49 protein-coding genes (2 of these 49 cut by a window edge) are annotated in these 56372 nt (G+C 68.9%); 21 read left to right on the top strand and 28 right to left on the bottom strand.

Features of this window, described 5'->3' with window-relative positions; genetic code table 11:
- The 3 genes in view from ACFPFG_RS17155 to ACFPFG_RS17145 are tightly spaced (at most 36 nt apart) and all read left to right on the top strand, a layout consistent with a single transcriptional unit that may run on beyond the window.
- Positions 1-652, top strand: the 3' portion of a protein-coding gene (locus ACFPFG_RS17155; RefSeq protein ID WP_380107540.1) for a CaiB/BaiF CoA transferase family protein. The gene continues 515 nt to the left of window position 1, outside the view; 652 of the gene's 1167 nt are visible here — the last part of the coding sequence; the start codon falls outside the window, past its left edge; it ends in the stop codon at positions 650-652.
- Between the two features lie 36 nt (positions 653-688).
- Positions 689-1693, top strand: a complete 1005-nt coding sequence (locus tag ACFPFG_RS17150) for a Bug family tripartite tricarboxylate transporter substrate binding protein (protein ID WP_183020776.1) — start codon at positions 689-691, stop codon at positions 1691-1693.
- An 11-nt stretch (positions 1694-1704) separates the two neighbouring features.
- A complete protein-coding gene (locus ACFPFG_RS17145; RefSeq protein ID WP_183020777.1) occupies positions 1705-2475 on the top strand; it encodes an enoyl-CoA hydratase in 771 nt (256 codons plus the stop codon).
- Positions 2476-2488: 13 nt separating this feature from the next.
- Here ACFPFG_RS17145 and ACFPFG_RS17140 read toward each other — a convergent pair whose 3' ends face one another.
- Entirely contained in the window at positions 2489-3415 is a 927-nt protein-coding gene (locus ACFPFG_RS17140) for a LysR substrate-binding domain-containing protein (RefSeq protein WP_043825124.1), read from the bottom strand.
- A 102-nt stretch (positions 3416-3517) separates the two neighbouring features.
- Between ACFPFG_RS17140 and mnmA the strand changes: the two genes are divergently transcribed.
- Together mnmA and ACFPFG_RS17130 are read left to right on the top strand one after the other, a co-directional pair.
- On the top strand, positions 3518-4636 hold the full coding sequence (gene mnmA, locus ACFPFG_RS17135; protein ID WP_197954031.1) for a tRNA 2-thiouridine(34) synthase MnmA: 1119 nt from the start codon (positions 3518-3520) through the stop codon (positions 4634-4636).
- 132 nt (positions 4637-4768) lie between these two features.
- Positions 4769-6328: a serine hydrolase gene (locus ACFPFG_RS17130; RefSeq protein WP_183020780.1), complete on the top strand. Its 1560-nt coding sequence runs from the start codon at positions 4769-4771 to the stop codon at positions 6326-6328.
- On the opposite strand, the gene ACFPFG_RS17125 is transcribed toward ACFPFG_RS17130, so the two are convergent.
- Positions 6297-8267: a sensor histidine kinase gene (locus ACFPFG_RS17125; protein ID WP_380107536.1), complete on the bottom strand. Its 1971-nt coding sequence runs from the start codon at positions 8265-8267 to the stop codon at positions 6297-6299. The two genes, ACFPFG_RS17130 and ACFPFG_RS17125, sit on opposite strands and share 32 nt — an antisense overlap.
- Positions 8268-8272: 5 nt before the next feature.
- Positions 8273-8956, bottom strand: a complete 684-nt coding sequence (locus ACFPFG_RS17120) for a LuxR C-terminal-related transcriptional regulator (protein ID WP_197954025.1) — start codon at positions 8954-8956, stop codon at positions 8273-8275.
- A gap of 191 nt (positions 8957-9147) precedes the next feature.
- Between ACFPFG_RS17120 and ACFPFG_RS17115 the strand changes: the two genes are divergently transcribed.
- Entirely contained in the window at positions 9148-9783 is a 636-nt protein-coding gene (locus ACFPFG_RS17115) for a TetR/AcrR family transcriptional regulator (RefSeq protein WP_034389704.1), read from the top strand.
- Positions 9784-9798: 15 nt separating this feature from the next.
- On the opposite strand, the gene paaN is transcribed toward ACFPFG_RS17115, so the two are convergent.
- Complete coding sequence (gene paaN, locus ACFPFG_RS17110) at positions 9799-11457, bottom strand: phenylacetic acid degradation protein PaaN (RefSeq protein WP_380107533.1); 1659 nt, start codon at positions 11455-11457, stop codon at positions 9799-9801.
- A gap of 147 nt (positions 11458-11604) precedes the next feature.
- Between paaN and paaK the strand changes: the two genes are divergently transcribed.
- The 6 genes from paaK to paaE are packed head-to-tail and all read left to right on the top strand — an operon-like array spanning position 11605 to position 16753.
- Entirely contained in the window at positions 11605-12924 is a 1320-nt protein-coding gene (gene paaK, locus ACFPFG_RS17105) for a phenylacetate--CoA ligase PaaK (RefSeq protein ID WP_380107531.1), read from the top strand.
- A 45-nt stretch (positions 12925-12969) separates the two neighbouring features.
- The gene (paaA, locus tag ACFPFG_RS17100) at positions 12970-13992 is read left to right on the top strand and encodes a 1,2-phenylacetyl-CoA epoxidase subunit PaaA (protein WP_012202742.1); all 1023 of its coding nucleotides are present in this window, start codon (positions 12970-12972) and stop codon (positions 13990-13992) included.
- Positions 13989-14294 (top strand): 1,2-phenylacetyl-CoA epoxidase subunit PaaB, encoded by a 306-nt coding sequence (gene paaB, locus ACFPFG_RS17095; protein ID WP_012202743.1) that lies wholly within the window; start codon positions 13989-13991, stop codon positions 14292-14294. Before paaA ends, paaB begins: the two co-directional genes overlap by 4 nt.
- Before the next feature lie 13 nt (positions 14295-14307).
- On the top strand, positions 14308-15090 hold the full coding sequence (gene paaC, locus ACFPFG_RS17090; RefSeq protein ID WP_183017827.1) for a 1,2-phenylacetyl-CoA epoxidase subunit PaaC: 783 nt from the start codon (positions 14308-14310) through the stop codon (positions 15088-15090).
- Positions 15090-15659 carry a 1,2-phenylacetyl-CoA epoxidase subunit PaaD gene (gene paaD, locus ACFPFG_RS17085; protein WP_047218903.1) on the top strand — a complete coding sequence of 190 codons (570 nt, stop codon included), beginning with the start codon at positions 15090-15092 and terminating at the stop codon, positions 15657-15659. Before paaC ends, paaD begins: the two co-directional genes overlap by 1 nt.
- Complete coding sequence (gene paaE / locus ACFPFG_RS17080) at positions 15656-16753, top strand: 1,2-phenylacetyl-CoA epoxidase subunit PaaE (RefSeq protein ID WP_065347704.1); 1098 nt, start codon at positions 15656-15658, stop codon at positions 16751-16753. The genes paaD and paaE overlap by 4 nt, the downstream gene beginning before the upstream one ends.
- Before the next feature lie 30 nt (positions 16754-16783).
- On the opposite strand, the gene ACFPFG_RS17075 is transcribed toward paaE, so the two are convergent.
- The 4 genes from ACFPFG_RS17075 to ACFPFG_RS17060 form a co-directional block, all read right to left on the bottom strand.
- Positions 16784-18238: a SulP family inorganic anion transporter gene (locus tag ACFPFG_RS17075; RefSeq protein ID WP_380107527.1), complete on the bottom strand. Its 1455-nt coding sequence runs from the start codon at positions 18236-18238 to the stop codon at positions 16784-16786.
- Positions 18239-18561: 323 nt separating this feature from the next.
- On the bottom strand, positions 18562-19059 hold the full coding sequence (locus ACFPFG_RS17070) for a hypothetical protein (RefSeq protein WP_312378212.1): 498 nt from the start codon (positions 19057-19059) through the stop codon (positions 18562-18564).
- Positions 19060-19145: 86 nt separating this feature from the next.
- Positions 19146-19712: a single-stranded DNA-binding protein gene (gene ssb / locus ACFPFG_RS17065; RefSeq protein ID WP_012202749.1), complete on the bottom strand. Its 567-nt coding sequence runs from the start codon at positions 19710-19712 to the stop codon at positions 19146-19148.
- Between the two features lie 160 nt (positions 19713-19872).
- Positions 19873-21048 (bottom strand): MFS transporter, encoded by a 1176-nt coding sequence (locus ACFPFG_RS17060; RefSeq protein ID WP_183021375.1) that lies wholly within the window; start codon positions 21046-21048, stop codon positions 19873-19875.
- Positions 21049-21321: 273 nt separating this feature from the next.
- Here ACFPFG_RS17060 and uvrA point away from each other — a divergent pair, with 273 nt between their 5' ends.
- Both uvrA and ACFPFG_RS17050 read left to right on the top strand, forming a co-directional pair.
- On the top strand, positions 21322-24447 hold the full coding sequence (uvrA, locus tag ACFPFG_RS17055) for an excinuclease ABC subunit UvrA (protein ID WP_183021316.1): 3126 nt from the start codon (positions 21322-21324) through the stop codon (positions 24445-24447).
- Between the two features lie 8 nt (positions 24448-24455).
- A complete protein-coding gene (locus tag ACFPFG_RS17050; protein ID WP_380107524.1) occupies positions 24456-25610 on the top strand; it encodes an NAD(P)/FAD-dependent oxidoreductase in 1155 nt (384 codons plus the stop codon).
- Between the two features lie 21 nt (positions 25611-25631).
- On the opposite strand, the gene ACFPFG_RS17045 is transcribed toward ACFPFG_RS17050, so the two are convergent.
- The 4 genes from ACFPFG_RS17045 to pyrF all read right to left on the bottom strand — a co-directional run bounded on the left by ACFPFG_RS17045 (position 25632) and on the right by pyrF (position 29509).
- Positions 25632-26609 carry a M14 family metallopeptidase gene (locus ACFPFG_RS17045; RefSeq protein WP_380107522.1) on the bottom strand — a complete coding sequence of 326 codons (978 nt, stop codon included), beginning with the start codon at positions 26607-26609 and terminating at the stop codon, positions 25632-25634.
- A 7-nt stretch (positions 26610-26616) separates the two neighbouring features.
- On the bottom strand, positions 26617-27600 hold the full coding sequence (locus tag ACFPFG_RS17040; RefSeq protein ID WP_380107520.1) for a Bug family tripartite tricarboxylate transporter substrate binding protein: 984 nt from the start codon (positions 27598-27600) through the stop codon (positions 26617-26619).
- A 155-nt stretch (positions 27601-27755) separates the two neighbouring features.
- Complete coding sequence (locus tag ACFPFG_RS17035) at positions 27756-28661, bottom strand: LysR family transcriptional regulator (protein ID WP_374618990.1); 906 nt, start codon at positions 28659-28661, stop codon at positions 27756-27758.
- Between the two features lie 20 nt (positions 28662-28681).
- Positions 28682-29509: an orotidine-5'-phosphate decarboxylase gene (gene pyrF / locus ACFPFG_RS17030; RefSeq protein WP_141830884.1), complete on the bottom strand. Its 828-nt coding sequence runs from the start codon at positions 29507-29509 to the stop codon at positions 28682-28684.
- A gap of 88 nt (positions 29510-29597) precedes the next feature.
- Here pyrF and ACFPFG_RS17025 point away from each other — a divergent pair, with 88 nt between their 5' ends.
- On the top strand, positions 29598-30479 hold the full coding sequence (locus ACFPFG_RS17025) for a DMT family transporter (RefSeq protein ID WP_034389732.1): 882 nt from the start codon (positions 29598-29600) through the stop codon (positions 30477-30479).
- A gap of 74 nt (positions 30480-30553) precedes the next feature.
- Here ACFPFG_RS17025 and ACFPFG_RS17020 read toward each other — a convergent pair whose 3' ends face one another.
- The 8 genes from ACFPFG_RS17020 to def form a co-directional block, all read right to left on the bottom strand.
- Positions 30554-31153, bottom strand: a complete 600-nt coding sequence (locus tag ACFPFG_RS17020) for a FlgO family outer membrane protein (protein ID WP_183021321.1) — start codon at positions 31151-31153, stop codon at positions 30554-30556.
- Positions 31150-31689: a hypothetical protein gene (locus tag ACFPFG_RS17015; protein WP_012202759.1), complete on the bottom strand. Its 540-nt coding sequence runs from the start codon at positions 31687-31689 to the stop codon at positions 31150-31152. Before ACFPFG_RS17015 ends, ACFPFG_RS17020 begins: the two co-directional genes overlap by 4 nt.
- 120 nt (positions 31690-31809) lie before the next feature.
- Positions 31810-33003, bottom strand: coding sequence for a phosphoglycerate kinase (locus tag ACFPFG_RS17010; RefSeq protein WP_183021376.1), 1194 nt, complete (start codon positions 33001-33003; stop codon positions 31810-31812).
- Positions 33004-33195: 192 nt separating this feature from the next.
- Positions 33196-33531 (bottom strand): AzlD domain-containing protein, encoded by a 336-nt coding sequence (locus ACFPFG_RS17005; protein ID WP_012202761.1) that lies wholly within the window; start codon positions 33529-33531, stop codon positions 33196-33198.
- Positions 33531-34394, bottom strand: coding sequence for an AzlC family ABC transporter permease (locus ACFPFG_RS17000; protein WP_012202762.1), 864 nt, complete (start codon positions 34392-34394; stop codon positions 33531-33533). The genes ACFPFG_RS17005 and ACFPFG_RS17000 overlap by 1 nt, the downstream gene beginning before the upstream one ends.
- A complete protein-coding gene (gene fmt, locus ACFPFG_RS16995; RefSeq protein WP_380107515.1) occupies positions 34391-35374 on the bottom strand; it encodes a methionyl-tRNA formyltransferase in 984 nt (327 codons plus the stop codon). The genes ACFPFG_RS17000 and fmt overlap by 4 nt, the downstream gene beginning before the upstream one ends.
- Before the next feature lie 36 nt (positions 35375-35410).
- The gene (locus ACFPFG_RS16990; protein ID WP_183021323.1) at positions 35411-35950 is read right to left on the bottom strand and encodes a hypothetical protein; all 540 of its coding nucleotides are present in this window, start codon (positions 35948-35950) and stop codon (positions 35411-35413) included.
- On the bottom strand, positions 35947-36459 hold the full coding sequence (gene def, locus ACFPFG_RS16985; protein WP_012202765.1) for a peptide deformylase: 513 nt from the start codon (positions 36457-36459) through the stop codon (positions 35947-35949). The genes ACFPFG_RS16990 and def overlap by 4 nt, the downstream gene beginning before the upstream one ends.
- A gap of 199 nt (positions 36460-36658) precedes the next feature.
- Between def and ACFPFG_RS16980 the strand changes: the two genes are divergently transcribed.
- Positions 36659-37864 carry a LysM peptidoglycan-binding domain-containing protein gene (locus ACFPFG_RS16980; protein WP_183021324.1) on the top strand — a complete coding sequence of 402 codons (1206 nt, stop codon included), beginning with the start codon at positions 36659-36661 and terminating at the stop codon, positions 37862-37864.
- Between the two features lie 25 nt (positions 37865-37889).
- Positions 37890-39107, top strand: coding sequence for a DNA-processing protein DprA (gene dprA / locus ACFPFG_RS16975; protein ID WP_197954003.1), 1218 nt, complete (start codon positions 37890-37892; stop codon positions 39105-39107).
- Positions 39108-39236: 129 nt separating this feature from the next.
- On the opposite strand, the gene ACFPFG_RS16970 is transcribed toward dprA, so the two are convergent.
- The 5 genes from ACFPFG_RS16970 to ACFPFG_RS16950 all read right to left on the bottom strand — a co-directional run bounded on the left by ACFPFG_RS16970 (position 39237) and on the right by ACFPFG_RS16950 (position 48920).
- Positions 39237-41654: a DUF1631 family protein gene (locus ACFPFG_RS16970; protein ID WP_197954001.1), complete on the bottom strand. Its 2418-nt coding sequence runs from the start codon at positions 41652-41654 to the stop codon at positions 39237-39239.
- Positions 41655-41693: 39 nt separating this feature from the next.
- Positions 41694-42644: a protein translocase subunit SecF gene (gene secF / locus ACFPFG_RS16965; protein ID WP_183021327.1), complete on the bottom strand. Its 951-nt coding sequence runs from the start codon at positions 42642-42644 to the stop codon at positions 41694-41696.
- Between the two features lie 13 nt (positions 42645-42657).
- Positions 42658-44580 (bottom strand): protein translocase subunit SecD, encoded by a 1923-nt coding sequence (secD, locus tag ACFPFG_RS16960; protein ID WP_183021328.1) that lies wholly within the window; start codon positions 44578-44580, stop codon positions 42658-42660.
- A 91-nt stretch (positions 44581-44671) separates the two neighbouring features.
- On the bottom strand, positions 44672-45007 hold the full coding sequence (yajC, locus tag ACFPFG_RS16955; RefSeq protein WP_071957020.1) for a preprotein translocase subunit YajC: 336 nt from the start codon (positions 45005-45007) through the stop codon (positions 44672-44674).
- Between the two features lie 331 nt (positions 45008-45338).
- Positions 45339-48920 (bottom strand): indolepyruvate ferredoxin oxidoreductase family protein, encoded by a 3582-nt coding sequence (locus tag ACFPFG_RS16950; protein WP_380107510.1) that lies wholly within the window; start codon positions 48918-48920, stop codon positions 45339-45341.
- A 188-nt stretch (positions 48921-49108) separates the two neighbouring features.
- Between ACFPFG_RS16950 and ACFPFG_RS16945 the strand changes: the two genes are divergently transcribed.
- Together ACFPFG_RS16945 and ACFPFG_RS16940 are read left to right on the top strand one after the other, a co-directional pair.
- Positions 49109-49612, top strand: coding sequence for an Lrp/AsnC family transcriptional regulator (locus ACFPFG_RS16945; RefSeq protein ID WP_016449368.1), 504 nt, complete (start codon positions 49109-49111; stop codon positions 49610-49612).
- 161 nt (positions 49613-49773) lie between these two features.
- The gene (locus ACFPFG_RS16940) at positions 49774-51534 is read left to right on the top strand and encodes an MFS transporter (protein ID WP_183021330.1); all 1761 of its coding nucleotides are present in this window, start codon (positions 49774-49776) and stop codon (positions 51532-51534) included.
- Between the two features lie 247 nt (positions 51535-51781).
- On the opposite strand, the gene mltA is transcribed toward ACFPFG_RS16940, so the two are convergent.
- Entirely contained in the window at positions 51782-52966 is a 1185-nt protein-coding gene (gene mltA, locus ACFPFG_RS16935) for a murein transglycosylase A (protein WP_183021331.1), read from the bottom strand.
- Positions 52967-53290: 324 nt separating this feature from the next.
- Between mltA and ACFPFG_RS16930 the strand changes: the two genes are divergently transcribed.
- Positions 53291-54007, top strand: a complete 717-nt coding sequence (locus ACFPFG_RS16930) for a YiaD family glycine zipper/OmpA-like lipoprotein (protein WP_374619021.1) — start codon at positions 53291-53293, stop codon at positions 54005-54007.
- A gap of 105 nt (positions 54008-54112) precedes the next feature.
- Positions 54113-55387, top strand: coding sequence for an amino acid deaminase (locus tag ACFPFG_RS16925; RefSeq protein ID WP_380107506.1), 1275 nt, complete (start codon positions 54113-54115; stop codon positions 55385-55387).
- 5 nt (positions 55388-55392) lie between these two features.
- On the opposite strand, the gene ACFPFG_RS16920 is transcribed toward ACFPFG_RS16925, so the two are convergent.
- Positions 55393-56022 carry a response regulator transcription factor gene (locus ACFPFG_RS16920; RefSeq protein WP_183021334.1) on the bottom strand — a complete coding sequence of 210 codons (630 nt, stop codon included), beginning with the start codon at positions 56020-56022 and terminating at the stop codon, positions 55393-55395.
- A gap of 25 nt (positions 56023-56047) precedes the next feature.
- Positions 56048-56372, bottom strand: partial view of a two-component system sensor histidine kinase NtrB gene (locus ACFPFG_RS16915; RefSeq protein WP_183021335.1) — the final stretch only. It continues 1781 nt past the right edge of the window; the window shows 325 of its 2106 coding nt (coding positions 1782-2106); its start codon lies beyond the right edge, outside the window — the gene reads right to left on this strand; the stop codon is at positions 56048-56050.

The raw sequence follows: 56372 nt of genomic DNA, 5'->3' as shown, positions 1-56372 counted from the left end.
CGCGGGCCCGCTGCGCACGGGCGTGGCCGTGGTGGACCTGATGACGGGCATGTATGCCACCAGCGCCGTGCTGGCGGCCGTGGTGCAGCGCCAGCGCACGGGGCGCGGCCAGCACATCGACCTGGCGCTGCTGGACGTGGCCGTGGCCATGAATGCCAACCAGGCGGCCAACTACCTGGTCAGCGGCGAGAACCCGCGCCGCACGGGCAACGCCCATCCCAATTGCGCGCCCTACGAAGTGTTTGCCTGCGAAGACGGGCATTTCATCCTGGCCATCGGCAATGACGGGCAGTTCGCCGCCCTGTGCGCCGTGCTGGGCACGGACTGGCACCTGGACGCGCGCTTTGCCACCAATGCCGCGCGCCTGACCGGCATGCCGCAGCTGCGCCCGCTGCTGCGCGCGGTGCTGGGCCGCTGGCCGCTGCAGGCCCTGACCGATGCGCTGGACACCGCCCAGGTGCCCTGGGGCTGCATCAACACCATGGAACAGGTCTTCGCCCATCCGCAGGTACGGCACCGCCAGATGTTGCAGACGGTGGAGCACCCGCAGCTGGGCACGCTGAAGCTGGTGCGCAACCCCATGGTGCCGGCCGGCAACGGCGCCCAGGTGCCGCCGCCGCCCGTGCTCGGTGCGGCGCCGCAGGACCTCTGAATCCATAGACATCGACAAGCCAAGAAGGAGACAAGGATGACGAAACGCATGAACGCACTGAAGGCCGCCGTGGCAGCCGCCGCGCTGGCGGGGATGCCGCTGGCATATGCAGCAGGGGCAGCGGGGGCGGCAGGGGCAGGAAGCTATCCCGACCGGCCCGTACGCCTGGTCGTGCCCTATGCGGTGGGCGGCGCCACCGATGTGATCGCGCGCGTGGCGGCCCGCTACCTGGGCGAGACGCTGGGCCAGCCCGTGGTGGTGGAAAACCGCCCCGGCGCGGGCGGCAGCACGGGCTCGGCCTATGCGGCCAAGCAGCCGGCCGACGGCTACACCCTGGTGATGATGGTGGAGAGCTCGCATGCCGTGAACCCCAACGTCTACGCCAAGCCCGCGTATGAGCCGGTGAAGGACTTCACCCCCATCACCAACATCGCCAATGTGCCGGGCGTGATGGTGGTCAGCGCAGGCTCGGCCTACAAGAGCGCCAGGGATGTGAGCGACGCGGCGCGCGCCGCGCCGGGCCGGCTCAACTACGGCTCCTCGGGCAATGGCGGGCTCAGCCACCTGAGCGGTGCGCTGTTCGGCAGCACCACGGGCACCACCCTCACCCATGTGCCCTACAAGGGCCTGGGGCCGGCGCTCAACGACCTGATGGCGGGGCAGCTCGATGTGGTGTTCGACAACATGCCGTCCTCGGGCGCGCTGATCGCGGGCGGCCAGCTGCGTGCCCTGGCCGTGTCCAGCCCCGTGCGCCTGCCGGCCCTGCCCGGCGTGCCCACCTATGCCGAGGCCGGTCTCAAGCCCATGAACGACATGTCCTGGTACGGCCTGGGCGCGCCTGCCAGGCTCGATCCCGCCATTCTTGCCAGGCTCAGCGAAGCCATGCGCAAGACCTTGCAAAAGCCCGAGCTGATCAAGACCATAGAGCAGCAGGGCGCCGTCGTGGACTTCCAGGAGCCGGCGCAGTTCAGGCAGACGGTGGAGCGCTCCAACCGCGCCTGGTCCCAGCTGATCCGCGACATCGGATTCGAGAAACTTTGAGGAGATCTGCCGTGCATGCACAAGTGACCTTTCCCACCCCGCAGACCGCCGTGCTCACCATCACGGGCGGCGGGCCGCTGAACATCCTGGGCACGCCCGTGATCCGCGCGCTGACCGCGCAGCTGGCCGAGCTGGCCGAGCGCCCCGATCTGCACTGCCTGGTGCTGCGCGGATCGGGCACGCGCGCCTTCGTGGCGGGGGCCGACATCCGCGAGATGGCGTCGCTCGATGCCGCCTCGGCACGCGCCTTCATCAGCGGGCTGCGCGACCTGTGCAACGCGGTGCGGCATTTCCCCGTGCCCGTGATCGCCAGGCTGCAGGGCCATACGCTGGGCGGCGGGCTGGAGCTGGCCATGGCGGCCGACCTGCGCATCGCGGCCGATGATGCCGTGGTGGGCATGCCCGAGGTCAAGGTCGGCATTCCCTCGGTGATCCACGCGGCCATGATGCCCGCGCAGATCGGCGGCACGCGCGCCAGCTGGCTGCTGCTCACGGGCGAGAACATCGGCGCCCTGCAGGCCGAGCGCTGGGGCCTGCTCAACGAATGCGTGCCCGGCGACCAGCTCGATGCCCGCATCGCGCAGATTGCCGAGGGGCTGGGCGAGATCGGCATCGAGGCGCTGCGCCAGCAAAAGCGCCTGCTGCGCCGCTGGGAGGGCATGGGCGTGGACTCGGCCATCACCGACAGCGTGGCCGAGTTCGGCGCGGCCTTCAACACGGGCGAGCCGCAGCACCACATGAATGCCTTCCTGGAGCGCAAGCAGGCCAAGGCCCAGCCCTGAACCCAGGCCGGGCCTAGGCCTTGTCGGCCAGCCCTTTCAGAAAGCTGCGCAGCCGCTGCGCGGTGGGCGTCAGCGGCCGTTCGCTGGAGCGCACCAGCTGCAGCGGGCGCCGTGCCCAGGTTTCCTCCAGCGGCAGGCAGGCCACCGCATGCGCGGTGCCGAGCCTGCGGTAGATGCTGTGCGGAATGATGGCCAGGCCCACGCCCTGCGAGACCAGCCGCACGATGGAGGTGAAATCGTCCACGTGGATGCGGCAACGCAGCGGCCGGCCATGGCGCTTGGCCAGCTCGCGCAGAAAGGCGTAGTTGCTGCTGGTCAGCGCCATGCCCACGAAGGCATGGGACAGGGTGTCGAAGAAGCGGCAGGAAGGGCCTTCGCCGTCCTCTTGCCTCTCGCCCGGCTGGGGTACCAGCGGATGGCCGGGCGGGGCAATCACCACCAGGCGGTCCAGCGCAAAGGTCTCGCAGGCCACGGCGCCCGCCATGGGCTCGCCCGCGTAGACGCCCAGGTCGGCCTCGCCCTCGGCCACGCTGGCGGCAATCGTCTCGCTGGTCTGCTCGACCAGGGTGAGGTTCACCTCGGGAAAGGCGGTCAGGAATTCGCCGATGTGCGGGCCTATGAAGCCGTGCAGCGAGGAGCTGTTGGCCGCCAGCGTTGCCTTGCCCTGCAGGCTGCTGCCCAGCAGGGCGGCCTCGGCCTCCATGCCGTCGATGGCGGCGAACACGCCGCGCGCATGCTCGAGCATGGCGTGGCCTTCCTCGGTCAGCCGCATGCCCTTGTGCTCGCGCGTGAACAGCTGGCAGCCCAGGGCCTGCTCCAGGTTGCGCAGGCGCTGGCTGGCGGCCGAAGGTGTGAGATGCCGTGCCTGGCTGGCACGCGAGAGATTGCCGGCCTGGGCGATGGCCATGAACAGCTTGAGATCGGTCAGGTCGTAGCGCATGCGGGCGTTTCCCAGGGGGCAAGAGGGCCATTATTCCTGCTGGCGCAGGGCTGCAAAGCCCGTGGCGCGCAGCCTTTGAAGGGCGCTGGGATAATCGCTGCCATGACTAAACACCGCGTCGTGGTGGGCCTGTCGGGCGGTGTGGACTCCGCTGTCACGGCCCATCTCCTCAAGCAACAGGGCCATGAAGTGGTCGGCATCTTCATGAAGAACTGGGAAGATGACGACGACAGCGAATACTGCTCGTCCAATGTCGATTTCGTCGATGCCGCCGCCGTGGCCGACGTGGTCGGCATCGAGATCGAGCATGTGAACTTCGCCTCCGAGTACAAGGACCGTGTCTTCGCCGAGTTCCTGCGCGAGTACCAGGCCGGCCGCACGCCCAACCCCGACGTGCTGTGCAATGCCGAGATCAAGTTCAAGGCCTTCCTGGACCACGCCATGCGCCTGGGCGCCGAGAAGATCGCCACGGGCCACTACGCCCGCGTGCGCCGGAACCCCGACACGCAGCTGTTCGAGCTGCTCAAGGGGCTGGACCCGGCCAAGGACCAGAGCTACTTCCTGCACCGCCTCAACCAGGCCCAGCTGTCCAAGTCCATGTTCCCCGTGGGCGAGCTGAAGAAGACCGAGGTGCGCCGCATTGCCGAGGAGATCGGCCTGCCCAACGCGAAGAAGAAGGACTCCACGGGCATCTGCTTCATCGGCGAGCGGCCGTTCCGCGACTTCCTGAACCGCTACATCAGCAAGGAGCCCGGCAACATCCTCGACGACCGCAACCGCAAGCTGGGCAAGCATGTGGGCCTGTCGTTCTACACGCTGGGCCAGCGCTCGGGCCTGGGCATCGGCGGCATCAAGGAAAAGGGCGCGCCGCGCGGCGGCGGCGACCATGAGCCCTGGTTCGTGGCGCGCAAGGAGCTGGACACCAACACGCTGCGCGTGGTGCAGGGCCATGACCATCCCTGGCTGCTGTCGCAGTCGCTGCTGGCCGACCAGGTCAGCTGGGTGGCCGGCCACGCGCCCGCCGAGGGCAAGGCCTACGGCTCCAAGACGCGCTACCGCCAGCCCGACTCGCCGGCCCTGGTCTCGGGCGCCACGCCCGAGGGCTTCCGGCTGGATTTCCCCGAGCCGCAATGGGCCGTCACGCCCGGCCAGTCGGCCGTGCTCTACGACGGCGACGTGTGCCTGGGCGGCGGCATCATCGCGGCGGTGGATCCGCACTGATGCGGCACTGATGCGGATTGACGCCGTGCAGGATGCGGCCCGGCGCCATTTGCTATCGTCACGGGGGGCGGCACAACCGCCCCTTTTTTCTTGTTTCTTTTCGTTCTTCACGACAGCACCACAGGAGACCCCATGGCTTCATCGATTCTTGCGCGCCGGCATTTTCTGGGAGCGGCCCTGGGCGCCGTGGCCACGGCGGGATGCAACGGCGAGGTGTCTTGGGGCGATCCCATCGATCCGCCCGTGACGGACCGCGTCAGGCGTGCGCTCGATCAACTCGATGGCCAGGTGCGCGCGCAGATGCGGCGCACGGGCGTGCCCGGCGTGGCCGTGGCGGTGGTGCATGAGGGGCGCCTGGTCCATGCCCAGGGCATGGGCGTGCGCAGGCTGGGCTCGTCGCTGGCCGTGGATGCGGACACGGTGTTCCAGCTGGCCTCGGTCTCCAAGTCCGTGGGCGCCACCGTGGTGGCGCAGCAGGTGGGCCAGCGCCGCGTGTCCTGGGACACGCGCGTGCAGCAGGGCCTGCCCTGGTGGACGCTGGAGGACGCCGATGCCGCCCAGCGCGTCACCGTGGGCGACATGTATGCCCACCGCTCGGGCCTGCCCGGCCAGGCCGGCGATGCGCTGGAGGAGCTGGGCTACAGCCAGCGCCAGATTCTGGAGCGCCTGCGCTACCTGCCGCTGCGGCCCCTGGGCACCCAGTACGCCTACAGCAACTTCGGCCTGACCACGGGCGCCGAGGCGGTGGCCGCCATCGCAGGCCAGTCCTGGGCGGCGCTGTCGCAGCAGGCCGTCTACGGCCCGCTGGGCATGACGCAGACCAGCTCGCTGTTTGCCGATTTCGAGGCGCGCGCCAACCGCGCGGCCGGCCACCTGCGCGTCAACGGCGTGTGGCAGGCGGGGCCGGTGCGCCGGCCCGATGCGCAGTCGGCTGCGGGCGGCGTCAGCTCCACGGTGCGCGACATGGCGCGCTGGATGACCATGCTGCTGGACGAGGGTCGCTTCGAGGGCCGCCAGGTGGTCGATGCGCAGGCGCTGCGCACGGCGCTGTCGCCGCAGATGCTGCAGTCGCCGGCCGGCAATGGCGAGCCTGCGCGCTACTACGGCTTCGGCTTCAACGTGGGCGTGTCCGAGGCGGGGCGCACCACCTACAGCCACTCGGGCGCCTTCGGCACGGGCAGCGCGACCAGCTTCACCGTCATGCCCGAGCTCAAGCTGGGCATCGTGGTGCTGACCAACGGCATGCCCATCGGCGTGCCCGAGATCGTGGTCTCGCAGTTTCTGGACCAGGTCGAATGGGGCCGCCAGCGCCAGGACTGGGAGAGCATCTGGACCAAGCGGCTGGCACCCATCATGCAGCCCCATGGCGAGCTGGCGGGCAAGACCCGGCCCCCTTTCCCCCGTCCGCCCCGGCCGCTGGGCGCCTATGTGGGCAGCTACGCCAACCGCTTCTACGGACCGGCCCAGGTCGGCCTGCAGTCCGGTGGCGCGGGGCTGCAGGTCAGCCTGGGCTCGCAGCGCATGCTGCTCAGCCACTGGGATGGCGAGGTCTTCAGCTTCGTGCCCGAGGGCGATTCGCCGGGCAGCCTGTCCAAGGCCACGTTCGATGGCAGCCAGCTCACGCTGGAGTATTTCGACGATGTGCTGACACCGGCCGGCGTCAGCGCGGGGATGGGGCGCTTTTCCCGCTGAGGTTGTCCTGCCCCGTGCCGTCGTGCAGGGGATCGCCGGGCACGGGCAGCCAGGCAGCCAGCATGGTGGCGCCAGGCTCCGAATCCATGTCCAGGTGGCCGCCCAGGCGCAGCAGGCGCGCCTGCATGCTGCGCAGGCCCACGCCCATGCCGGCCTGCTGCACGGCAGCCACGTCAAAGCCTGCGCCGTCGTCGGTGATGCGCAGCATCAGCCAATGCGGGTCGGGCCACTGCATCTGCACCTGTACGCACTGCGCGCGGCTGTGCTTGATCACATTGGCCAGCGCTTCCTCCAGCACGCGCGTCAGCGCCAGGCACTGCAGCGCACCGGGCGGCTGCGGCCAGGCGGCAGGCACCTGCCAGTCGGACTGCATGTCCAGCTCGTCGAACAGGCTGGCAAAGCGGTGGCGCAGCGGCGCAATCCAGGCCTGGGGCGTGTCCGGCACGGTGACGGAGACGCTGGTGCCGCTGTCGATCATCTGGCGCAGGTCGTCGCGCAGCAGCTTGAGCATGGACAGGAACTGGCGGTTGTGCATGGGGCCGCCCGCCTGCTCCACCATGGCGATGGAGCGCACCAGGGAGCCGCCCAGGCTGTCGTGCAGGTCGTGCGCCAGCTGCATCCGCTCCTGCAGCCGCGAGTGGCTGAGCGCCAGCGCATGCTCGCGCGCCAGCGTGCCGCCGAGCTCGTCGCAGGCACGCGCCACGCTGTCGGTCAGCTCCTGGTTGAACTGCTCGATGCGGCGCATGCCGAGCATGAACTGCCGGCCCAGCACCATGGACAGGGCCAGCATGGTCAGCGGCGCGGTATAGGGCATCCAGGGCATGGCGGGGCCGATCACCTTCTTGAGCGCCAGCATGTCGTGCAGGCCCGCGCACAGGAAGACCAGCAGGCAGGCCGCGTAGACCAGGTGGCCCGGCTCGCGCGTGCGCCAGGCGTGCAGCGGAAAGTGCAGCGACACGGCCACGCAGATGCCGAAGTACACCAGGCCGATGTGCAGCACGCCGTCCACCAGCCACCAGGGCGCGAAGATGGCGGCGGCCATGCCGGCCAGCGTCAGCGCCCACAGCAGCTTTTCCAGCCGGGGCAGGTGCAGCCTGCCGAAGCGCCAGGTGAACAGGCAAAAGCTCTGGCCGAACAGCAGAAAGACCAGCAGGTTGCCGCGTGCCACGGCCAGGGTGTCGGGAAAGGGCCAGGCCTCGGTGGCCAGGATATTGGCCAGGAACAGCGCCCAGCAGAAGGCGTTGAGCGCATACCAGCCAAAGGCCTTGCTGGCGCGCCGCTGCAGCCAGGCAAAGGCGAACAGCACGCCCAGCACCAGCGAGACCACGATGTTCATGGCAAACAGCGTGCGATGGTTCCACCAGGTCTGCTCGTGCCACTGGCGCAGCGCCTCGGGCTCGCCCAGGCGCACCTCGCCCAGGCCCGGCGTCTGCTCGGCCAGGCCGTGCACGCGGATCCACACGCTGTTGGTGCCCGCATGCAGGGCGGATTCGGGCAGCAGCCAAAAGCGCGGCAGGTTCCAGCTGCGCGACAGGGGCTCGACCAGGTTCCGGTCGCGCCACAGCAGGTCGCCGTTCACGAAGACCTCGCCGGCCATGACCATGGAGTGCAGGGCCAGCGCCACGGGATCGGCGGCGGCGGGAGCGGTAGCAGAAGCGGCAGGGGGGTGAGCGCAGCCGCGCTGCCAGTCGATGCGGTACCAGACGGCGCCGCTGTAGCCGGGCCAGCGGTCCAGCCAGTGGTCGGGCAGGGTCACGTTGTGCCAGTCGCGTACCGCGCTGGCGATGGGCGGCGGTCCCTGGCCTGCGGCCTTGGCGGACTGGATGGACAGGATCTGCGGCAGGCAGGCCTGGGCCAAGGCGCAGGTACTGCACAGGAGGACCGCCAGGCCCAGGGCGAAGTGCCGCACCAGGCAGCACCACCGGCGCCCCCAGCCCATGGCCGTCAGCCCAGCAATCCGCGCACGCGTGCCGTGTTGACGGCGCGCGTGCGCGAGGACACGGCCAGCTTGCGGTAGATGTGCTTGATGTGGCATTCCACCGTGTAGCGCGACAGGTGCAGCTGCTCGGCGATCTCGCGGTTGGTCAGGCCATCGGCCACCAGGCGCAGGATCTGGCTTTCGCGCGCGCTCAGCGTGGACTCGGTGCCGGTGCTCTCCGGCGTGGCGGGTGCCGGGCCCTGCAGCTCGGCGATCACGCGGCGCGCGATGAAGGGGTCGATGGGCGCACCGCCGCGCAGCACGCTGCGGATGGACAGCGAGACTTCCAGGTCGTCGCGTTCCTTGAGCACATAGCCGGTGGCGCCCGCGCGCAGCGCCGAGAGGATGGCATCCTCCGTGCTCCAGGCCGAGATCACCAGGATGCCCACGGCCGGGTCTGCGCTGCGCATCTCGGCGATCAGGTCGATGCCGCTGCCGTCGGGCAGGCCCAGGTCCACCAGGGCCAGGGCCACGGGCTCGGCCAGGCAGGCGCGGGCCTGGGCCAGGGAGCCGGCGAACAGCAGGGCATCGGGCGTGTAGCCCAGCTGGCCCAGCACGGACTGCAGCCGCTGGCGGATCAGCGGCTCGTCCTCCACCACCAGCACCGGGGCCGGAAGCGTGGACTCTGGGACAAGCAGGTGGGCGGGCATGGAAAAGGCGTGCGCAGCGGCGGGCGTAAAAAGGGGCAGGATGGCCGCCCGACTGTGGGCGAAGCCCGCATCTTTGCATATCCCTGAAAACTGGTAATCGCGGGGGCGCGTGCCGCTGCGCCGTCCATAATTCCGGCCCGGGCCGCACGGGCGGACCCTGGCAACGACACCTACCGAAAGGACGCCGCCGCATGGCACGCGTACGTGACCCTGCTGGCTACGATGGCCAGCGTGAAATGATCCTCTCCCACGCCGCCCAGCTGTTCGCGCAGCGCGGCTATGCGGGCACCTCCATGAACGAGGTGGCTGCGGCCTGCGGCGTCTCCAAGGCCACGCTCTACCACTATGTGATCGACAAGCACGACCTGGCCGTGCGCATTGCCGAAGAGCATGTGCTGCGCCTCGAAGCCCTGGTCAACGACACCCTGCAGGCCCATGCCGATCCCGAGCAGCGCCTGCATGCGCTGATCCGCGGCTTCGGCCAGGAGTACGCCCAGGCCCAGAATGCCCACCGCGTGCTGACCGAGGACGTGCGCTTCCTGCGCGAGGAAGACCAGCAGCGCATCCTGGACGTGGAGCGCCGCGTGGTCGCCGCCTTTGCGCAGACCATTGCCCAGGTGCGCGGCGAGCCCGCCGACAGCGCCCTGGGCAAGCCCCTGGCCATGCTGCTGTTCGGCATGATCAACTGGACCTTCACCTGGCTCAAGCCGGGCGGCACGCTGGACCATGACGCCATAGGCACCATGGTGTCCCAGCTGTTCTTCGGCGGCGTGCGCGCGGTCAGCGTGCCGGACGGCAAGAAGCCGCGCAAGGCCCGCCAGGCCTAGGCTCGGACCGGCCCCTCACCACCTGCGCTGCACGACCACGAAGCGGTCGGCCACGAAGGCCAGCGTGGTGTAGCTGGCATTGGCCGCGGGATTGCCGCCCGTGGCGTGGAAGTCCGAGAAGCCTGCCGACTGGTTGACCATCACGCCCTGCGTGAGGTTGATGGACAGGGCCACGCGCGAGCGCAGCGCCGAGGCCGCCACGGCATCGACGAAGGCCGCATTCGTGGAATACACGCCCAGCGTCATCGCGCCATGCGCACGCACGCTGCGCTCGGCCAGCTCGCGCGCGCCCTGGGCCGAGGGCACGGCCACCAGGTAGGAGACGGGGCCGAAGCATTCGCGCTCGTAGATGGCGGCGTCCGCCACGTCCAGCGCGCGCAGCGCGGGCGTGCGCACCTCGGCCTGCGGGTACTCGGGATGGGTGAGCTTTTGCGAGGCGCGCACGGCGCGGCCCACGGTGGCGGCCTGTTCCACGCGCTCCACGGTCTGCGCAGAGCCTATGGCGCCCAGCACGGTGAAGGCCACCTTGGGATCGGCCAGCAACTGGTCGATGGCGGCGGCCAGATCGGCGCCGACCTGCTCGAAGCTCTTGTGGCCCTGGTCAGTCTCTATGCCGCCGGCCGGAATCAGCAGGTTCTGCGTGGTGGTGCACATCTGGCCGCTGTACAGCGACAGTGACAGGGCCAGATTGCGCAGCATGCCTGCGTAGGCATCGGTGGACTCGATCACCACCAGGTTCACGCCGGCCATCTCGGCATACAGGCGTGCCTGCGGCGCATGCGCCTGCAGCCACTGGCCGAAGGCATTGCCGCCCGTGAAGTCGATGGATGCCACGGCCGCGTGCGTGGCCAGGGCCTGGGTCAATTCGGGCTTGTCGCTCACGGCCAGGGTCACGAGGTTGGGGTCCAGGCCCTGCTCGGTCAGCACATCGCGCAGCACGCTCACGGTGAGCGCGGCCGGCAGCACGGCGTTGGGGTGGGGCTTGACGATCACGGGATTGCCCGTGGCCAGCGCGGCGAACAGGCCCGGGTAGGTGTTCCAGGTCGGGAAGGTGGCGCAGCCGATGACCAGGGCCACGCCACGCCCCACGATCTCGAAGCGCTTGTGCAGCACGGCGGGCGCATGCTTGCCCTGGGGCTTTTCCCAGACGGCCTCGGCAGGCACGTCGGCCATGGCCTTCCAGGCCACGGCAATGGCTTCCAGGGCGCGGTCCTGGGCATGGGGGCCGCCGGCCTGGAAGGCCATCATCGCGCCCTGGCCCGTGGTCAGCATCACCGCATGCGCGATCTCGAAGCTGCGCTGGTGGATGCGCGTCAGCGCCTCCAGCAGCACGCCGGTGCGGCCCTGGGGTCCCAGCGCCTGCCATGCGGGCTCGGCCGCCTGGGCGGCATCCACCAGCGCCTGGGCATCGCACTCGGGGTAGCGGATTTCCAGGGCCACGCCATAGGGCGATTGCTCGGTGGCCACGCGGGCGGTTTCGCCGGGCTGGCGCAGCGGATAGTCCTTGCCGAACAGCGCCTGCACGGCGGTGTGGCCCTGGGCCTGGGCGGTCTCGCCATACACCTTGGGCGAGGGCGCCTCGGGGAAGGGCGACCAGTGGCCCCGGCGGGACAGGGCTTGCAGGGCGTCGTCCAGCAGGGGGCGGTGGCGTTCGTAGAGGGCGTGGGCGGGCATGGGATGTCTCCTGGGTTGGAATGTGGCGTCGCTATCAGGGTTAGTACCGGACAACAAGCCTTGTTGCTCAAGAAAGCTGCATCTTATAATCCTACCGTCCGGTCGGTCAATTATTCTGAACCCCTTGCCTCACGACGCCAGAACCCGATGAACAAAGACCTGCGCCCCGCCCCCGGCGACCTCGACCCCCTCGAAACCGCCAGCCGCGACGAGATCGCCTCGCTGCAGCTGCAGCGCCTGCGCTGGTCGCTGCAGCACGCCTACGACAACGTGCCCCACTACCGCCGCGCCTTCGACGAGAAGGGCGTGCATCCGTCCGATCTGCGCACGCTGTCCGACCTGGCCCGTTTTCCCTTCACCACCAAGAAGGACCTGCGCGAGAACTACCCGTTCGGCATGTTCGCCGTGCCGCGCCAGAAGGTGGCGCGCGTGCATGCCTCCTCGGGCACCACAGGCAAGCCCACGGTCGTGGGCTACACGTTGAATGACATCGACAACTGGGCGAACCTGGTGGCGCGCTCCATCCGCGCGGCGGGCGGGCGGCCCGGCGACATGGTGCATGTGGCCTATGGCTACGGCCTGTTCACGGGCGGCCTGGGTGCGCACTACGGTGCCGAGCGCGCCGGCTGCACCGTGGTGCCCATGTCGGGCGGGCAGACCGAAAAGCAGGTGCAGCTGATCCAGGACTTCCGGCCCGACATCATCATGGTCACGCCCAGCTACATGCAGGTGATCGTGGAGGAGATGCAGCGCCAGGGGATGGACCCGCGCGCAAGCTCCTTGAAGATCGGCATCTTCGGCGCCGAGCCCTGGACCGAGGCCATGCGCCGCGAGATCGAGGGCAAGGCGGGGCTGGACGCCGTGGACATCTACGGCCTGTCGGAGGTCATGGGCCCGGGCGTGGCCAGCGAATGCGTGGAGAGCAAGGACGGGCCGGTGATCTGGGAGGACCATTTCTACCCGGAGATCATCGACCCGGACACGGGCGAGGTGCTGCCCGACGGCAGCGAGGGCGAGCTGGTCTTCACGTCGCTGTCCAAGGAAGCCATGCCCATCATTCGTTACCGCACGCGGGATTTGACGCGGCTGCTGGCGCCGACTTCGCGCAGCTTCCGGCGCATGGGCAAGATCGTGGGGCGCAGCGACGACATGATGATCATCCGCGGCGTCAACGTCTTTCCGACCCAGATCGAGGAAATCGTGCTGGCCAATGCCAGCCTCACGGGCCTGTACCAGATGCACATCAGCCGTGAAGGCCTGCTGGACACCGTCGAGGTGCACTGCGAGCTGCAGCCGCAGCGGCGCGGCCTGGGCGATGCCGAGCGCGGCGAGATCGCGCAGTGGGTGCAGCAGCGCATCAAGACCCTGGTGGGCATTTCCACGGCGGTGCGCGTCTTCGATCCCGACACCATCGAGCGCACGCAGACCGGCAAGGCCCGGCGCGTGTACGACAAGCGGCCGCGTTGAGGCACCGCCGGCCGTCGTCAACCATTTCATTGAAGGAGATCGCACATGTATACCCAGGCCATGGACACCATGGGCAAGGAAGCGGGCGATGGCGGCAAGGCCGTGCGCTCGGCCGACGAAATGCGCCTGCAGCAGCGCTTTGACGAGCGCATCGATGCCGGCGAATTCATCGAGGCCAAGGACTGGATGCCCGATAACTACCGCAAGACGCTGCTGCGCCAGATCAGCCAGCATGCGCACAGCGAGATCGTCGGCATGCTGCCCGAGGGCAACTGGATCAGCCGCGCGCCCACGCTCAAGCGCAAGGCCATCCTGCTGGCCAAGGTGCAGGACGAGGGCGGCCATGGCCTGTACCTCTACGCCGCCGCCGAGACCCTGGGCAGCAGCCGCGACCAGATGCTGCACGCGCTGCACACGGGCAAGGCCAAGTACAGCTCCATCTTCAACTACCCCACGCTGACCTGGGCCGACATGGGCACCATCGGCTGGCTGGTGGACGGCGCGGCCATCATGAACCAGGTGCCCATCTGCCGCTGCTCCTATGCGCCCTACGCGCGCGCCATGGTGCGCATCTGCCGCGAGGAGAGCTTTCACCAGCGCCAGGGCTACGAGGCGCTGCTGACCATGATGCAGCAGGGCACCGAGGCGCAGAAGGCCATGGTGCAGGACGCCGTCAACCGCTGGTGGTGGCCGTCCATCATGATGTTCGGCCCGCCCGACGACCAGTCGCCCAACAGCGCGCAGTCCATGCGCTGGGGCATCAAGCGCATCTCCAACGACGCGCTGCGCCAGAAGTTCATCGACGCCACGGTGGACCAGGCCAAGGTGCTGGGCGTCACCCTGCCCGACCCCGACCTGAAATGGAACGAGGCGCGCCAGGCCCATGACCACGGCCCCATCGACTGGGACGAGTTCTGGCGCGTGATCGCCGGAGACGGACCCTGCAACCGCGAGCGCCTGGGCGCCCGCGTCAAGGCCTGGGACGAAGGCGCCTGGGTGCGCGAGGCCGCCCTGGCCCATGCCCGCAAGCAGACACAGAGAAACCAGACCCGCAAGGAGGCCGCATGACCGCCGTCGAACAGAACATCACCAACGAATGGCCGCTGTGGGAAGTCTTCGTCCGCAGCAAGGCCGGCCTGGACCACAAGCACTGCGGCAGCCTGCATGCGGCCGACCCGCAGATGGCGCTGCAGATGGCGCGCGACGTCTACACGCGGCGCCAGGAGGGCGTGAGCGTCTGGGTGGTGCGCTCGGACCAGATCGTGGCCAGCGACCCCGGCGACAAGGACATGTTCTTCGACCCGGCCCAGGACAAGGTCTACCGCCACCCGACCTTCTACCAGCTGCCGCCCTCGGTGGACCACATGTGAGCGGGGAGCTGCCATGAACGCCTCCGCCTCCTCCATCTCCATCGACGCCCGCCCCGAGGTGCAGTACCTGCTGCGCCTGGGCGATACCTGCCTGATCCTGGCCCAGCGCCTGGGCCAGTGGTGCGGCCACGCGCCCATCCTCGAAGAGGACATCGCCATGACCAACATGGCGCTGGACCTGGTCGGCCAGGCGCGCGCGCTGCTGACCCGCGCCGGCCAGCTCGAAGGCCGCGCGCACGACGAGGACCAGTTGGCCTTTCTGCGCGACGAGCGCGACTACTTCAACGCCACGCTGGCCGAGCTGCCGCGCGGCGACTTCGCCTTCACCGTGCTGCGCAACGCCATGGCCGCCACCTGGCTGCGCCTGATGTGGGAGCGGCTGGTGCACTCCAGCGACGCCGAGCTGGCCGCCATCGCCGCCAAGGCACTCAAGGAGGCGCGCTACCACGAGCAGCACGCGGGCGACTGGGTGGTGCGCCTGGGCGACGGCACCGAGGAATCGCGCCAGCGCATGGAGGCGGCGCTGGCCCAGCTGTGGCGCTATGCGGCCGAACTGTTCACCGACGACGCCACGGACGCCGCCGCGCGCGCCAGCGGCCTGGGCCCGTCCTGGTCCGAGCTGCGCGAGCCCTGGCAGGCCGAGATGGCCGCCCTGCTGCAGGAGGCCACGCTGGACATGCCGGCCGAATCCGCCTTCCGCAGCACGGGCCGCAACGGCGTGCACAGCGAGCACATGGGCTTCATCCTGGCCGAGATGCAGCACCTGCAGCGCGCCTATCCGGGCGGGGTGTGGTGATGGCTGCCGCACGGCTTGTGGCCGTCACATCCGCCTCGGCCGAGCGCGAGCGCCTGGCCTGGGCCGCGCTGCAGGACGTGCCCGATCCCGAGGTGCCCGTGATCTCGGTCTGCGAGCTGGGCATCGTGCGCGAGGTCCATGCCCTGCCCGAAGGCCAGGGCATGGAGATCGTGCTCACGCCCACCTACTCGGGCTGCCCCGCCACCGAGGTCATCGAGCGCAGCGTGCTCGACGCCATCGAGGCCGCAGGCCTGGGCCCCGCGCGCGCCGTGCTGCGCCGCGCCCCGGCCTGGACCACGGACTGGATCAGCGACGACGGCCGGCGCAAGCTGCGCGAATACGGCATCGCGCCGCCCGGGCGCTGCGGCGACGCCGGCCTGCCGGAGGGCACTTCGCCCATCCGCCTGGTGCGCCGCCGCCAGGGCATTGCCGTGCCCGAGCCCGTTGCCTGCCCGCACTGCGGCAGCGTGCACACCGAACGGCTGTCGGCCTTCGGCGCCACGGCCTGCAAGGCCCTGCACCGCTGCCTGGACTGCCGCGAACCCTTCGAACACTTCAAGCCGATATGACCACGACCACGATGTTCCACCCGCTGCGCGTGCGCAGCATTGCGCCCGACACGGCCGAGGCCGTGGTCGTCTCCTTCGACGTGCCGCCCGCGCTGCGCGAGGTCTTCGGCTTCACCCAGGGCCAGTACCTCACCCTGCGCCACCAGATCGACGGCCAGGACCTGCGCCGCAGCTACTCCATCTGCGCGGGCGTGGATGACGGCGAGCTGCGCGTGGGCGTGCGCAAGGTGCGCGGCGGCCAGTTCTCCAACTGGATCAACGAGCATCTGCGCCCCGGCGACACGCTGCAGGTCATGGCGCCCCAGGGCCGCTTCTTCGTGCCCATCGAGCCCGGGGCCGCGCGCCACCATGTGGGCATCGCCGGCGGCAGCGGCATCACGCCCATCCTGTCCATCATGAAGACCGTGCTGGCGCGCGAGCCCGCCAGTCGCTTCACGCTGATCTACGGCAACCGCCAGCTGCAGTCCACCATGTTCAAGGAGGAGATCGAGGACCTCAAGAACCGCTACATGTCGCGGCTGTCACTGCAGCATGTGTTCTCGGACGAACACACCGACCTGCCGCTGAACATGGGCGTGATGGACCGCGCCAAGATCGCCGAATTCCTGCAGGGCGTGGTGCCGGCCGCGCACATCGACCATGTCTACATCTGCGGACCCTTCCAGATGAACGACGAGGCCGAGGCCGCCCTGCTGGCCGCCGGCGTGGCCGAGGAGCGCATCCACATCGAGCGCTTCGGCGTGGCCCTGCCGGCCGCAGGCCAGGGCACGGTGGGCGCCGTGGTGCACGAGGCCCAGCCCGGCGACGCCGCCACCGCCCGCATCACCCTGGTGCGCGACGGCCTCTCGCGCGAGATCCCCTTCACGCGCGGCCAGGCCAGCATCCTGGACGCGGCCTCCTCGGCCGGGCTGGAAGTGCCTTATTCCTGCACCTCGGGCGTCTGCGGCACCTGCCGCGCCAAGGTGGTCGAGGGCGAGGTGCGCATGGAGCGCAACTTCGCCCTCGACAAGAACGAGGTCGCCTGCGGCTTCGTGCTGACCTGCCAGGCGCATCCGCTGACCGAGCGCGTGGTGCTGTCGTTCGATGAGCGGTGAGGGCCGTCCCGCCCGGTGATGGCCGCGGGCCTACTCGATGCCGATATCCAGCCGCGACACCAGTGCCCGGCCGTGCTCGTTCAGGCCCGTCACCTCGACCGTGCTGCCGTGCTTGCGCAGGCGCTGGCAGACCTTGTCCAGCGCATTGACGGCCGTGATGTCCCAGAAATGGGCGTCGGTCAGCTCGATGCGCACCGGCCGGCCTTCGATGTCCCGCACATCGAAGGAATCGACCAGCAGGTCGGCCGAGGCGAAGAAGACCTGGCCCGAGACGCGGTAGGTCAGGCCCGCATCGTCCTGCGTCTTCTCGACGGACAGCAGCCTTGAGACCTTGAAGGTGAAGAACACCCCGCTGAGCAGCACGCCGACGCCCACGCCGGCGGCCAGGTTGTCCGTGGCCACGGTGACCACCACGGTGGCCAGCATCACGGCGCTGGACAGCTTGGGATGCCTGAGCAGGGCGCGCGCCGAGCCCCAGTCCAGCGTGGAGGCCGACACCATCACCATGATGGCCACCAGCGCCGCCACCGGCACCTGCGACACCCAGGGCTTGAGCAGCACCATCAGGATCAGCAGGAAGGCGCCCGCGAACAGCGTGGACAGCCGGCCCCGGCCGCCGTAGCGCACATTGCCCACGGTCTGGCCGATCATGGCGCAGCCGGCAATGCCGCCGAACAGGCTGGCCGCGATGTTGGCCACGCCGATGCCGCTGCACTCGCGGTTCTTGGAGCTGGGCGTGTCCGTGAGTTCATCGACCACGCTGGCCGTCATCATGGACTCCAGCAATCCCACCATGGCGATCGCCAGCGCGGGCAGGGCGATCAGGCGCAGCGTCTGCAGCGACCACGGCACCTGCGGCAGCCCGAAGCCAGGCAGGCCGTCCGGCAGCAGGCCCAGGTCGGCGACCGTCTTCAGGGGCAGGTCCAGCCAATGCGCCGCCACCGTCAGCACCACGATGCAGACCAGGGGCGAGGGCACGGCCGTGGTCAGCCGGGGCAGGCCGTAGATGATCAGCAGGCCGGCGCCCACCATGGCCCAGGTGGCGGCATTGGCGCCGATCAGGTGCGGCATCTGGGCCGAGAAGATCAGGATGGCCAGCGCATTGACGAAGCCCGTGCGCACCGAGCCCGACACATAGCGCATCAGCACGCCCAGGCGCAGCACGCCGAACAGGATCTGCACGGCTCCCGCAAGAATGCCGGCCGCAAAAAGGTACTGCACGCCATGCGCATGCACCAGCGGAGCGGCCACCAGGGCGACCGAGCCCGCTGCCGCCGACACCATGGCCGGGCGCGCGCCCGTGAAGGCGATGACGATGCTGATGATGAAGGAGGCGAACAGCCCGACGGCGGGATCGACCCCGGCCACGAAGGAGAAGGCGATGACCTCGGGGATCAGCGCAAAGGTGGCCACGGCGCCGGCCATGAGCTCGCGCGGAATGCTGGGCGCCCACTCGGCGCGAAAGGGATGGGGATGCTTCGACATGGAAATGGCCGGCCCCGCCGCGCTGCGTTTGACAGGGCGGGGCAGGATTTTGTAGACGGGAATGAACATGCCGGGCGTCGGGAGATGCCCGAAACCTGGCGGCTTTTGCTGTTCGACCGTGCTACGGCGGCGCCAGGCGGGTGCAGCCCGAGCGCCGGCTCTGCGAGCCGCGCGCGATGCGGGCCAGCGTGAAGCTGTGAAGGCGTGCGGCATCGCGGCTGCGCGCATGGCGAGCCCCTGGTTGACGGTGCCGGTGGACTGACATCACGGCCGCGATTGTACGGGGCGGTGCTGCCCATCGCGGGACAGGCACCTGGCCGCAATCAGTCGTAGTGCGCCATGGTGGCGCGGTAGCGCACAGGGCCTTGCTCGGCCGATGAGGCCTGCACCACTTCCACGTAGACGACTTCGCCCGAAGCCGCCGCGTACCTGGCATGGCGAACGCGCCGCCCCATGCCGTAGGAGGGGCCGGGCGTTTCGTCGTCCGCAGTCCGGGAATAGCCTTTGCCGAGCAGGTAGGCATCGAAGGCGTGCGTGGCGGGGCCAATGCTTGCGAACTCCACGTCATAGGACACCAGGCCGTGTGGCGGCTTGCTGCCGTCGCCCACGGTGCCGAAGTACTCCGCCTTGCCCAGCGCGCCCACCAGCGGCGCATGGCGCACCAGGGACGAGATGCCTATGTAGTAGGTGAAGCTGCCGGGCTCGGGCGTGTAGTCCTCCTGCGAGATCAGGCAGAGGGCTGCAGCCAGCCAGCCGAACACGGCCAGCGGCAGGCACAGGACAAGACTCCACAACAGGGTTCTGGCACGCGGCAGGGGCATGGGATTTGTCGTCGGGCGCCTGGAAAAACAAAACCCGCTTTCCGGGGAAAGCGGGTCTGGATGCTCAGGAACCTTGATGGTCCGGATCAGAACGGAATGTCGTCATCCATGTCGTCAAAGCCCGAGGCCGCGCGCTGGGGCGGGGGGGCCATGGGCGCAGGAGCGGGGCGCTGGGCAGGGGCCTGGCGCGGTGCGGGCGCCGCCATGGGGGCAGGGGCCGGACGGCGCTGCTGCTGCTGGGGAGGGGCGTCGTAGCCGCTGTCGCCGTAGCCTTCATCGCCGTAGCCGCCGCCTTGCTGGCCACCGCCGCCGCCCTGGCGGCTGCCCAGCATCTGCATGCTGTCGGCGCGGATTTCGGTGGCGTAGCGTTCCTGGCCGGAGGCCTGGTCGGTCCACTTGCGGGTGCGCAGGCTGCCTTCGACATAGACCTGGCTGCCCTTGCGCAGGTACTGGCCCACGATTTCGGCCAGGCGGCCGTTGAAGACCACGCGGTGCCACTCGGTGGCTTCCTTGTTCTCGCCGGTGTTCTTGTCGCGCCAGCGGTCGGTGGTGGCGATGGTCACGTTGGCCACCTGATCGCCACTCGGGAAGGTGCGCATTTCGGGGTCGCGTCCGAGGTTGCCGACGATGATGACCTTGTTGACGGATGCCATGAGTGAAATACCTTTACATAGGGAAGTGGCCCGGGCATAGAGGGATGGATCCCGGGCCAGACGCGCCATTGTGCCGCAAGCCGTCCGCCGATGGCAGGGGGCGGATATCCGGGCGCGCCTGCCGGCTGCCCCGGCTTGTAACCGTCTGAAAACCCGCCGTTCAGCCGTGGCGGCCGACGGGGCGCAGCGGCCAGGTGACGACCAGCCACAGCACGGCCAGGACGCTCGTCAGGGTGAACAGGCCCGGCATGCCGGCCCATTTGGCGACGGCGCCGCCCAGGGCGCCGCCTGCGAACAGGCCCAGCGATTGCAGCGTGTTATAGGCGCCCAGCGCCGCGCCGCGCAGCGGAGCCGGGGCCATGCGCGATACCAGGCTGGGCTGGGTGGCCTCCAGCGCGTTGAAGCCGCAGAAGAACACGAACATCAGCAAGGCCATGGCCCACAGCGGCGGCTGCGCGCCGCCCGCCGCCAGCAGGCCCAGGCCGATCTGCACGAGGGTGATCAGGGCGATGGCGCCCAGCAGGGCCGCCCGCAGGCGCCCGCGCCGCTCCATGGCGAACAGGCCGCCCATGGCGGCGAAGGACAGCACCACGGCCGGCAGGTAGACATGCCAGTGCGCCTGCTTGTCCAGCCCCGCCTGCACCAGCATGGCGGGCACGGCCACCCACATGGACATCTGCACGGTGTGCAGCACGAAGACGCCCAGGTTCAGCCGCACCAGGTCGCCATGGCGCCACAGCTCGGCCATGCGGCCGCGCGGCTGGTCGGCGTGGCGCGCGGGTTCGGGCGGGACGACCCAGAGCACGACGGCAATGCCCGCCAGCGCCAGGGCGCAGGTCAGGCCGAAGATGCCGGGCAGCCCGCCCCAGGCCGCCAGCAGGGGGCTGAGCACCAGGGCCAGCGCGAACATGAGTCCGATGCTGCCGCCCACCATGGCCATGGCCTTGGTGCGCACGCTGTCGCGCGTGAGGTCGGCCAGCAGCGCGGTCACGGCGGCCGAGACAGCGCCCGCGCCCTGCAGGCCCCGGCCCCACATCAGGCCCGGCAGCGAGTCGGCCGTGGCCGCCAGCAGGCTGCCCGCGGCAAAGACCAGCAGCCCGGCGACGATGACGCGCTTGCGCCCGAATCGGTCCGAAGCCAGGCCCAGCGGCAGCTGGAACACGGCCTGGGTGAGCCCGTACAGGCCCATGGCCAGGCCGATCATGGCCGGATCGTCGCCGCCCGGGTACTTGCGGGCCTCCAGCGCGAACACCGGCAGCACCAGGAACAGGCCCAGCATGCGCAGCGCAAAGATCAGCGCCAGGCTGGCGCTGGATCGGCGTTCCTGCGAGGTCATGCGGCCCGATGCGGGCGAGGAGGGGGCTGGCGCCTGGGCGCCGTGGACGGGTGTGGGGGAATCGAGCACGGGGTGCACTGTTGTGGGGGCAAGGAATCCGCCATTCTCGCCCATAGGCCAGCGCTGCGGGGTGGCTGGGTTATGCAGGGCAGTGCAAGACAGTTTTGTGAATGGGCACCGCAGCAGGCCCTGCCGCCCCGCAGACCGAGCCGCCATGCGGTGGCGCGGGTTCTGACCTATCATGGCGGGTTCGCCTTCGCAGGGGTTTTCCCGATGCCTGGTTCCCACACAATTTCCGAAGACGGCGGCCTGGACCGGGCCGCCGACTCCCGCTCCCAGCCCGACGGCCGCTACCTTGGCCAGGCGCTGGCGCAAGGCCTGACGCAAACGCGCATCGCCATCCGAGGTGCGCGCACGCACAACCTCAAGAACATCGACCTGGACATTCCGCGCAACCGGCTGGTGGTGATCACCGGGCTGTCGGGCTCGGGCAAGTCCAGCCTGGCCTTCGACACGCTGTATGCCGAGGGCCAGCGCCGCTATGTGGAGAGCCTGTCGGCCTATGCACGCCAGTTCCTGGGGCGGCTGGACAAGCCCGATGTGGACCTGATCGAGGGCCTGTCGCCCGCCATCAGCATCGAGCAGAAGGCCACCAGCCACAACCCGCGCTCCACCGTGGGCACGGTGACCGAGATCAACGACTACTTGCGCCTGCTGTTCGCACGCGCCGGCACGCCCTACTGCCCCGACCACAACCTGCCGCTGCAGTCCCAGACCATCAGCCAGATGGTGGATGCGGCCCTGGCCCTGCCCGAGGACACGCGCCTCATGGTGCTGGGGCCGCTGGCGCGCAACAAGAAGGGCGAGTTCGCCGAGCTGTTCGCGCAGATGCAGGCCCAGGGCTATGTGCGCTTTCGCATCGACGGCAAGATCCACGAGTCCCACTCCCTGCCCGCGCTGGAGAAGAACGAGCGCCACGACATCGACGTGGTGATCGACCGCCTCAAGGTGCGTGCCGACGCCCAGCAGCGCCTGGCCGAGAGCTTCGAGGCCGCCCTGCGCGCGGGTGGCGCCGATGCCGGCGGCCGCGTGATCGCGCTGGAGATGGACAGCGGCAAGGAACACCTCTTCAGCGCCAAGTTCGCCTGCCCGCTGTGCAGCTATTCGCTGCCCGAGCTGGAGCCGCGCCTGTTCTCGTTCAACTCGCCCATGGGCGCCTGCCCGGGCTGCGACGGCCTGGGCTGCACGGAGTCCTTCGACCCCGAGCGCGTGGTCGCCTTCCCCACGCTGAGCCTGGCCAGCGGCGCCGTCAAGGGCTGGGACCGGCGCAACGGCTACTACTTCTCCATGCTGGAGAGCGTGGCGCGCCACTACGGCACCGATGTGGAGCTGCCCTTCGAGGAGCTGCCCGAGAAGGTGCGCCATGTGGTGCTATGGGGCTCGGGCGAGGAGGAAATGCCCTTCAGCTACGTCTTCGACAGCGGCGCGCGCAAGGGCGAGTCCATGGTCAAGAGCCATCCCTTCGAGGGCATCATTCCCAACATCACGCGGCGCTGGCGCGAGACCGAGTCCAGCGTGGTGCGCGATGATCTGGCGCGGCTGCGCAGCGTCACCGTCTGCCCCGACTGCGGCGGCACGCGGCTGCGCCGCGAGGCGCGCTTCGTGCGCATCGGCGAGGGCGAGCAGGCCCGCGCCATCTACGAGGTGGGCCACGCCACGCTGGCCGAGGCCCATGCCTGGTGCGCGGCCCTGCAGCTGTCGGGCGCCAAGGCCGAGATCGCGGGCAAGGTGGTGCGCGAGATCGCCTCGCGCCTGCTGTTCCTCAACGACGTGGGCCTGAGCTACCTGAGCCTGGAGCGCGGCGCGGACACCCTGTCCGGCGGCGAGGCCCAGCGCATCCGCCTGGCCAGCCAGATCGGCAGCGGCCTGACGGGCGTGATGTATGTGCTGGACGAGCCCAGCATCGGCCTGCACCAGCGCGACAACGACAAGCTCATCGGCACGCTGCAGCACCTGCGCGACATCGGCAACAGCGTCATCGTGGTCGAGCACGACGAGGACATGATGCGCGCGGCCGACCAGATCATCGACCTGGGGCCGGGCGCGGGCGTGCATGGCGGCCGCGTCATGGCCCAGGGCAGCTACGAAGAGGTGCGCGCCAACCCCGATTCACCCACGGGCCGCTACCTGGCGGGCACCCAGCGCATCGAAGTGCCCGCGCGGCGCACGCCCTGGCAACCCGTGCTGGAGGCAACGGCCGAGGGCGAGGCCCGGCCAGCGGCCAAGGGCTTCCCGTCCCGCTCCCAGCAGCCCCCGGCCAATCCCGACAACGCAACCGCCCCCGGCGCGCCGCAACTGCAGGCCCTGCGCGTGGTGGGTGCGCGCGGCCACAACCTCAAGGGCGTGACGGCGGACTTTCCCGTGGGCCTGCTGACCTGCGTGACCGGCGTCTCGGGCTCGGGCAAGAGCACCCTGGTCAACGACACGCTCTACACCGAGGCCGCGCGCCAGATCCACCGTGCCGGCGGCGAGGCCGCGCCGCACGACGACATCATCGGCATGGGCCATTTCGACAAGGTCATCAATGTGGACCAGTCGCCCATAGGCCGCACGCCGCGCAGCAATCCGGCCACCTATACGGGACTGTTCACGCCCATCCGCGACCTGATGGCCGAGACCAACACCGCCAAGGAGCGCGGCTACGGCCCCGGGCGCTTCTCGTTCAACGTGGCCGGCGGCCGCTGCGAGGCCTGCCAGGGCGACGGCGTGGTCAAGGTGGAGATGCACTTCCTGCCCGATGTCTACGTGCCCTGCGACATCTGCAACGGCCAGCGCTACAACCGCGAGACGCTGGAGGTGCAGTGGAAGGGCCGCAACATCTCCCAGATCCTGGAGATGACGGTGGAGGACGCCCATGCCTTCTTCAAGGACGTGCCCACCATCGCCCGCAAGCTGCAGACCCTGCTGGACGTGGGCCTGTCCTATATCCGGCTGGGCCAGAGCGCGACCACGCTGTCGGGCGGCGAGGCGCAGCGCGTCAAGCTGGCCCAGGAACTGTCCAAGCGCGACACGGGGCGCACGCTCTACATCCTGGACGAGCCCACCACGGGCCTGCACTTCGCCGACATCGCCCTGCTGCTCAAGGTGCTGCAGCAGCTGCGCGATGCGGGCAACACCATCGTCGTCATCGAGCACAACCTGGACGTGATCAAGACGGCCGACTGGATCATCGACATGGGCCCCGAAGGCGGCTCGGGCGGCGGCCAGGTGGTGGCCACGGGCACGCCCGAGGACGTGGCGGCCAACCCGGCCAGCCACACGGGGCGCTATCTGCGGCCCTATCTGGAGGCAGCGGCGGCTCCCGCGCAGGCCAAGCCAGGCCGCAAGAACGCAAAGTGAGGCCGGCCATGGACAGCAGCATCCGTGATTTCGTGGTGGTGGGCGCGGGCATGGCCGGCGCCTCGGTGGCCTGGCAGCTGGCGCGCGACGGCGGCGCCTCGGTGCTGGTGCTGGAGCGCGAATCCCAGCCCGGCTACCACAGCACGGGCCGCTCGGCCGCGCTGTATGAGGAGCACTATGGCCCGCTGCAGGTCCAGGCGCTGACGCGCGCCAGCCGCGCCTTCTACGAGCAGCCGCCGCAGGGCTTTGTGCAGGCGCCCATCCTGGCGCCGCGCGGCGTGCTCTATGTGGGCACGGCCGCGCAGAAGGACCAGCTCGATGCCGCCCATGCCGAGGCCCTCCTGCACTCGCCCCAGGCGAGGCGCCTGGGCCCCGATGAACTCAAGGCCCTGGTGCCCTGCCTGAACACCACGCTGCTGGTCGATGGCTTTGCGGACGACGGCGCGCGCGACATCGACGTGCATGGCCTGCACCAGGGCTTCCTGCGCGGCCTGCGCCAGTGCGGCGGCGAGTTGCGCTGCGGCGCCGAGGTCCGTGCGCTGGCGCAGGACGGCGGTGTCTGGACCGTGGACCTGGCCGACGGCAGCCAGGTGCGTGCGCGCTGCGTGGTCAACGCGGCCGGCGCCTGGGCCGATGCGCTGGGCGCGCTGGCGGGCGCAGCGTCCATTGGCCTGGTGCCCAAGCGGCGCAGTGCCTTCACCTTCGCCGTGCCCGAGGGCATGGATGCCGCGCACTGGCCCGCGGTGATCAGCGCCGACGAGGGCTTCTACTTCAAGCCCGATGCGGGCCAGCTGCTGGGCTCGCCCGCCAACGCCGACCCCGTGACGCCGCAGGACGTGGCGCCCGAGGAACTGGACGTGGCCACGGGCATCTGGCGCATCGAGGAAGTGACCACGCTGCAGATCCGCCGCCCCTCGCACACCTGGGCCGGGCTGCGCAGCTTCGTGGCCGACGGCGAGATGGCCATTGGCTGGGACGCCTCGCCCGTGCCGCTGCCGGGCTTTTTCTGGGTGGCCGCCCAGGGCGGCTACGGCATACAGAGCGCCTTCGGCTACAGCCTGCTGGCGCGCAACCTGCTGTGCGGCGAGCCGCTGGATGCGCGCCTGGCCGCGCAGGGCGTGCAGCCTGAACGGCTGTCGCCCGCGCGCTGCCAGCGCGGCTGAGGTTCGGCTGAAGCGTGCCGTTCAGAGCGGCGAGCGCCTGGCGAAGCGCACCACGGTCACGCCCGCACGCGCCTGGCGCACCGAGGGCATGACCAGCACGCAGTCGCCATAGGGCGTGATCACCGGCTCGCCATCGTTGTCGCCGATCACCGTGCCGGCCTTCTCGAAGCGCTCCAGCCCCGTGAACGGCGCCGTGAAGCGAAAGCCGCTGCTCTTGGCCACCACGGGCGCCGTGACTTCCAGCGCCCACTGGGCCGGTGCGTCGGCCTGCTTCCAGCCGGGCAGGGCGGCGTGCAGCGCGCCGTTGTCGAAGATGGCGGCCACTTCGAGGAAACGCAGGCATTGGTCGTGCGCCACGTCGCGGCTGGCCAGATCGCCATGGAAGCCGCATTCGATCAGCAGCGAGCGCGAGTCGCCGGCCTCGGCGTCGGGCAGGCCGAAGCGCCCGTAGTCGCGCAGCCGCGTGCCGTCCTTGTGGCCGGCATCCACGACGATGTTCGCCGGCGCGCCCATCTGGCGTGCCAGATCGCGGTTGCGCGGCTGCATGCCGGTCAGCAGCAGCGGGGCCGAGGGCTCGTGCATGGAATGCAGGTCCAGCAGCCAGTCGGCCTGCTGCACGAAGGGGCGCAGCGCGGCGGCGCGGCGGCGCTCGCGGGTGCTGCCCTCGTCGATGCGTGCGTCTATCCACTGGCGGTTCATGTCCTCGTCCACGAAGCGCGAGGCATCGTGGCTGGCCGCGTCGAAGCGGTCGAAGGCATCGAGGTTGGCCAGCACCAGGGTCAGGCGGCCGTTGTCCAGCGCCAGGCCGTTGTGCAGGGCCTGAAGCAGCCCGGACACGGCCCAGGCGCCGCAGATCTCGTTGCCGTGCACCAGCGCGGAAATCATCACGTGGCGGCCCGGGCATCCCGAGTCGAATTGCCACACGCCCTCGGTACCGGTATTGCCTGCGCGCCAGGCGCTCAGGTCGGGCAGGGGAAGGTCAAATTGCAAAGCGTCCATGGCTGGCTCAGTTCTCGATGTGGGCGAATTGGACGATCTTGGTGTACTTGGCGATCTCGGCGTTGATGTACTTGCCGGCATCCGTCTTGGGATCGGCCACCACCGAGCCTGCCTCTTCCATCTTCTTGCGGAACTCGGGCGAGGCCATGGTCTCGTCCAGCGCCTTCTTGACCCTGGCGGCCACGGGTGCGGGCAGGCCCTTGGGCGCCATCAGCGCGAACCAGACGTTGATGTCCACATTCTTGTACTGGGGCAGCTCGGACAGGGCCGGGATGTCGGGCGTGATGGCCGAGCGCTTGGCCTCCGTCGTGCCCAGGGCGATGACCTTGCCCGCGCGGATCTGGGGCAGGCCCGAGGACAGCACGAACATGCCGAACTCGATGTTGTTGCCCACCAGGTCCGTGGTCAGGGGCGCCACGCCGCGGTAGGGGATGTGGGTCATGTGCAGCTTGCCCTGCTCCTTGATCATTTCACCGGCCAGGTGCAGTGCCGTGCCCACGCCCGAGCTGCCGTAGCTGAACTTGCCCGGGTTCTTGGCCACCAGGGCGCTGAACTCGGCGGCGGTCTTGACGCCGGCCTTCTGCGAGGCCACCAGCACCATGGGCTGGGAGCCGATCATGCCGATGGGCGTGAAGTCGCCGATGGAGTACTTGATGCTCTTGTTGATCAGCCGTGCGATGGCCAGCTCGTTGTTGGCGCCCACGAACAGCGTGTAGCCGTCGGGCGTGGCCTTGACGGCCTTTTGCGCGCCGATGGCGCCGCCGGCACCGCCCAGGTTCTCCACCACCACGGGCTGGCCCAGGCGCGAGGCCAGGCCATCGGCCACGAAGCGGCCCACCAGGTCGGTGCTGCCGCCGGCGGGGTAGCCCACGATCATGGTGATGGCACGGTTGGGGTAGCTGGCGGCGTCGTCGGCGAAGGCGCTGCCGGTGGCGGCGATCAGCAGGCCGCAGGTCAGGGCGGAGCGGCGCAGGAGGGAGTTGCTGGGCATGGGGTTATTCCTGAAATGTATGAGATTGATTGTGCGAAGGACTACCCAGGCATTTGGTGCTGATTCGGCACGAGGCGGAGCCATTGCAGCACCAAAATCCTCTTGTTCCACAGCGCGGTGCGGGTTTGCACCAGGAGGGCGCCTCCATGCACCCGTCAGGCGCCCGTGATGTCGTTCCAGAACTGCTCGGCTGCAGGACCCAGGTGGCGTTTGGGACGGTACAGGCGCACGTCGAAGTGCACTTCCAGGCCCGGGTCGCCGGCCACGGCCAGGCGGCCGGCCTGGCAGTCGCCGCGCACCATGGACCACGGCATCCAGGCCAGGCCCAGGCCGCGCAGCACGTATTCGTAGTGGGCGTCGGCCGAGTCGCAGTCCACGCAGCGGCGCAGGCGCGGCGCCAGCGGATGCCGGGCCAGGTGGTCTTCCACCAGGCGGCCCAGGGCCATGCTGTGCGAGAAGGCCAGGTAGGGCACGGGAGCGACGGGCTGGTGGCTGGCCGACAGCTCGTACAGCGGACGGCCCTGGGCGTCGGCGCGGGCCACGGGTACCAGCCTGTCCTGCATCACCGTCAGGTAGCTGAACTGGCGACCATCCAGGCGCACGCCAATGGCGGCGTGGTGGTAGACCAGCGTGAAGCTGACTTCGCCGCGCTGCAGCATGGCCACGGTCTCGTCCAGCGTGCGTGTGACCACGCGCAGCTCGGCCGTCTGCAGCACGCTGCCGTGGCGCGTCAGCCAGTCGGCCACGATGGTGCGCGCCAGCGTGCGCCCCGTGGCCAGGGTGATCACGCGGGCCTGGCGCCCGGCCACGGCCTGCAGTTCATCGTGCGACTGGGCCAGCGTGCGCACCAGTTGCTCGGCCGTATCGCGGAAGGCTTCACCGGCCGGCGTCAGCCGCACGGGGCCGCCGCCGGGCTCGACCAGGGGCGTGCCGGCCCAGGCCTCCAGCGCGCGGATGCGCCGCCCGAAGGCCGGATGGGTGACATGGCGCAGCTCGGCCGCGCGCGTGAAGCTGCGCTCCTGGGCCAGCAGCAGGAAGTCTTCCAGCCATTTGCCTTGCATGGCCGGGCTTCCCTGCCGTCTCAGGCAGCGGCTGCGTCTTGCAGCGTCTGGCGCGTGGCCTGGGCGGCGGTGCGCGCGGCGGCAGCGAAGTCGTCGCCCTGCGATGCATAGAGCACCGCACGCGAGGAATTGATGATGATGGGACCGCCGCCGATGCGCGCCGCCTTGACCGTGGCCACGGCGTCACCCCCCTGGGCGCCCACGCCGGGGATCAGCAGCGGCAGCGAGGGCGCGAATTCACGCACGCGCTCGATCTCCTGCGGGCGCGTGGCGCCCACCACCAGGCCGAGCTGGCCGTTGGTGTTCCAGGGGCCTTGCGCCAGGCGAGCCACATGCTCGAACAGGTGGGGCTGGCCCGGCAGGTCGGCCAGGCGCTGGGCCTGCAGGTCGTCGCCGCCGGGGTTGGAGGTGCGGCACAGCAGGAAGGCGCCCTTGCCCTCGTACTGCAGGTAGGGCGTGATGGAATCGAAGCCCATGAAGGGCGACAGGGTCACGGCGTCGGCGCCATAGCGCTCGAAGGCTTCCTTGGCGTACTGCTCGGCGGTGGAGCCGATGTCGCCGCGCTTGGCGTCCAGGATGATGGGCACATGGGGCGCGACGGCGCGCATGTGGGCCATGAGCTTTTCCAGCTGGTCTTCGGCGCGGTGGGCCGCGAAGTAGGCGATCTGGGGCTTGAAGGAGTTCACCAGGTCGGCCGTGGCCTCGACGATGGCGGCGCAGAAGTCGTAGATTTTGCTTGCATCGCCGCGCATGGCCGCAGGAAAGCGGCTGGGTTCGGGGTCCAGGCCCACGCACAGCATGGATTGGTTCTGGGCGGTGGCATTGCGCAGCATGTCGAGAAAGGTCATGGGGCGCGATTTTAGCGATCGGCCCTTCCCGGGGCCTGTCGCCGGGCATCCAGCGGGCCTGGCGGCCCGCGGGCACAATCGGCGGCCTATGCCTGCCTTCACCGCCCGACAAATCCTTTTGCTGATCGCGCTGACCCTGATCTGGGGCATCAACTGGCCGGTGATGAAGCTGGGCGTGCAGCATTTCCCGCCGCTGAGTTTCCGCATGGCCTCGATGTGGGTGGGCCTGCCCATCCTGGCGGCCTTCGTGGTCTGGCGCCGCCTGCCGCTGGCCGTGCCGCGTGCCTATTGGCCCCGGCTGGCGCAGCTGACGCTGTTCAACATGGTGCTGTGGAACAGCCTGATCATCATTGCCATCCCCATGCTGTCCAGCGGGCGGGCGGCCATCCTGGGCTACACCATGCCCATCTTCTCGGCCGTGCTGGGCAGCCTGTTCTTCCATGACCGGCTGGCGCCGCGTGCCTGGGCGGGTGTGGCGGCGGCCTTGGCGGGCGTGCTCCTGCTGCTGTGGCACGAGGTCGGCGCCCTGGGCAGCCGCCCCATCGGCGTGGGCCTGATGCTGGCCGCCGCGCTGAGCTGGGCCTTCGGCACGCAGAAGCTGCGCCGCGCCGAGGTGCCCGTGCCCCTGCTGACGATGACGCTGTGGATGGTGGCGCTGACCGCGCTGACGCTCACGGTGCTGGCCTTCGTCTTCGAACGCCACCTGTGGCACTGGCCCGACGCCCAGGCCACGGGCGCCATCGTCTTCAACGGCGTGCTGGTGCTGGGCTTTGGCCAGACGGTCTGGTTCTTCCTGGCGCGCAGCCTGCCGCCCGTGGCGTCCACGCTGAGCGTGATGATGATCCCCGTGCTGGGCGTGTTCAGCGGCGCCTGGTGGCTGGGCGAGGTGCTGCACTGGCAGGACTGGACGGCCGTGGCGCTGATGGTGGTGGCCATCGCCTCGGTGCTGTGGCCGGCGCGCGGCCGCTGAGGGGAATCAGGCGAAGGTAGGGAGAAGAAGACGCAGCCTGACTGCGCACACGGGCGCAGGCAGGCTGCAGTGCCTCAGCGTTGCGCCGTGGCCGGGGCGCCCAGCAGGCGCTGGATGTCGATGTTGTTGGGCAGGGCGTAGTCGTGGCTGCGCACGATGCGGCTGTCGTCGGTGCGAACCAGCTTCAGGCTCACATAGGTGTACTTGGCAGCCGCCGAGTACGTGCCCACCAGGACCAGGGCCGCATTGTGGTTGCGGGCGATGTCCTTGATCTCGCGCGACAGCAGCAGCTCGCCCGTGCCTTCCTTGACGTACACGTCGCCGCGCAGCTTCAGCTCCTTGACGTTGTAGCCCTTGGAGGACAGCTGCGAGGAATACAGCTCGCTGAGCGTGCGGCCCAGCGGGGCCGAGCGCGTCAGGTCGTTGACGTTGACCACGGTGGCCACGAGCACGGGCGCCTCGCCCAGCTCCTCGGTGTTCAGGCCCCTGACCAGCTCGTCCACGGCAGCGCGGCTGCTGGCGATGAAGGGGTTGGCTGCGGCCGACTGGTAGGTGGGCTCGCCGCGGCGCGCGGCCGACGATTCGGGCGTGGTCGCGGGGGCGGGCACGGCACAGGCGGACAGCAGGGCCGCCGCAGCCAGCGCGGCCGGCAGGAGAGGCGTGCGCAGCGTCATTGGCCCACCACCTTCAGGTTCTTGGCGGGGAATTCGGGGCGCTCGTCCTCGGCCGTGAACAGCACGGCGTCGCTCTTTTCGAGGTAGTAGACGTCGGTCTTGCGCGCCAGGTACTGGTTGTTGCGCACCACCGTGGTCGTCAGCACGAGTTCGGGATTGGGCAGGCGCTTGCCGTGGCGCACGACCTGGGCGCCGTAGCTCACCTGCAGCTGGGCCTGGGCCGGCTGCTGCATGACGGTCACGCCGCTTTGCACGAGCTTGGTGATGATCAGCTCACGGAAGCCCTTGTCGAACTGGCTGGGCTCGGCCGGCAGGGCCACGTGAACCGGCGTGGTGCGCTCGATGCCGGTCTTTTGCAGTGTTTCCAGCGTCTTGGCGACGACATCGTTGGCCACGGAGTCCCAGTGGCCGGCAGCGCCGATCTTGGGCTGGGCCGTGGCTTCGAAGTAGCTGGTCATCGGTGCATTGACGCAGCCCGCCAGGGCCAGGCAGAGGCCCGCCAGGGCCAGGCCGCCAGCGGATTTGAACGATCGCATGGATTTCTCCTCGGTGCGGGGCGCGCTGCGGCGGATTGCTGCAGCTGCGCAAAAGTGTCGATTGTGGCTTCGCCGCGAGGCACTGACAAGAAAGTGCCCCGTATCCGGATGTTGCCGTGCTCAGCCGTTGGCGCGCTTTTGCAGGATCTCGAAGGCAGGCAGGGTCTTGCCTTCCAGCACCTCCAGGAAGGCGCCGCCGCCCGTGGAGATGTAGCCGACCTTGTCCTCGATGCCGTACTTGGCGATGGCGGCCAGGGTGTCGCCGCCGCCGGCGATGCTGAAGGCGTCGGAGTCGGCAATCGCCTGGGCCACGACCTGGGTGCCGTTGGCGAACTGGTCGAACTCGAACACGCCCATGGGGCCGTTCCAGACGATGGTGCCGGCCTTGCGCAGCTGCTCGGCCAGGCGGGCGGCGGTCTCGGGGCCGATGTCCAGGATCATGTCGTCGTCAGCCACGTCGGCGGCCTTCTTGACGGTGGCGGGCGCGTCGGCCGCAAAGGTCTTGGAGACCACCACGTCGGTGGGAATCGGCACCTCGGCGCCGCGTGCGGCCATGGCGTCGATCACGGCGCGGGCCTCGCCGACCAGGTCGGCCTCGGCCAGGCTCTTGCCGATGTTCAGGCCCGCGGCCAGCATGAAGGTGTTGGCAATGCCGCCGCCCACGATGAGCTGGTCCACGTTCTTGGCCAGCGACTGCAGGATGGTCAGCTTGGTCGACACCTTGGAGCCGGCCACGATGGCGGCCAGCGGGCGGCGCGGGTTGGCCAGAGCCTTGGTGATGGCGTCGATCTCGGCCGACAGCAGGGGACCCGCGCAGGCAATGGGCGCGAACTGGGCGATGCCGTAGGTCGTGCCTTCGGCGCGGTGGGCAGTGCCGAAGGCGTCGTGCACGAAGATGTCGCACAGCGCGGCCAGCTTGCGGGCCAGTTCTTCCTTGTTCTTCTTCTCGCCCACGTTCACGCGGCAGTTCTCCAGCAGCACGACCTGGCCGGGCGCCACCTGCACGCCGTCCACCCAGTCGGCGACCAGGGGCACTTCGCGGCCCAGCAGCTCGCCCAGGCGGCGGGCCACGGGCGCCAGCGAATCGGCGGGCTTGAACTCGCCTTCGGTGGGGCGGCCCAGGTGGCTGGTCACCATCACGGCGGCGCCGGCCTTCAGTGCCATCTCGATGGCGGGCACGGAGGCGCGCACGCGCGTGTCCTCGGTGATCTCGCCGGCATCGTTCAGGGGCACGTTGAGGTCGGCGCGGATGAAGACGCGCTGGCCCTGGGCCTTGCCCTGGGCGCACAGATCGGAGAAACGGAGAATGTTCATGACGGCGGCGTTGCGATCGGTGGCGATCGCCATGGAATTGAAACGAAAAAGAGGTAAAGCGCGGCCATTGTAGGCGGCGTGCCCACCCCGGCAGCGGGCGTGCGCACCGGCGATCCGGGGCATCGGGAGCGCCTGTAATCCGGTTTCAGCCGGGGAGCCGGGCGCTCTCGGCTGCTCTGGGCCGCGCTACGCCTACCAGCCCAGGCCGATATGCAGTGGCAGATAGACCGCCATGCCGAGCGCGATCGTGCCCATGATGCTGCGCTTGTAAAAAAAATACATGACCGCGCAAGCCAGGGCCGGCAGGCGCGCATCGACCACGGTGGAGATCAGCCTGCCGTTGGTCATCACGATCTCGGGCGCAATCACGGCCGCCAGGGCTGCCAGCGGCGCGTACTTGAGGCCGCGCTTGAGCCATTGCGGCAAGGGCACTTCGCGCTCGGGAATCAGGAAAAAGGCGCGTGTGAACAGCGTGATGGCCGCCAGGCCCACGCAGGCCAGCCAGGGCCACAGCCAGGACAGATCCATCAGAGCGTTTCCTTTTCCTTGGTTTGCACGGGTCGGGCGTCTTCGTCCAGCGGCAGCCGGGCATGGCGCTCGCCGCGGGCTGTATCGGGCGGCAGAATCACCGGGCCTGGCTCCCCTTTTTCAGGCGCCTGCAGTGCGCGCAGGCGCTGCTGCAGCGTTTCTGCCAGCAGGCCTGCGGCCACGGCTGCAGCGATGGCCACGAGGATATTGAGCTTGAGCGGCAGCGCAAAGGCCGCCACGGCCGCGCTGGCCGCAACCACGCCTGCCACCCACGTGGCACGGTCGTTGAGCATGGACAGCAGCACGCCCATGAGAGCCAGCACGCCCGCAAAGCCCAGGCCCCAGGACAGCGGCACCTGGTCGGCCAGCAGGATGCCCAGCGTGGACGGGATCTGCCAGGCCAGCCAGTTGGTCGATGCTGCACCCCAGAAATAGGGCAGCTGCTCGGGCTGGGGCCGTGCATCGGGGTAGCGCTTCATGAAGCCCACGAAGATCACGTCGCCGCTGAAATAGGCGATGGCAAGGCGGTGGCGCAGGCGCAGGTGGGCAAAGTAGCTGCGCCACATGCTGCTGAGGATGACGAAGCGCAGGTTCACGCAGATGGCCGTGAACCAGACCACCCACATGGGCGCGCCCACGGCCATCAGCGGCAGCACGGCCAGCTGGGCGCTGCCGGCATAGACCAGCAGGCCCATGAACAGCGCCAGGGGCAGGGACATGCCGCTCTTGATCATGGCCACGCCCGTGACCAGGCCCCAGGCGCCTATGCCCAGCGCCGTGCCCGACATGTCGCGCACGCCGGTCATGAAGGCGGGATCGCGCGCAATGCCGCGTGCGCGCTCCACCAGGGGCTGCAGGTTCATGGCGTGCCGCCGCTGGCAGCACCGTCCAGAACGGCTCCGTCAGGCAGATCGAAGCCGCGCAGGAAATCGCCGGCCGCCAGCCGCTTGCCGCCCGCGCGCTGCAGCAGCGTCATGCACAGCACGCCATGGCCGCAGGCCACGCGCACGCCGTCGGCGCCTGCGGACAGCACGGTGCCGGGAGCTGCCGTCGCCACGGCGATGGCGGGGTCGGCGTGAGCCTCCCAGACCTTGATGGCTTCATCGCCGTACTGCGTGGCGCCGCCCGGGAAGGGGTTGAAGGCGCGCAGGCGCCGGGCAATGGCCTCGGCATCCTGGCGCCAGTCGATCTGGCTTTCGGCCTTTTCGATCTTGTGCGCGTAGTTCACGCCCTCGGCGGGCTGGGGCGTGCGCGGCAGGCCGCCACAGGCGCTCATCTCCAGCGCCTCGACGATGAGGCGCCCGCCCAGGTCGGCCAGCTTGTCGTGCAGGCTGGCCGTGGTGTCTTCAGCGGTGATGGGCAGGCGCTCGACCAGGCACATGTCGCCCGTGTCCAGGCCGGCGTCCATCTGCATGATGGTGACGCCGGTCTCGGCATCGCCGGCCTCGATGGCGCGGTGGATGGGGGCGGCGCCGCGCCAGCGCGGCAGCAGGCTGGCGTGGATGTTCAGGCAGCCGCGCGGGGGCGTATCGAGCACCCACTGCGGCAGGATCAGCCCGTAGGCGGCCACGACCATGACATCGGCCTGGGCCGCTTCGATCGCGGCGCGGGCGGCGGCGGCCTCTTCGGGGTATTTGCCGTCCAGGCGCAGGCTGCGCGGCTGGGCCACGGCAATGCCATGCTCCAGCGCGCACTGCTTGACGGGCGAGGCCTGCAGCTTCATGCCGCGCCCGGCGGGACGGTCGGGCTGGGTCAGCACCAGGGGGACGGTAAAGCCCGCAGCGAGCAGGCGTTCAAGGGCAACGCGCGCGAACTCGGGCGTGCCGGCAAAAATGACTCTCATGCAATCCAGTAGGGACGGTGGGGACGGTGTGCAGGCTCAGCGACGGTCGTCGTCGTTGAACACTTCGTCGGTGAACATCACGCGGCGCACCACGCCGGCGGGGTCGATATGCACATGGGCCTGGCGGCGAATGCCATTTTCCAGGATACGGTAGGTCCAGATGTCGCCATTGAAACTGTAGACCCTCTCGATCAGCGCAGGCGGGCCGAAGAGCTGGCGCACATTTTCCCGGGTGTCCTCGCCATTGCGCAGGGCGTGGAAGCGTTCGATGGTGAGCGCCTGCTCCACGCGCACCAGGCGCTGGTTGGCGTCGAAATCCATGTGGTAGACCTGCTGGCCCGCAGGCTGCCGGCTGTAGACCAGGCGCGTGCCGCCACCGTCCAGCGGCAGGCTCAGGGTCGGGCGGCCCATGGAGCGCTCGATCTCGGAGCGCGGCGTGCCGGGCTTTTGCCACTCGGGCACGGCGCAGCCGGCAAGCAGCAGGGACAAGGCCAGGGCCAGCAGCGCCCAGGCAACGAGGCCCGCGCCGTCCATCTTCCAGCGCGGCATGAAGCGAAGCGCTGGCAGGTGGGTCATGCGCGCTCGGCCTGTTTCTGCTGCTTGAGCAGCTTGGTCTTGATGCGGTTGCGCTTGAGCGGCGACAGGTACTCGACGAAGACCTTGCCCATCAGGTGGTCCATCTCGTGCTGGATGCAGATGGCCTTGAAGCCTTCGGCCTCGATGATGCGCTCGTTGCCGTTCTCGTCCAGGGCCTTGACCTTGATGGCGGTGGAGCGCTCGACGCCGTCGTAGATGCCGGGCACCGACAGGCAGCCTTCTTCGCCCAGCTGCGTTTCCTCGCTGGCCCAGAGCAGCTCCGGGTTGATCAGCGCAAAGGGCTCGTCTCGGCCTTCGGAGACATCGACCACGACCACGCGCTCGTGCACGTTCACCTGGGTGGCTGCCAGGCCCACGCCCTGGGCGTCGTACATGGTGGCGTACATATCCTGGACCAGCTGGCGAATGCGGTCATCGACCTTGGCAACCGGCTTGGCGACGGTGTGCAGGCGGGGGTCGGGATAGCAAAGAATGGGCAGAATGGACATGGCGTGGTCGGTGAATGTCGTTATTTTCGCCACTTTTCTGCCTGGGCGCAGCGGGACGACGCAATAAGCGTTGCCCTCTCATGGCCTTGCACGCAGAATCTTTGCTGATTTGTAAGACCTGTATGGCCGTTCATGACAAGATCGGCCGTGCCGCAGTGCCTAGGAGGGACGCTGCGTCAGCCACAAGAAGAGGAATTCCATGACTGCATTCGCCACAGCTCGTACCTGGACTGTCGCAACGGCCCTGATCGCTGCGTTCGCAGCGGCCCACGCGCAGCAGCTTCCGGTGACGGCATCGCAGCGCTCGGCCGCCCAGCAGGTGGCCCAGCAGGGCGTTCCCGTGGGCGAGCTGGCGCCCGATGCGCCCGACAGCTACACCGTCAAGCGCGGCGACACGCTGTGGGGCATCTCCGGCATGTACCTGCGCCGCCCCTGGCGCTGGCCCGAGCTGTGGGGCATGAACATGCAGGCCATCGCCAATCCCCACCTTATCTATCCGGGCCAGGTGCTGTACCTGGACAAGCGTGATGGCTATGCCCGCCTGAGCACGGCGCGTCCCATGGGCGACGGCGGCGAGCCCGGTGTGGTGCGCGTGTCTCCGAGCACGCGCAGCGAGTCGCTGGCGCAGGCGGCCCTGCCCACGCTGCAGCCCCATCTGATCGAGCCCTTCCTGGCCGAGCCGCTGGTGGTCGATGCCGAAATGCTGCTGCGGGCACCCCGCCTCATCGCCACCACGGACGAGCGCGTGCTCATGGCCAGCGGTGACCGCGCCTATGCACGCGGCACGGCCGAGGCGCCGCTGCGCAAGGGCGACGGCCTGCCGCGCCAGTACCGTGTCTTCCGCGATGCGGTGGCGCTCAAGGACCCCATCTCCGGCGAGGTGCTGGGCTACGAGGCCAAGTACCTGGGCCTGGCCGATCTCATCGAGGGCGAGACCTCGCTGGAGATCGTGGACGGCAAGGGCGAAAAGCACGAGCAGGCCTCTCCCGCCACGGTGGACCTGTCGCGCGCCAAGACCGAGATGCGTGCTGGCGACCGCCTGCTGCCCGCACCGGAGCGAACCTACATGAACTATGCGCCGCATGCGCCGCAGTCTGCCGTGAAGGCCCACGTGGTGTCCCTGTACGGCGACCAGGCCGTGCGCTGGGCAGCCAACAACCAGGTCATTGCCATCAACAAGGGTACGCAGGACGGCATGGACGTGGGCACGGTGCTGGAGCTGACCCGCCGTGGCGTGCGCATCGTGGACAAGACGGGCGACAAGAAGGAAGAGGTGCAGCTGCCCGACGAACGCAATGGCCACGCCATGGTGTTCCGCACCTTCGACCGCGTCTCCTACGCGCTGATCCTGGAGGCACGGCGCGGCGTCGAGGTGGGCGACAGCCTGACCTCGCCGGCTCCCTGAGCCCCAGCGGCCTGCCGGCAACGCCATGGCGGCCGCCTTGCAGTCCACCGACCGACTCGCTCCCGAGGAGCTGTCCGCCTGGCTTCGGCTGCTGCTGACGCCCGGCGTGGGCCGCACCACGGCGCGGCGCCTGCTGGCGGCCTGCGGTGGCGCGCAGAACATCTGGAGCGGCCCTCCAGCCGCCTGGCACGGCCTGGTGACGGCGGCACAGGCCCATTCGCTGCAGACCGTGCCCCAGCGCCTGGAGCAGCTTGTGGCGGCCACGGCGCAATGGCTGGACCAGCCCGCTTCCGGGCAGTTGCATGCCGTGCTTGCGCTGGGCCATCCCCAGTATCCGCAGGCGCTGCTGCAGACCGAAGATCCGCCGCTGCTGCTGCATGTGCAGGGCAGCGAACGCTGCATGGCAGGGCCGGGACCCTGGTTCCCCTATCCACAGTCCCTGGCCATGGTCGGCAGCCGCGGGCCGACGGTCCAGGGCGCGGCCAATGCGCGTGCCATGGCGCAGGCGCTGGCCGAGGCCGGCCTGTGCATCGTCTCCGGACTGGCGCAGGGCGTGGATGGCGCTGCCCATGAGGGCGCACTGCGCGCGGTGCTGCGCACGGGCGCCCAGGCGGCGCCCGTCACCATTGCTGTCGTGGGCACGGGCCTGGACCAGGTCTATCCACGGCGCCACATCGGCCTGGCCCGCGAAGTGGCCAGCCACGGGTTGATCGTCAGCGAGTATCCGCTGGGCACCGGCCCCATGGCCGCACACTTTCCGCAGCGCAACCGCATCATTGCGGGCCTGTCGCAGGGCACGCTGGTGGTCGAGGCGGCCCTGCAATCGGGCTCGCTGATCACGGCAAGGCTGGCCAGCGAACAGGGCCGCGAGGTCTTTGCCATCCCCGGCTCCATCCACGCGCCCCAGTCGCGCGGCTGCCATGCGCTGCTGCGCCAGGGCGCCAAGCTCGTGGAAACGGCGCAGGACGTGCTCGATGAGCTGCAGGGCACGACCGTGCGCCTGCCGCTTGCCAAGCCCGTACCGGCAGCAGCGGCGGCAGCGGACGCTGTCCAGTCCGCCCAGGACCATGAGAACGACGCCACCCTGCGCGCCCTGGCCCACGACCCGTTGTCGCTGGACGAGCTCATGGACCGCACAGGCATGGACGCCGCAACCCTGCAGGCCCACCTGCTGGAGCTGGAACTGGAAGGCCGCGTGGAGCGCCTGCCCGGCGGCCTGTTCCAGCGCCTGGCCCAGGCCTGATCTCAAAAACTGGCGCGTCCCCAAGCGGGAGATGCCGAGCAAGAGCCGCCTCGCGGTGGGGGCGCCTAGCCGATGGCATCGTCCCCCTCCCCCGCGAAGCGGGTAGAGAGGGGGAAGGCGCGTAGCGCCTCAGGGGGAGCTTAGCCTTTCAGGGTTCGCCTGAATCTTCTCCAGCGCATCGCGCGTCGCGCGCACGGTGAGCGCCTCTTCGTCATGCACGGACAGCAGGCCGGACTGCAGGTAGGAGGCCATGCGCCGCAGCTGCAGCAGGTGGCAGGTGCCATCGAGCGCGGCGAACAGGTGCAGCTGCTTGCGGCGGCTGCGCCAGGTGTATTGCACCTGGATGCGTGCGCCGTTGTGGTCCAGCGTGAACCAGCGGCCCGGTTCCAGCGAGGCGGCCCATTCCAGCATCACCGGTTCCACGGGCGTGTTCGTGCTCGGTATGACGTTGAGGCCGGCCGTGTCCACGCCCAGGATCATCTCGATGTTCTCGGGCGACAGCGGCATGTCCTCGTCGAGCATGCCGTCTTCATTGATGTACTGCTCCAGATGGGCCAGCCGCTGCGCCATGGCCTCGATGCGGGCCGGGGCGATCGTGGCGGTCTTGGAGACAAAGGCCTCGGCCAGCGTGTCGGTGACCAGCTTGATGCGCGTGGACTGGGCATCGCCCGTGATGCCGATCAGGGCCAGCCCTTCGCGCAGGGTTTGCAAAAGCGTAGGCAGCGTCTGGATCACGCGCGAGCGTTCCTGGCGCGTGGGCTTGGCGCTGGCGGCCCAGACCAGTTCGCTGGCGGCCTGCTTGAAGCGCATGGTGCGCGCGTCCTTGGCGCCGTGGCGCACGGCGGCCAGGGCCAGCACCTCGGTCCAGGTCTTGAACAGGAACTCGCGGATCTCTTCGCGCACCGGCATGTCGGTGAGCAGGTGGCGCAGCTCGATCGTGTATTGGATGGCCAGGGTTTCCTTTTGCTCCACCTGCTGGGCCACGCTGACGATCTTGGCCTTGTCCTGCGACTGGGTCAGGTAGCGCGCCAGGAAGTCCTCGAACTCGCGCCGCACCAGCACAAAGACCTTCTGGCCGGTTTCGGGATACTGCTCGATGACCTGGACGATGCGCCGGATCTCCGACTCCAGCGCGCTGCCGCTGATGCTGGAGGCGTCGAACCCCATCACGCACGAACCCAGGCGGTCGATCAGCAGCCGGGCCGGGTGGCGCAGGTTGCTGAAGAATTCCGGCTCGGCCAGCGCCACGCGCAGCACGGGCACCTGCAGCCGGGCAAACCAGACGCGCACCGACGGCGGGATGCGGTCCTCGGTCAGGATGGCCTGGAACATCAGGGCCACGATCTCGATGGTGGCCTTTTCACCCGAGGTGGTGGCCTTGCGCTTGAGCTCGGCCGAGCGCTCGCGCACCTGGCCCACCAATTGGCCGATGGCGGCCGGGCTGACATCGATGTGCAGCGTGGTCAGTCCCTGGGCCAGCATCTGCTGGTACTGCGTCTGGGCCACGACGCGCTGCTCCAGCAGGGCCTGGGTCAGCGCGGCCGATGCGGGGGCCTGCTGCAGGCCCCCGCCCACGCCGCCCACGCCGGGCACCAGGCCCGGCACGCCCACGCCCGGCTGCATGAGCAGGCGGCGCAATTGGCCCACGACTTCATGGGCGCGGTGGCGTGCGCGCGAAAGTGTTGTCAGGCCCACGGGCATCTGGCCCTGGGGCAGCGCTACGTTGGGCGGATAGGAGGCGGCAGCGCCCGGCACGCCGCCCATCTGCGTGGGCGCATAGGCCGAGGAAGGCTGCGAGGTCGAGGTGGCCTGCAAGATCGAGGCATGCGACGTGGCCGGACCCAGGCCCATGGCGCGCGTGGAGTGGCCCCCCTCGGTGCGCCGCACCCGCATGGCGACGTCCTGCGAACGGGTGACGCCCTGGCCGTCCAGCAACAGGTGGGCCTCCTGGTATCCGGCCACCAGCAGCGGCGCCAGGGCTGTCTGCAGCAGATCCATCACGCGCTGCAGATCGCCGCGCTGCAGGCCGCTGGCGAGCCACTGCTCGACCAGATGGCGGCACACGGACTCGCTGCGCAGAATGTCGTTGGATGGCAGTTCCTGGTTTTCGATGGCCTGCATGCGCAGGCGCAGCGTATCGAAGACGGGGGCCGTGGTTTCCCCCATGGCCAGCGCCATGCGGGAGGCCAGGATCTTGTTCTCCACCACATCGTCGCTGAGCAGCTCGAACTGCAGCGCCCCGCGCTGCGGCACCGGAGCAGCCGCAGCCGCCGCCTTGGCTGGCTGCAGGGAGCCCTGCAGCGCCTGCATGCAGGCATTCAGCCAGGCCGCCTGGTGCTGGCGGTAGCTGGACCAGGCCTCGCGACGCTCCTGCATTTCACGTGCGGTGCCCACGGCCTGGGCCTGTTGTTCCATCTGGGCCAGCAACTGCCGGGCCACGCCGGGCAGGCCCTTGCACAGTCCACGCACCCAATGCAAACGCGCCTGCTGTCCCAGTGAAGACTGGGTGCCAGCAGGCGCGTTGGAAGGGGTGGGCAGGGAGGGCATGCCCGCGAGTGTAAGCCGGTACAGGGCTAAAACATCTGCTTACACGGTGGCGCCGGCGTTGGGGTCGTTGGGGTCCGTGGAGGCCTTGGGCGCCTTGATCAGATCCTCGCGCTTGACGCCCAGCCACATGGCGATGGCGGCGGCCACGAAGACCGAGGAATAGATGCCGAACAGGATGCCGATGGTCAGCGCCAGCGCGAAGTAATGCAGGCTGGGGCCACCGAAGAAGAACATGGACAGCACCATGGCCTCGGTGGAGGCGTGGGTGATGATGGTGCGGCTCATGGTGCTGGTGATGGCGTGGTCGATCACCTCGGTGGTGCTGAGCTTGCGGAACTTGCGGAAGGCTTCGCGGATACGGTCGAAGATCACCACCGACTCGTTGACCGAGTAGCCCAGCACGGCCAGCACGCCGGCCAGCACGGACAGCGAGAACTCCCACTGGAAGAACGCGAAGAAGCCCAGGATGATGACCACGTCGTGAAGGTTGGCGATCACGGCGGCCACGCCGAACTTCCACTCGAAGCGCATGGCCAGGTAGATCACGATGCCCAGCACCACGAAGCCCAAGGCCATCAGGCCGTTGTGCATGAGCTCGTCGCCCACCTGCGGGCCCACGAACTCGGTGCGGCGCAGCGTGACTTCGGCGTCTTCCTTCTTGAGCGCCGTGAGCACCTGCTCGCTTTGCTGTGCAGAGGACACGTCCTTTTGCACGGGCAGGCGGATCATCACGTCGCGCGATGTGCCGAAGTTCTGCACCGTGACGTCGCTGTAGCCCAGCTTGGAGACGGTATCGCGCACCTTGGCGATGTCGGCGGTCTGGGTATAGGCCACCTCCATCACGGTGCCGCCCGTGAACTCCACGGACAGGTGCAGGCCGCGCGTGAGCAGGAAGAACACGGCCAGCGCGAAGGTGATGAAGGAGATCGCGTTGAGGATCAACGCGTACTTCATGAAGGGGATGTCTTTGCGGATGCGGAAGAACTCCATGGTCTTCCCCCTTTCAGTTGTTGGCGCCGGAATCGGCGGGGCTGGCGCCCTTGGTGGCCACCGAGCGCAGCTGGCTGGTGTCTTCAGGCTTCCAGACCTGGCCGATGGAGATGCTCTTGAGCTTCTTGCGGCGGCCGTACCAGAGGTTGACCAGGCCGCGCGAGAAGAACACGGCCGAGAACATGCTGGTCAGGATGCCGATGCAGTGCACCACGGCAAAGCCGCGCACCGGGCCGGAGCCGAAGGCCAGCAGCGCCAGGCCCGCGATCAGCGTGGTCACGTTCGAGTCCAGGATGGTGTGCCAGGCGTTCTCGTAGCCCGCGTGGATGGCGGCCTGCGGCGAGGCGCCGCCGCGCAGTTCCTCGCGGATGCGCTCGTTGATCAGCACGTTGGAGTCGATGGCCACGCCCAGCGCCAGCGCCATGGCGGCGATGCCGGGCAGGGTCAGCGTGGCCTGCAGCATGGACAGGATGGCCAGCAGCAGCAGCACGTTGACCGACAGGGCCACCGTGGAGATCACGCCGAACAGCATGTAGTACACGCACATGAAGGCCGCGATGGCCACCAGGCCCCAGACCACGGAGTGGATGCCGCGGTTGATGTTGTCGGCGCCCAGGCTGGGGCCGATGGTGTATTCCTCGATGATCTCCATGGGCGCGGCCAGGGAGCCGGCGCGCAGCAGCAGGGCCGTGTCGTTGGCTTCCGCCGTGGTCATGCGGCCCGAGATCTGCACGCGTCCGCCACCGATCTCGGTGCGGATCACGGGAGCCGTCACGACCTCGCCCTTGCCCTTTTCGAACAGGATGATGGCCATGCGCTTGCCCACGTTCTCACGCGTGATGTCCTTGAAGATGCGCGCGCCCTTGGCATCGAGCACCAGGTTGACCGTGGGTTCCTGGGTCTGGCTGTCGAAGCCGGGCTGTGCGTCGGTGAGGTTCTCGCCGGTCAGCACGACCTGCTTTTGCACGATCACGGCCTGGGCGTTGCGGTCCAAGTAGCGCTCGGAGCCGAAGGGCACTGGGCCCGAGCCCAGCTCGGCGCCGCGCGCCTCGGAGGATTCGTCCACCAGGCGCACTTCCAGCGTGGCCGTGCGGCCCAGGATGTCCTTGGCCTTGGCCGTGTCCTGCACGCCGGGCAACTGGACGATGATGCGGTCCAGACCCTGCTGCTGGATCACGGGCTCGGCCACGCCCAGCTCGTTGATACGGTTGTGCAGTGTGACGATGTTCTGCTTGAGCGCCTGCTCCTGCACCTTGCGCAGGGCTTCGGGCTTGATGGAGGCAAGCAGCTTGAAGCCGGCGCCATCAGGCTCGGAGGTGGCTGCCAGATCGGGGAACTGGTCGGTGACCAGATTGCGTGCGGCCGTGAGCATGGCCTCGTCGCGCACGCGGATCTCGACGGTGTTGCCGTTGCGCGAGACGCCGCCGTGGCGGATGTTCTTGTCGCGCAGCGAGGTGCGCAGGTCGCCGGCAAAGGAGTCGGCCTTCTTGGTCAGGGCCGCAGCCATGTCCACCTGCAGCATGAAGTGCACGCCACCGCGCAGGTCCAGGCCCAGGTACATGGGCTTGGCGCCGACGGCCGTGAGCCATTGCGGCGAGCGCGACACCAGGTTCAGCGCCACGATGTAGGCCGGGTCGTTGGCATCGGGGATCAGGGCCTTCTGGATCACGTCCTTGGCCTTGAGCTGCTCGTCGGGCGTGTTGAAGCGCGCCCGCACCGAGGTGCCCTCGATGGTCAGCACATCGGGCTTGACATCGGCAGCCTTCAGGGCCTCCTCGACCCTGTGCAGCACCGCGTTGTCCACCTTGACGGTGGCCTTGGCCGAGGAGACCTGCACGGCAGGCGCCTCACCGAAAAAATTGGGCAGGGTGTAGAGCACCCCCACCAGCAGCGCGATCACGATGATCGCGTACTTCCAGACCGGATATCGGTTCATGATCGCGCTCTTCGCTCTTTGTAGACAGCAACGCACAAAAGGGTGTGCTGCCGCCTGCGCGGTCCGCACACCCGCAAGACAGGGACAGCGCTTACTTCAGCGTGTCCTTGGGCAGCACCTGTACGACGGCGCTGCGCTGGATCTGGACTTCCACGCCCGAGGCGATCTCGATGTGCAGGAATTGCTCGGACATGCGCGTCACGCGGCCGATGATGCCGCCGGCCGTTGCCACTTCGTCGCCCTTGGCCAGTGCCTCGATCATGGAGCGATGCTCCTTCTGGCGCTTCATCTGCGGACGGATCATCACGAAGTACAGCACCACGAACATCAGCGCCAGCGGTGCCATGCCGTACAGCTGCGACATGAAGTCGCCACCGGAGGCTGCTGCTGCGGGTGCGGTCTGGGCAAAAGCGGAAGAAATAAACACGGGCAAGACTCCAGGATTGGAAGGTCGAAAAAGGGTCGCTGCGCACGCCGTATGCACGGGCCCGCGCAGGAGAACGGAGCATTGTATGCGTCAGCCCTGACCCACATGGGCTGCCAGGAACTGGCGGCTGCGGGTTTTTCGGCGACGATGGCTGCAACTGGCTGCCATCTGCCGTTTTTAAAGGGGTGGAGCGCGGTTTTTCGTGATTTTTGCGCCCGGCTTGACGGTCCATGGAACGGACCCTGACGGAGCCGCGCCGCCCACACCTTGCGGTGCGGGCGGCGGCCGCGATCTTACAGGAGGCCCCTGGAGCGGGGCGGTCCGTGTGGTTTCAGGCGACACCGACAGCGGGCTTGTCCGTGCTGCCCGCACCCCGTGATGGTGCGTTCCAGCGTGCCATCAGCGCCTTCCACTTGATGCGTGCCGCTGCCAGGTTGCGCTCCTTGACATGGCCGTAGCCGCGGATGTCCTCGGGAATGCTGGCGATCTCCACGGCCAGCGCCAGGCGCTCGGGCGTGAGTTCGGCCAGCAGGCCTTCGATGCACTGGCGGTATTCCTGGATCAGGGCGCGCTCGGTGCGGCGCTCCTCGGTGCGGCCGAAGGGGTCCAGCGCCGTGCCGCGCAGGCCCTTCATCTTCGCCAGCACTTCCATGGCCTTGCGCATCCAGGGACCATAGGACTTCTTGACCAGATGACCGTGCTCATCCTTGCCGGCCGAGGAGGGAGGGGCCAGGTCGTGGACCACGCGGTAGTCGCCCTCGAACATGCCGGCGATGCGCTGGCTGAAGGCCGCATCGGTGTGCAGGCGCGCGACCTCGTACTCATCCTTGTAGGCCATGAGTTTGAACAGATAGCGGGCCACGGCTTCCGACAGGCGCGTGCCGGAGCCCGACACGCCGCGCTCGGCGGCATGGACCTTGTCGACGAAGGCCTGGTACTCGGCCGCATAGCCGGCGTTCTGGTAGCCCGTGAGGAAGTCCACGCGCTTGGCCGCCATCTCGGTCAGCGAGGGCTTCTTGACGAACTGGATCACCTGGGCCGTCTGGAACAGGGCACGCACGGCGGCCAGGTCATGGGCGCAGCGGCGGCCCCACTCGAAGGCGGCCTTGTTGTTGTCGGCCTGCACGCCGTTGAGTTCGATGGCGCGCATCAGCGCCGCATGCGACAGCGGCACGCGGCCCTTTTGCCAGGCGTAGCCCAGGATCAGCGGGTTGGTGTAGATGCTGTCGCCCAGCAGCTGCACGGCCACCTGCTCGGCGTCGAAGCTGCCCAGCAGCTCGGGGCCCACGGCCTGGGCCAGGGCGCTGGCGCAGCGGTCGTCCGGTGCCTGCCAGTCAGGGTTGGTGACGAAGGCTGCCGTGGGCGAGCCGTGGCTGTTGAGCGCCACGAAGGTGCGGCCCGGCTGCATCACGGACATGGTGGTCGGCGTGGCCGTGACGATGGGGTCGCAGCCGATCACCAGGTCGGCCTTGGCCATGTCCACCTTGGTGGTGTAGATGGCCTCGGGACGGTTGGCGATCTGGATGTGGCTCCAGGTGGAGCCGCCCTTTTGCGCCAGTCCGGCCGCGTCCTGGGTGATCACGCCCTTGCCCTCCAGGTGGGCGGCCATGCCCAGCAGCGAGCCGATGGTGATCACGCCCGTGCCGCCGACGCCGGCCACGACGATGCCCCAGGCCTGCTCGGCCACCGGCAGCACGGGCTCCGGGATGGCGGGCAGCACGGACAGGTCGCCCTTCTTCTCCTTCTTGGGCTTCTTGAGCTGTCCGCCTTCGATGGTGACGAAGCTGGGGCAAAAGCCCTTCACGCAGGAGTAGTCCTTGTTGCAGGTGTTCTGGTTGATGCGGCGCTTGCGGCCGAACTCGGTCTCCACCGGTTCGACCGACAGGCAGTTGGACTGCACCGAGCAGTCGCCGCAGCCCTCGCAGACCAATTCGTTGATGACCACGGTCTTGTCGGGCGTGGCCAGCGTGCCGCGTTTGCGGCGACGGCGCTTTTCGGTGGCGCAGGTCTGGTCGTAGATGATGGCCGTGCAGCCCTTGAGGGTGCGGAACTCGCGCTGGATGCGGTCCAGCTCGTCGCGATGGTGCACGGTCACGCCCTCGGCCAGCGCCACGCCGTCGTACTTGGCGGGCTCGTCGGTGACGATGACCAGTTTGGCCACGCCCTCGGACTTGAGGCTGTTCATGATCTGCAGCACCGAGTGGCCCTCGGGCCGCTCGCCCACGCGCTGGCCGCCGGTCATGGCAACCGCATCGTTGTACAGCAGCTTGTAGGTGATGTTCACGCCGGCCGCGATGCTCTGGCGTATCGCCAGCAGGCCGCTGTGGAAGTAGGTGCCGTCGCCCAGGTTGGCGAAGACATGGGCGTCCTTGGTGAAGGGCGCCTGGCCGACCCAGGTCACGCCCTCGCCGCCCATCTGCGTGAAGGTGCTGGTGGAGCGGTCCATCCACACCGTCATGTAGTGGCAGCCGATGCCGGCCACGGCGCGGCTGCCCTCGGGCACGCGGGTGCTGGTGTTGTGCGGGCAGCCGCTGCAAAACCATGGCACGCGGTCGCCCGTGGGCTGGCTCTGGGCAGCCTTGAGCGCGGCCTCGCGGGCGTCCAGCACGGCAATGCGCTCATGCATGCGCTGGGCGATGTGTTCGGGCACGCCGATCTTGGTCAGGCGCTGGACGATGGCGCGTGCGATGAGGGCCGGCGTCAGGTCGGCATTGGGGCGCAGCAGCCAGTCCTGGCTGGGATTGGGCACCGACCATTCGCCGCCGTGCTCATCGCTGAACTTGCCGACCACGTTGGGCCGCACGTCGGAGCGCCAGTTGTACAGCTCTTCCTTGATCTGGTATTCGATGACCTGGCGCTTTTCCTCCACCACCAGGATTTCCTGCAGGCCGCGCGCGAAGTCGCGCGTGATGGTGGCCTCCAGCGGCCAGACCACGTTGACCTTGTGCACGCGTATGCCCAGCTGGCGGCAGGTGTCGTCGTCCAGGCCCAGGTCGGCCAGGGCCTGGCGCATGTCGTTGTAGGCCTTGCCGCTGGCGATCAGGCCGAAGCGGTCGTTGGGGCCGTCGATCACGTTGTGGTTGAGCCGGTTGGCGCGCACATAGGCCAGGGCGGCATACCACTTGTAGTTCATCAGCCGCTGCTCCTGCTCCAGCGGCGCATCGGGCCAGCGGATGTGCAGGCCGCCGGGCGGCATCTGGAAGTCCTCGGGCAGGATGATGTTCACGCGGTCCGGCTCCACCGACACGCTGGCCGAGGACTCCACCACCTCCTGGATGGTCTTCATGCCCGACCACAGGCCCGAGAAGCGGCTCATGGCAAAGGCATGCAGCCCCATGTCCAGGATGTCCTGCACATTGCTGGGAAAGAACACCGGCGTGCCGCAGGCCTTGAAGATGTGGTCGCTCTGGTGGGCGGCCGTGCTGCTCTTGCTGATGTGGTCGTCGCCGGCCAGCGCGATCACGCCGCCGTGCCTGGCCGTACCCGCCATGTTGGCGTGCTTGAACACGTCGGAGCAGCGGTCCACGCCCGGGCCCTTGCCGTACCACAGGCCGAAGACGCCGTCGAACTTCTTGGTCTCGGGGTAGAGATCCAGTTGCTGCGTGCCCCAGACGGCCGTGGCGCCCAGTTCTTCATTGACGCCGGGCTGGAAGACGATGTTGTTGGATTCGAGGTGCTTTTTCGCGGCCCATAGCGCCTGGTCATAGCCGCCCAGCGGGGAGCCCCGGTAGCCGCTGATGAAGCCTGCGGTATTCAGCCCGGCTGCAGCGTCGCGCTGGCGCTGCAGCATGGGCAGGCGCACCAGGGCCTGTACTCCGCTCATGAACGCACGGCCGTGCTGCAGAGCGTATTTGTCGTCGAGAGTGACCGTCTCCAGGGCGCGGCGCACGTCTTCGGGCAGTGGGGCATTCATGGCTTGTCTCCATCGATGGTCGGCGCCCTGTCATGTCCTGCCCGGAACGGGAAAGAGTCATGCACGGCACTCGTTGTCTGAACCAAATCGCCTTTTTTCAGTGTATTCGTGCTCGTCTGATAGGTCTTTGCTTTCTTTGCGCTGTTTCAAGTATTCTTGGCAAGAATCTTTCTTGAAAACGGTGTTTCGTGCAAACTTTGGACAAATTCGACATTGCCATCCTCGGCCACCTGCAGGCCGATGCGCGCCTGACCAATGCCGAGCTGGCCCAGCGCGTGGGCCTGTCGGCCGCGCCCTGCTGGCGCCGGGTGCGGGCGCTGGAGGAGGCGGGCTTCATCCGCGGATACCACGCCGACATCGACCGCCACAAGATCGGCCTGGGCGTGCTGGCCTTCGTGAGGCTGGACGCCGTGCGCACGGCCGGCACGCTGACGCTGGAGATGGAGGACGCCATCCGCAAGCTGCCCGAGGTGGTCACCTGCCACTACATCAGCGGCACCGGCACCTTCGAGCTGCAGGTGGTGGCGCGCGACCTGGACAGCTTTGCGCAGTTCGCGCGCAACACGCTGCTGAACCTGCCCAATGTGAAGGACATGCAGACCAGTTTCTCGCTGGGCGAGATCAAGTCCAGCCATGCGCTGCCCCTGTCCCAGCTGGGGCCCATGGCGGGCCAGGGACTGCCGGGCCAGTAGCGGCGGGCCTGCGAGCCGGCCGATGAAGGTCGCGCCGAAGCGACAGTGTGCTCCTGCAAAAGGAGCGAAAAACGCCTGCCGTGCAAGGCGGTGAGCGTGGTTCTTAGTGCAACAACCATTTCTGGCGCCACCCCCGCGTTTGGGCCGAGAATCAGGGGCACATGGCCGCAGAACAAACAACACCAGTCCCCGCCCAGCCGCCTGCCTCTGAATCCGAGCCTTCCACCCAGCCTCCGGCCGAGCCCTCGGGCATGGGGGCGCCGGGCACCCTGATCGAAGACCCGTCGGGCATGACGGCCGCCGACAAGGCGGCTGCCGAGGCCGAAGGCCAGAAGACGGCCCAGGCCCAGCAGGGCGTCTGGGCGCCGCTGTCCGGCCCCACCTTCCGCATGCTCTGGCTGATCTGGATGGCGGCCAACACCTGCATGTGGATGAACGATGTGGCGGCGGCCTGGCTCATGACCTCGCTGACCACCTCGCCCGTGCTGGTGGCCCTGGTGCAATCGGCCTCCACGCTGCCCGTCTTCCTGCTGGGCCTGCCCAGCGGCGCGCTGGCCGATATCCTGGACCGGCGCCGCTACTTCATCGTCACCCAGTTCTGGGTGGCGGCCGTGGCCCTGGTGCTGTGCCTGTTCGTGCTGTCCGGCCGGATGACGGCGCACTGGCTGCTGGTGCTGACCTTTGCCAACGGCATCGGCCTGGCCATGCGCTGGCCCGTGTTCTCGGCGCTGATTCCCGAACTCGTGCCCAAGCACCACCTGCCTTCGGCCATGGCGCTCAATGCCGTGGCCATGAACGCATCGCGCATCATCGGCCCCCTGGTGGCGGGCGCCATCATCGCCAGCCTGGGCAGCGCCTGGGTGTTCGTGCTGAACGCCGTGCTGTCCATTCTCTCGGGCATCGTGCTGATCCGCTGGAAGCGCCGCCATGTGGCCAACCCGCTGGGCCGCGAGCGCCTGCCCTCGGCCATGCGCGTGGGCCTGCAGTTCGTGCGCGAGTCGCCCCGCATGCATGCGGTGCTGGCGCGCACGGTGTGCTTCTTCCTGCAGTGCACGGCCGTGATGGCCTTGCTGCCCCTGGTGGCCCAGCGCCTGCACGGCCCCACCGAGGGCGGGGGCGGTGCCGAGACCTTCACGCTGCTGCTGGCCTCCATGGGTGCGGGCGCCATCGTGGGCGCCATGTTCCTGCCGCGCCTGCGCCAGGCCATGTCCAAGGAAAGTCTGATCCGGTCGGGCTCTGCCGTGCATGCGCTGGCCACGCTGGCCGTGGCCCTGTCGCCCAATGTGTACATGGCCGTGCCGGCCATGATGCTGGCCGGCATGGCGCTGATCTCCACCGCCAACGTGCTGGGCGTCTCGGCCCAGATGGCCCTGCCCAACTGGGTGCGGGCGCGCGGCATGTCCATCTACCAGATGTCCATCATGGGTGGCACGGCGGCGGGCGCCGCGCTCTGGGGCCAGGTGGCCAGCATGGTGGGCGTGCGAGGCAGCCTCATGGTGGCAGCCGCCAGCGGCGTGGCCTGCATGCTGCTGGTGCAGCGCCTGGTGCGCGACCGCCAGATCGAGGAGGACCTGAGCCCCTCAAAGGCCTTCCAGCGCCCCGAGGTCAACATCCCCGAAGCCGGCCGCGTGGTCGTCACCATCGAGTACCAGATCGACCCCACCCAGGCCGAGGCCTTCCGCGCCCTCATGCAGGAAAGCCGCCGCAGCCGCATGCGCCAGGGCGCGCTGGGCTGGAGCCTGCTGCACAGCATGAGCCACCCCGAGCGCTATGTGGAGCAGATCGTCGACGAATCCTGGACCGAGCACCTGCGCCGCTTCGACCGCGTCACCGCTGCCGACGTGGCCCTGCGCGACCGCAAGCTGGCCTATCACAAGGGCAAGGAGCCGCCGCGCGTCACGAGGTACTTCGATACCCCCTGAGGCGCTGCGCGCCTTCCCCCTGAGGGGGACGGCGCCCTCGCCGCGAGGCGGCTCTTGCTCGGCGCCCCTGGCGTTGGGCCGCGCCAGAGCGAGGGACAGTGGATAGAGGTGTGTCTGCGCTGGTCTTGTGCCATGCGGGGCGAGCCTTGGCGCAAAGGATAAAACCGGCGCACCCCAAAGCGGGGCTGTCGTCCCCCTCCCTCGCGAAGCGAGTAGAGAGGGGGAAGCGGCGTAGCCGCTCAGGGGGTCACCTCAAGTGCGGTGCCTGGCTGGCAAGGCTCCGCGGCCAGAAGGCCCACAGGCGCAGGTTCTGCTTGATGCGGCCGGCCAGGTCGCCCGCTTCGGGGCCCCAGCCCATGAAGTAGTCGGCGCGCACGGCGCCGACGATGGCGCTGCCAGTGTCCTGGGCGAAGACCAGGCGGTTCAGGGCCACGGTGGGCCCTGACGTGGACAGCCAGACCGGCGTGCCATAGGGAATGCTCTGCTTGTCCACGGCGATGGAGCGGCCTGGCGTCAGGGCCACGCCCTGGGCGCCCTTGGGGCCGAACTGAAGGTCCAGGCCTTCCAGCGGCTCCTCGCGGAAGAAGACGTAGCGCGGATTGCTCCACAGCATTTCATTGACGCGGCCGGGGTTGGCGGCCACCCAGGCGCTGATGCCGGGCCAGGTGGCATCGCGCACCAGTCCCTGGTCCAGCAGCCAGCGGCCCACGCTCTTGTAGGGCTGGTCATTGGTGCCCGCAAAGGCGACGCGGATCGTGCGTTGCGCGCCTGTGGGCTCGGTGATGTTCAGGCGCCCCGATCCCTGGATGTGCAACACCATTGCATCGACGGGGTCGCGCATCCAGGCGATGGCGCGGCCGGCCAGGGCCGCCTGGGCCTCGGGCATCGTCTCGATCTGCTGGCGCGAGAACCAGGGCTTGCGGCTGCCGAAGCCGGCGCCGGCCGGCGTCTTGTACAGCGGCACGTTGAAGCCGTCGCCCGGCAGGCGCCGTGCCTCGAACAGCGGCTCGTAGTAGGCCGTCAGCATGCCGTCCGGGCCACCGCCCAGCGCCTCGATGCGGTAGGGCTGCAGATTGGCCATGAGCCAGGCGCGCTGCTCGTCGCCCGTGGCAATGCTCAACTGGCGCACATCGCGGCACAGGCCCGCGAAGACCGAGCTGGGCCGTTCGCAGTTCTTGAGCCAGGCATTCCAGGCTTCGTGCAGCGCGTCCTCCTGCAGGCCGGGCAACTCGCTCCAGTCTGCTGCGATCCAGCGGCTCTTGGTGGGCGTGCTGGTGACCAGCGGGGGCTTGGGCGTGACGGCGGGCGAGCCTCCCGGCTGCAGGTCGGGCACGGGCGAGGGGTCGTAGACCGGTTTGGTGGTGGTCGTGCAGGCGACCAGCGTCCCTACAATCAGCGCCATCGCGGCATGGCGCAGGAGGTGGAAATTCATGGGGTTGATTTTGCTCGAAGCACTGCTGGCCTTGGTGATTCTGGTCGCTATTGTGTGGTGGACCATGTTCTCCGGACGCCGCAAGGGCGAGTTGCCCGTGGACACGCCACGGGATTCGCACCCGTCTCCAGAGAAGCCTTCCCCCGGACAGGATCGCAGAGATCCGTGATGACGCCGCTGCCCACGCTGCGGAGCGGGCGTCGTCCTACGGGTAAGCCCTGCCGGCACTGATACTCTGCTGCACCCGCCGGCCCCAACAATGGGGCCTCGCCGCAGGGATGGCCCTGCGCCAACGCATTCTCTTCGTCCAACAAGGAGTTCCCTATGCGCAAGCACATCGTTCTGGCCGCCGCGACGGCGGCCGCACTGTTCATCTCCGGCTGCGCGAACATGAGCGACACCCAGCGCCGCACGGCCACGGGCGCTGGCGTGGGCGCTGCAGCCGGCGCCGTGCTGGGTGCCGTCACCGGCGGCAGGGCCGGCACGGGCGCCGTGATCGGCGCCGGCGTGGGCGCACTGGGCACCTACATCTGGTCGCAGAACATGGAAAAGCAAAAGCGCGAGATGGAGCAGGCCACCCAGGGCACGGGCGTGAACGTGAGCCAGACGGCCGACAACCAGCTCAAGCTGGACATTCCCAGCGACATTTCGTTCGATACCAACCGGTCCGACATCAAGGGCAACTTCGCTCCCATCCTGGACCGCTTCGCCGAAGGCCTGCGCAACAACCCCAATGCCGAGGTGCGCATCATCGGCCACACGGACAGCACCGGCTCTGACGCCATCAACAATCCGCTGTCGCTGGACCGCGCCAACAGCACGCGCAACTACCTGACCATGCGCGGCGTCTCGGGCGCCCGCATCGCCACCGAAGGCCGTGGCTCGCACCAACCCGTGGCTTCCAACGACTCGGCCAGCGGCCGTGCCATGAACCGCCGCGTGGAGATCTTCGTGGGCGAGATCCCGCAGCAGCACCAGCAGCAGCCTCAGTATCAACAGCAGCCGCAGTACCAGCAGCCGCAATACCAGCAGCCCCGCTGATCCGGGCTCTGCGCCAGATGCAACGCCCCGCGACGCGGGGCGTTTTTGCGTGGTCGGGCACCGGCATTGCCCTATGCTGGCTCCCATCCATCAATGGGGAGTCGTATGAGTGAAGCAAGCACAGCTGGCGTGGCCGACGTGGTCAGCCCGCTCGACAAGGGCCTGGGCGCGCTGTCCGCAGCCTGCACGCCGCAGGACGCTGCCGCGCGGGGCTGGAACCTGCTGCGGGAAGACTTGAGCCTGCCGGTGGCCGTGCTGTCGCAGTCGCGCCTGTCGCACAACCTGGCCTGGATGCAGCGCTTTGTGGATGCCTATGGCGCCCAGCTTGCGCCCCACGGAAAGACGACCATGGCGCCCCGCCTGTTCCGCCAGCAGATCGACGCGGGCGCCTGGGGCATCACGCTGGCCACCGCCCAGCAGACGTGCGTGGCCCATGCCCATGGCGTGCGCCGCGTACTCATGGCCAACCAGTTGATAGGCCGGCGCAACATGGCGGCCGTGGCCGAGCTGCTGGCCGATCCCGGCTTCGAGTTCTTCTGCCTGGTCGATTGTGCCGAGCAGGTCGAGCAACTGGCTGCCTTTTTTGGCGCAGCGGGCCGGTCCGTGCAGGTGCTGATCGAACTGGGCCCGCCTGGCGGGCGCACGGGTGTGCGCTCCGATGCGCAGATGCAGCCGCTGCTGGACGCGCTGGCCCGGGCCGGTGCCGGCGTGCGGCTGGCCGGGATAGAGGTCTACGAGGGCGTGCTCAAGGAAGAAGAGCCCATCCGTGCCTTGCTGCGGCGCGCCGTGGACTGGGTGCAGCGGCTGGCGGGCGAGGGCCGGCTGCAGCGCAGCCCGGCCGTGCTCACCGGCGCCGGATCGGCCTGGTATGACGTGGTGGCCCAGGAGTTCGGCAAGGCCGACATTGGCGGCCCGATGGATCTGGTGCTGCGCCCGGGCTGCTATCTCACGCATGACGCAGGCATCTACCAGGCAGCGCAGCGGCGCATCGACCAGACCAATCCCGTGGCGCAGCAGATGCGTGCCAGCCTGCAGCCTGCGCTGCAGGTCTGGGCCTATGTGCAGTCGCTGCCCGAGCCCGGCCGCGCCATCGTGGCGCTTGGCAAGCGCGATACGGCCTTCGAGGCCGTGCCTCCCCGGCCCGCTCTGCGCTACCGCCCTGGCGATGCCGCGCCCGTGGCGGCCCCCCCGCATTGGGAGGTCACGGCCATGATGGACCAGCATGCCTTTCTGAAGGTGGCCGAGGGCGATGGCCTGCGCATAGGCGACATGCTGGCCTTCGACATCTCGCACCCCTGCCTTACCTTCGACAAATGGCGGCAGTTGGCCGTCGTCGATGACCGCTATGACGTGGTGGACGTGATTGCCACGTATTTCTGAAGGGGTCAGTCGTGTGTGCGCAGCAGGTTGGCCAGTTCAACGGCCGACTTGACCTGCATCTTGTCGAAGACGCGCGCGCGGTGAACCTCGACGGTGCGCACGCTGATGTCCAGCTGGTCGGCGATGAGCTTGTTGGGAATGCCCTCGACCACCAGGCGCATCACGTCGCGCTCGCGTTCCGTCAGCTCGTTCAAGCGTGCGCGCACGGCTTCGCGCGCACGGGTTTCGGCCTGGTGCTGGGCCGACAGTTCCAGCGCCTGTTCGATGCGGTCCACGAGGGCATTGTCCGAGAAAGGCTTCTCGCAGAAGTCGAAGGCACCGCGCTTGACGGTGTCCACGGCCGTGGGCACGTCGGCATGGCCGGTCAGGAAGATCACGGGCATGCCTGCGATCTGGTTGCGTTCCAGCATGAGGTTGAACAGCGCCAGCCCGCTCATGCCGCCCATGCGCATGTCCAGCAGCAGGCAGCAGGGATTGCGCGGCGGCGGGCGCGACTGCAGCATGGCATCGAAGGCCTCTGCGCTGGCATAGCATTCGCTGAGCAGGCGGCGCGAGCGCAGCAGCCAGGCCAGCGCTTCGCGGACATCGGTGTCGTCGTCGACGATGTAGACGGTGGCGTCGGGTACAGGTTCCATGGGCCTATTGTTCCATTTGTTCCATCTATGCCTGCACCTGCGCGGGGCTGTGCGCCGGCAGCGTGAAGGCGAAGACGGTTCCGCGCGGGCTGTGGGGGCTGTGCTGCAGGTGGCCGCCATGCTGCTCGACCACGGTGCGGCACAGGCTCAGGCCCAGGCCCATGCCCTCGTTGCGCGTGGTGAAAAAGGGCGTGAACAGCTGCTCCGCCACATGCTGTGGAATGCCGCTGCCGCAGTCGATGACCGCGAATTCCACCCAGCTGCGGCGCGTGCTGGCGGCCGCACGGCGCACGCGCAGCTGCAGCTCGCGCTCCATGGTCTCGGGCGAGTCCATGGCCTGCATGCCGTTG

The sequence above is a fragment of the Delftia deserti genome (assembly GCF_042653485.1).
Classification (GTDB): domain Bacteria; phylum Pseudomonadota; class Gammaproteobacteria; order Burkholderiales; family Burkholderiaceae_C; genus Comamonas; species Comamonas acidovorans.
The sequence above is the reverse complement of the archived record's forward strand: the minus strand, read 5'-3'. Positions and strand labels throughout refer to the sequence as shown.

Bases quoted from the DNA above. Each gene is read 5' to 3' on its own strand.
- ACFPFG_RS17150 (WP_183020776.1), top strand. From the start codon at position 689: ATGACGAAACGCATGAACGCACTGAAGGCCGCCGTGGCAGCCGCCGCG.
- ACFPFG_RS17140 (WP_043825124.1), bottom strand. From the start codon at position 3,415: ATGCGCTACGACCTGACCGATCTCAAGCTGTTCATGGCCATCGCCCAG.
- mnmA (WP_197954031.1), top strand. From the start codon at position 3,518: ATGACTAAACACCGCGTCGTGGTGGGCCTGTCGGGCGGTGTGGACTCC.
- ACFPFG_RS17130 (WP_183020780.1), top strand. From the start codon at position 4,769: ATGGCTTCATCGATTCTTGCGCGCCGGCATTTTCTGGGAGCGGCCCTG.
- ACFPFG_RS17125 (WP_380107536.1), bottom strand. From the start codon at position 8,267: ATGGGCTGGGGGCGCCGGTGGTGCTGCCTGGTGCGGCACTTCGCCCTG.
- ACFPFG_RS17120 (WP_197954025.1), bottom strand. From the start codon at position 8,956: ATGCCCGCCCACCTGCTTGTCCCAGAGTCCACGCTTCCGGCCCCGGTG.
- ACFPFG_RS17115 (WP_034389704.1), top strand. From the start codon at position 9,148: ATGGCACGCGTACGTGACCCTGCTGGCTACGATGGCCAGCGTGAAATG.
- paaN (WP_380107533.1), bottom strand. From the start codon at position 11,457: ATGCCCGCCCACGCCCTCTACGAACGCCACCGCCCCCTGCTGGACGAC.
- paaK (WP_380107531.1), top strand. From the start codon at position 11,605: ATGAACAAAGACCTGCGCCCCGCCCCCGGCGACCTCGACCCCCTCGAA.
- paaA (WP_012202742.1), top strand. From the start codon at position 12,970: ATGTATACCCAGGCCATGGACACCATGGGCAAGGAAGCGGGCGATGGC.
- paaB (WP_012202743.1), top strand. From the start codon at position 13,989: ATGACCGCCGTCGAACAGAACATCACCAACGAATGGCCGCTGTGGGAA.
- paaC (WP_183017827.1), top strand. From the start codon at position 14,308: ATGAACGCCTCCGCCTCCTCCATCTCCATCGACGCCCGCCCCGAGGTG.
- paaD (WP_047218903.1), top strand. From the start codon at position 15,090: ATGGCTGCCGCACGGCTTGTGGCCGTCACATCCGCCTCGGCCGAGCGC.
- paaE (WP_065347704.1), top strand. From the start codon at position 15,656: ATGACCACGACCACGATGTTCCACCCGCTGCGCGTGCGCAGCATTGCG.
- ACFPFG_RS17075 (WP_380107527.1), bottom strand. From the start codon at position 18,238: ATGTCGAAGCATCCCCATCCCTTTCGCGCCGAGTGGGCGCCCAGCATT.
- ACFPFG_RS17070 (WP_312378212.1), bottom strand. From the start codon at position 19,059: ATGCCCCTGCCGCGTGCCAGAACCCTGTTGTGGAGTCTTGTCCTGTGC.
- ssb (WP_012202749.1), bottom strand. From the start codon at position 19,712: ATGGCATCCGTCAACAAGGTCATCATCGTCGGCAACCTCGGACGCGAC.
- ACFPFG_RS17060 (WP_183021375.1), bottom strand. From the start codon at position 21,048: ATGACCTCGCAGGAACGCCGATCCAGCGCCAGCCTGGCGCTGATCTTT.
- uvrA (WP_183021316.1), top strand. From the start codon at position 21,322: ATGCCTGGTTCCCACACAATTTCCGAAGACGGCGGCCTGGACCGGGCC.
- ACFPFG_RS17050 (WP_380107524.1), top strand. From the start codon at position 24,456: ATGGACAGCAGCATCCGTGATTTCGTGGTGGTGGGCGCGGGCATGGCC.
- ACFPFG_RS17045 (WP_380107522.1), bottom strand. From the start codon at position 26,609: ATGGACGCTTTGCAATTTGACCTTCCCCTGCCCGACCTGAGCGCCTGG.
- ACFPFG_RS17040 (WP_380107520.1), bottom strand. From the start codon at position 27,600: ATGCCCAGCAACTCCCTCCTGCGCCGCTCCGCCCTGACCTGCGGCCTG.
- ACFPFG_RS17035 (WP_374618990.1), bottom strand. From the start codon at position 28,661: ATGCAAGGCAAATGGCTGGAAGACTTCCTGCTGCTGGCCCAGGAGCGC.
- pyrF (WP_141830884.1), bottom strand. From the start codon at position 29,509: ATGACCTTTCTCGACATGCTGCGCAATGCCACCGCCCAGAACCAATCC.
- ACFPFG_RS17025 (WP_034389732.1), top strand. From the start codon at position 29,598: ATGCCTGCCTTCACCGCCCGACAAATCCTTTTGCTGATCGCGCTGACC.
- ACFPFG_RS17020 (WP_183021321.1), bottom strand. From the start codon at position 31,153: ATGACGCTGCGCACGCCTCTCCTGCCGGCCGCGCTGGCTGCGGCGGCC.
- ACFPFG_RS17015 (WP_012202759.1), bottom strand. From the start codon at position 31,689: ATGCGATCGTTCAAATCCGCTGGCGGCCTGGCCCTGGCGGGCCTCTGC.
- ACFPFG_RS17010 (WP_183021376.1), bottom strand. From the start codon at position 33,003: ATGAACATTCTCCGTTTCTCCGATCTGTGCGCCCAGGGCAAGGCCCAG.
- ACFPFG_RS17005 (WP_012202761.1), bottom strand. From the start codon at position 33,531: ATGGATCTGTCCTGGCTGTGGCCCTGGCTGGCCTGCGTGGGCCTGGCG.
- ACFPFG_RS17000 (WP_012202762.1), bottom strand. From the start codon at position 34,394: ATGAACCTGCAGCCCCTGGTGGAGCGCGCACGCGGCATTGCGCGCGAT.
- fmt (WP_380107515.1), bottom strand. From the start codon at position 35,374: ATGAGAGTCATTTTTGCCGGCACGCCCGAGTTCGCGCGCGTTGCCCTT.
- ACFPFG_RS16990 (WP_183021323.1), bottom strand. From the start codon at position 35,950: ATGACCCACCTGCCAGCGCTTCGCTTCATGCCGCGCTGGAAGATGGAC.
- def (WP_012202765.1), bottom strand. From the start codon at position 36,459: ATGTCCATTCTGCCCATTCTTTGCTATCCCGACCCCCGCCTGCACACC.
- ACFPFG_RS16980 (WP_183021324.1), top strand. From the start codon at position 36,659: ATGACTGCATTCGCCACAGCTCGTACCTGGACTGTCGCAACGGCCCTG.
- dprA (WP_197954003.1), top strand. From the start codon at position 37,890: ATGGCGGCCGCCTTGCAGTCCACCGACCGACTCGCTCCCGAGGAGCTG.
- ACFPFG_RS16970 (WP_197954001.1), bottom strand. From the start codon at position 41,654: ATGCCCTCCCTGCCCACCCCTTCCAACGCGCCTGCTGGCACCCAGTCT.
- secF (WP_183021327.1), bottom strand. From the start codon at position 42,644: ATGGAGTTCTTCCGCATCCGCAAAGACATCCCCTTCATGAAGTACGCG.
- secD (WP_183021328.1), bottom strand. From the start codon at position 44,580: ATGAACCGATATCCGGTCTGGAAGTACGCGATCATCGTGATCGCGCTG.
- ACFPFG_RS16950 (WP_380107510.1), bottom strand. From the start codon at position 48,920: ATGAATGCCCCACTGCCCGAAGACGTGCGCCGCGCCCTGGAGACGGTC.
- ACFPFG_RS16940 (WP_183021330.1), top strand. From the start codon at position 49,774: ATGGCCGCAGAACAAACAACACCAGTCCCCGCCCAGCCGCCTGCCTCT.
- mltA (WP_183021331.1), bottom strand. From the start codon at position 52,966: ATGAATTTCCACCTCCTGCGCCATGCCGCGATGGCGCTGATTGTAGGG.
- ACFPFG_RS16930 (WP_374619021.1), top strand. From the start codon at position 53,291: ATGCGCAAGCACATCGTTCTGGCCGCCGCGACGGCGGCCGCACTGTTC.
- ACFPFG_RS16925 (WP_380107506.1), top strand. From the start codon at position 54,113: ATGAGTGAAGCAAGCACAGCTGGCGTGGCCGACGTGGTCAGCCCGCTC.
- ACFPFG_RS16920 (WP_183021334.1), bottom strand. From the start codon at position 56,022: ATGGAACCTGTACCCGACGCCACCGTCTACATCGTCGACGACGACACC.